We start from the raw sequence: 56507 nt of genomic DNA, 5'->3' as shown, positions 1-56507 counted from the left end.
ACGCGCGGCAATGGGCCCGTCTGGGTGTCGGATCTGTCCGACCGGATGATGCCTTTCTCACGTACCTTTTTGGACGCAAGCCGCGACGCAGGGCATACTGTTATTCCCGACTTGAATGCGGACGGGGTCGACGGCATCGGATATTACCGCAGCACAGTGAGAAGGGGCTTTAGGTGGTCTTCGGCGGATGCGTTTCTGCGGCCTGCAAAACGACGGGCGAACCTGCGGATCATCCGCAATGCGGATGTTACCCGTCTGACGGTTGAGGGTGGTAAAGTCACGGGCGCGACCTTCGCTCAAGGGAAAAAACCCAGTCACATCACCGCCCGCAAAGAAGTCATCTTGTGCGCTGGCGCGATCAATTCGCCCAAGCTGTTGCAACTGTCTGGCATTGGTCCAGCCGCGCTGCTGAAATCTCACGGTATTCCAGTGGTGCGCGACTTGGCGCAGGTTGGGCAAGGTTTGCAGGACCATTTGGCGATCGCTTATCAATTCGGATCAACCAAACCGACTCTGAATTCGCAGTTGGGTGGGACATTGGGCAAGCTGTTGATGGGGGCGAAATATCTGCTGACGCGCAAAGGGCCCCTGTCTGTGCCGGTCAATCAGGTGGGCGGGTTTGTCCGCTCAGACCCTGACAATCGCCTACCGGACATGCAGGTGTATTTTAATCCAGCGTCCTATGAGGTGACGCCGTCGGGTAAGGCAGCCCTTGATCGCACCCCCGGTTTCCAGATTTCAGCGCAGCCCTGCCGCCCGACCAGTAGGGGGCGTATTGAAATCACGTCGTCCGACCCGCAGGTTGCGCCCAGCATCCAGCCCAATTCCCTCTCGACCGAGGAAGATCAAAGCGCGGCTATTCAGGCGGGCAAGGTTCTTCAGCGGTTTGCAGCGGCAGATAGCCTTAAGGCTGTGACATCACAGGCCAAAGCACCTGACCTGATGGCGCTGGACGACGATGACTTGCTTGCTGATTTCCAACAGCGTGCCTCGACCGTTTATCATCCGACATGCACCTGCCGGATGGGGCGTGATGACCAAACGTCTGTCTTGGATGCACGTTTGCGGGTCCATGGAGTGGCAGGTGTGCGTGTCGTGGATGCCTCTGCGTTTCCGAATATCACCTCTGGAAACACCAACGCACCGACAATGATGCTGGCCATGCGTGCCGCTGATCTGATCCTGGAGGATGCCTCGTGAAACTTGCAAGCCTAGAAACCTTTGTGGTTGGCAACCCGCCGCCGCGCCATGGTGGACGGTATTTCATCTTTGTCCGCGTGACGACCACCTGCGGCATCACTGGCGTCGGCGAGATTTACAACGCCACCTTTGGGCCCGATATCTGCTGCGCTATGGCCCGCGATATGTTCGCCCGCCATTTTGAGGGGGCCGATCCCCACCACATCGAGGCCCTGTTTCGAAAATCCTACGGCGCGGGGTTCACCCAACGGCCAGACGTCAGCGTTATGGGCGTGTTCAGTGGTCTGGAAATGGCCTGTTGGGATATTGTCGGAAAGGCTGCCGAAAAACCGGTTTATGAATTGCTTGGCGGGCGTGTGCATGACCGCCTGCGCAGTTATTCCTACATTTACCCAGCCAGCGGCGATGTCTATCCAGACCCAGACACGCCGAACGCCTACAACGATCCCACCATCGCCGCCGAAGTAGCGCTTGGGATGGTCGATCAGGGGTTCACCGCACTGAAATTCGACCCCGCGGGGCCGTTCTCCATCTATGATGGTCGCCAGCCCGGGTTGGATGACATTGCGCTTAGCGTCGCGTTCTGTCGTGAAATCCGTGAGGCCGTCGGGACACGCGCAGACCTGTTGTTTGGAACCCACGGCCAATTCACCGTTTCGGGCGCAAAACGCATGGCGCGCGCGTTGGAACCGTTCGATCCACTTTGGTTCGAGGAACCGATCCCGCCGGAAAACCCGTCCGATATGGCACAAGTGGCGGCCTATACATCCATCCCCGTCGCCGCAGGCGAACGTCTGTGCACCAAGCACGAATTCGCCCGTATGCTTGAGGTCAGCGCCGCGTCGATCCTGCAAATCAATCTGGGGCGTGTCGGTGGCCTGCTCGAGGCGAAGAAAATCGCCTCAACAGCGGAAACACGGTCAGCCCAGATCGCGCCACACCTGTATTGTGGGCCCATTGTTGCGGCTGCGAATATTCAAATCGCGACCTGCACCCCGAACTTCCTGATCCTTGAAAGCATCGGCACATTTGACGGGCCATATATGTCCGCCGTCAAAGGCGCGATCACATGGGAAGACGGGTATATCATACCGTCAACAGCGCCCGGTTTGGGGCTAGAGCTAGACGACGACGCAATCGCAAAACTGCCATACGAGGGGGATGCGCTTCACCTTGAAATGGCGCAAACTCCTATCACAACATGACAAAGGATTTTTCATGCTGATACTCAATAAGTTCTACATTGACGGCGCGTGGGTTGATCCCGCGTCTGATGCAACAATGCCAATCATGAGCCCCGCAACCGCGTCGCAAATCGGCACCTTGAGCATGGGCAACGCCGCAGACGTTGATCGCGCGGTGGCTGCCGCCAAACGAGCGTTCGAGACGTTTTCGATGACTTCCAAAGAAGAGCGCCTCGCGCTGTTGGAAAAGCTGCGCGTGGAAACCAAGGCCCGTCTGGGTGACCTTGCCGCAGCGATGACATCCGAGATGGGCGCGCCCGCGACGATGTCGCTTGAGGTGCAAGCTGATGCAGGACTTGGTCACCTTGAGGATTTCATCAGAGCCCTTGAGGCGATGGAAGAGGAAGAGGTTTTGCCAAACGGCGACATCATCACCCGCGAACCTATCGGGGTGTGCGGCCTCATTACGCCATGGAACTGGCCGATCAACCAGATCGCCCTAAAGGTGGTTCCTGCACTTGCTACGGGTGCGACCTGCGTTCTGAAACCGTCAGAGCACACCCCAATTTCCGCGCAAATCTATGCTGAAATTGTGGATGCTGCCGGATATCCTGCTGGTGTGTTCAACCTTGTGCAGGGCGATGGTCTATCGGTGGGCTCTGCTATGTCGCAGCACCCTGATATCGACATGATGTCGTTCACCGGATCCACCCGCGCGGGCACGGCTGTGTCACGCGACGCGGCGAGCGATATCAAGCGTGTCACGCTTGAGCTTGGCGGCAAATCACCCAACCTTGTGTTTGCCGATGCCAACCTTGCAAAACGGGTCACCGAAAGCGTTGAGGGCTGTTTTTACAACACGGGCCAATCCTGCAATGCGCCAACGCGGCTTTTGGTGGAACGCAGCTGTTACGACGAGGTTCTGGGTTTGGCCAAAACCGCTGGTGAGGCACAAAAGGTCGGGGACCCTGCGCAATCAGGCGACCATATCGGCCCGCTGTTTGACAAGATCCAATACGACCGCGTTCAAGCAATGATCCAACTGGGGATCGATGAAGGGGCCAAGCTGCTGGTCGGCGGTCTGGGCAAGCCTGAAGGTCTTGAAGACGGTTGGTACGTAAAGCCCACGATCTTTTACGATGTTGACCACGACATGCGGATCTCGCGCGAGGAAATCTTTGGCCCCGTTCTCGTGATTACGCCTTTTAATACCGAAGAGGACGCGATCACCATGGCCAATGACACGGAATACGGTCTGGCGGCCTATGTTCAGTCCAGCGACGAAGCGCGCGTGTCGCGCGTTGTGCGGCGTCTGCGTGCGGGGACGATCCAGATTAACGGGCGTGGGCCGGATTACGGATCGCCGTTTGGGGGGTATAAACAGTCTGGCAACGGGCGCGAAGGTGGCTTGTTTGGTCTTGAGGATTACCTCGAAGTGAAAGTGCGCCCACCCTTCGCACAGTAAATCACAGAGCCGAAAACAAAAACGGCGCGGGATCAACCGCGCCGTTTTCACACATACAATATTACCTCTTAAATCGACTTGGACGCAATCCGGTAGGTGCTGCGCATCGCGGCGCGGTCGGTATAACAGCCGCGCAAATGGCGGCTTCCGCTGTCGGCAACATAGCCTTCGCGGCCATGCACGATGCGGTGATTGTCAAAGACAATGCAATTACCGGCCTCAGAGCGGAACTTCATGACAAAGCGGTCGTCTTGCATCATGCGGATGAACTTGATGAAAGCAGGGTAATAGGTGTCCAGCAGCTCTTGCGGGAGGTCCATCGTATCCTGCAGGTGCTGCGAAATCGTGACCCCCGTGACGTTGCCGTTCTGATCTGTTTCGATGACCTGTTGATGGGATTGGTAATCAATCGTGTCATGTCGGTAAAAGAACGGAATTTTGTGGGTCGCGAGCAGGTCAAACGCATCAGGGTCTTCGTCCTTCAGCGCCATGGCGACGGCGATCCCATCCAAAAACAACGACGCGCCGCCATCCACGGTGTTCTCAATGCAGTGCAAAAACTGAACGCCGGGTGCCGCTTCTTCACCAGGAAGGTCCGTGTGCATTTCTAACGGACCTGCGGTGAACGCCAGATTGGTTGGGTTGATCTCAACACGCACATTGAAAAACAGGCCTTCGCCAGACGGGGTGACAGGGCCGATGGCCTTTACCAGATTGGGCAGGCTTTCTTCTGACGGGTCCATGTCCGTGACAATGGCAATACCGTCTTCGATTAATGCCCGTGTGAGTGCAACACGACCCGCCGCTGTATCGATAACATCAGCCTGCGGCACACGCTGGATGTGAGCGAGGTGGTCACTGTACCAAACGCGACGGGGCAGGTCCGCGATGTCAGTGGGGCGGCCCTTGGTGGCAATGTCTTCAAGAAGCTCGAGGGAGATCTCGCTTGAGGTGTCTTCCGCTTCCCACTCAATGATCACAGCGCCCTCTTGCAGGACAAGCGATTTCGCTTTGGGGGCTTGGGCCAATTGCGAAACATCAAAAATCCGTTCGCGGGTTTGCGGATCGATGTTCGAGTTGCTCGCATCGCGCAGCCAGTAATAGTTGAAATACTTTGGGCCGTTAGAAAGCTGGATCACCGCGCCGCTTTCCTGAAGATCAAACTCTATCTGTGTCATGGTCACTGTCTTTTCTGAAGGGATGGAGGTTAGTTGGCGTAGATGTTGTTTTCCGCATCAAGACGGGTGCGAATTTCGCGCAAGTGCGCCTCGGCCTGACCGGGATAATCATCAAGCTCACGGGCCGTTTTTTCAGCGATGTCATCGGATAGGACACGCAGTTTTTGCCCCGTCTGCAGCGCACGGACATATGTTTCAGCCGCACGTTCAAAATAATAGAGCCGGTTGAATGTATCCGCGACCGAAGCCCCCACGACGAGAACGCCGTGATTGCCCATCACCATGACCTTCTTGGCCGGATCAGAGAGCATCTGGGCACAGCGAATGCCTTCGTCCTCAAACGCGAGGCCGCCAAAGGCATCGTCAACAACATAGCGGTTATAAAACGTCGCAGTATTCTGATCGATCGGCAGCAGCGTACTGTCGGCCAGACAGGCCAGAACGGTCGACCAGATTGAATGGGTGTGCATCACACACCGCGCATGCGGGCATTGCCGATGGATCGAGGCATGCAGACCCCATGCCGTGGGATCCGGCGCATTTGGGCCGGTCAAAACGTCCGGATCATTGGCATCCAACAACAGCAAATCAGACGCGCGAATGTTAGAGAAATGCACCTGATTGGGGTTGATCAGAAACTGAGTGCCATCCTCGTTCACCGCCAGACTGAAATGATTGGCGACCCCTTCGTGCAGGTTCAGGCGGGCGGCCCATTGAAAGGTCGCCGCAAGGTCGGTCCGTTCGGCCCAGTGCTGCATGTTCGCGCCACCCATGATCAGCTGGCCAGCACAGGTTTCGACAAGCCAGTCGGGATAACCTCGTAGCCGTCCTCCTCGGGTTCGTCGTCTACCAGTTCCGTCGGGAAACCGGGGGCCGTGATCTGCAGGCCTGTGGCGTCTTCAAGGCGGCGGATGATGTTGGGGGACAGCTCTCGTTCGCCATACTTGGCAATACCGTCATCAAAAATTTCGACCAGCAGCGGGCTGATCTCAAGCGGTACATCCGCAGCTTCGGCCAAGGATTGAAACAGGCCGATATCCTTTTTCACGAGGTCCATCGTAAAGGACACGTCGCGCGACCCGTTCAGGATCAGTTGGCTTTCGGTTTCATGGACGAAGGATGTCCCTGAGCTGATTTTCATCGCCTCATAGGTCGTGTTCAGATCAATGCCCGCGGCCTTCATCGTGACCAGCGCTTCGCAGCAGGTCAGCAAATTGGCCGTCGCTAGATAATTCGTCATCACCTTCAGCGTTGAGGCCGACCCGATCTCACCGGTGTGCAAAACCCGCCGACCCAGCGTCGTCAGCGTTGGCAGCATCCTCTCGAACGTGGCGCGATCACAGCCCGCAAAGATCGAGATGTTGCCCGTATCCGCGCGATGACAACCGCCCGACACTGGGCATTCAATCGCAGAGCCGCCCTTTTCTGTCACAAGCGCGGCAAGGCGTTTCACCTCAGAAACTTCAGTCGTGGACATTTCCATCCAGATTTTCGTGTCGTCGACATGGGGCAACATCGCCTCGACCACGGCCGCGCAGGCCTGTGGGGATGGCAGGCAGGTGATGACAGCATCGCAGGCTTGCATCAGGGCCGCAGGGCTGTCCGCAGCCTTTGCGCCCTTGGCGACAAATCCGGCCACCAGTTCGGGGTTGAGATCACAAACAGTCAGATCAAACCCGTTGCGCAACAAACTGCCCGCCAATTTACTGCCAACATTCCCAAGCCCGACAAAACCCATTTTCATATTAATTCAATCTCTCAACCGCTGCTTCGTTTCGTTTAATTTTTAGCCATGAGTGGTTTGGTATAAAGCAACTAATTCAAGGGCTTTGGGCTTGTTTTATTTAAGGGTAGCGATCACCCAAAAGAGGAGCGCAACCTTGGGATGCGAAGCCGGCGCAAGAACGATAGAAATCAGCCTGAGCGATAAGGTTAGGAGCGGTCGGGTCCCGAACTCCGACCTTTCTTGCGCGACCCCTCATCTGGAGGTTAGGCAATCCGTTAACCTTAGTCCTGTAGTGAGCCGCTGATCGTCAAACCAAAGGTCTGTCATGGCTACTGTTAATGGATATCTAATCAATCTTGATACGGGTGCAGTTGGCCCGACCGTTGGGGATGAGTATTCGGGCTCTACGACGGCGTCGTTTGACGATTCCTCTTACGATACCCTCGGCACTGGCATCGTGAACTATCCGAACACCGTTGGCGATGTGTTCGGGTACTTTTATCAGGTTGGCGGCAACTACTATTTCGTGCCGTCCGACTCCTCGGGGTTCCCGCCGGGCGAAACAGGCGACCTTACCGACTTTGCCGAAGCGATCTACGGCACCACGGGCACCGATACGCTGACGGGCACCTCTGATGGTGAGTATATTCAAGACACCGATCAGAATATTTACAACTGGACGAGTCACGACACAGTCTATGGGGGCGGGGGGGACGACACGGTCTCCTTTGGTGATGGCAACGACGTCATTTATGGCGGCGACGGTGCTGATCAAATCGGGAGTTGGTCCACCGGCCAAGGGAGTAACCGGATTTACGGTGACGCTGGCGACGACAGTATTATCGGCGGCGCAGGCGATGACACGATCTACGGTGGTACAGGCGATGATTGGTTGTCTGGTGCGGTTGGCAACGACACAATCTATGGCGGCGATGGGTCCGACGAAATCTGGGTTACCGACAACCATCAGTTCGCCATCGTCGAGGGGGGCGAAGGCGGCGTTGATTGGGACATCATCGGGTTCAGCAATTATTCATCGACGCAAGGCGTCACGGTTACATTCACGGGGTCGGAAAGCGGCACCTTTGACTTTTCGGGCACCTCGACCAGCGGCAGCTTTCGCGAAATCGAAGAGTTTATTTCGACCGAGTATGCCGACGTTATCGACGCCTCCGCGACGTCCCAAGACCTGCTCGTTAGTACGGAGGGGGGCGACGATAGCCTGACAGGCGGAACCGGCGACGACACATTGTATGGCGGCGATGGTGGCGATACATTTTCCGGTGGCGCGGGGTCCGACACCTTGTTTGGTGGTGACGGTAACGATCGTTTCACGATCGAGGATGATGATGGAACGTCAACAATTTCGGGTGGCGGTTGGTGGGACACGATCGAATTCTCGAATGTCGTATCGACGCAAGGCGTAACCGTCACCTTCACAGGTGACGAGGTCGGCACGTACGATTTCAACGGAACCGCAGGCACCGGCACATTTGACGACATCGAAGAGATATTCGGCACGGTCGACTACGGCGACACGATCGATGCCAGCGCCGACAGCCTTGGCACGAAGGTCTACACTTTTGGTGGCGACGACTCGTTCATTGGCGGCAGTGGCGCCGATCGCGTCTATCTGGAGGATGGTGACGACAGTGCGGTGGGAGGCGCGGGCAATGACGCGCTCTATGGCGGAGATGGCAGCGATACCCTGTCCGGCGGGGCGGGCGATGACACGCTATCTGGCGGCGCGGGCGATGACACGCTATCTGGCGGCGCGGGCGACGATGTCTATGTCTTCGAAGATGGGTCCGGCCACGATGTCATTACCGATTTCGATACCTCCGATAGCGACGGTGACGGTTCAACGAACGATCAGCTAGACCTGTCGCTTCTGACCGATTCCGGTGGCAACCCGGTGAACACAGCAGACGTCGTTGTGTCCGACGACGGGTCGGGCAATGCGGTTTTGACGTTCCCGATCGGTGAAAGCATCACCTTGAACGGGGTATCACCAGGAAGCGCCACGCCCTCCGCCCTCGTGAGCATGGGCGTCCCCTGTTTCACCAGTGGGACCCTGATCAGAACGCCAAGCGGAGACCGATTGGTCGAAACCTTACGGCACGGGGATTTGGTTCAGACGGCGGATCACGGGGCGCAGCCGATTTCTTGGGCCGGTCAAACGACACTAAACAAAGATGAGCTCGCGGCGAACCCCAAGGCACGGCCCGTACGAATTGCGAAAGGTGCATTGGGCAACACACGGGACCTTCTTGTCTCACGACAACACGGCATTTTCGTGAGTTTGGAGGGCCAATCATATCTCGCGCGGGCAATTCATTTGGCTCGACATGGGGGCGATGGTTTTAGGGTCGCCAATGGCGTGCGTAAGGTGACCTATGTCCACCTGATGTTCGCGCAACATCAAATCCTGTTTGCAGAGAATTGCCCAAGTGAAAGCTTCTATCCTGGTCCGATGGGCCTCGCGGCATTAGCCCCTGCGCATCAGGCCGAAATTCTTCACCTTTTCCCATTGCTGAAACTTGGCCCTGTGGGCTTGGCGGCTTACGGTCCGTCCGCTCGGCCTTTCATAGAGGCCAAACGGCTTTCGAGGATGTCTGTAATGCCAACGAATACAACTGAATTGGTCTTCTAGTTCTGGCCTAGCATAACGCGTATTATCCTTGCCGAGCTTTGACTTGGTTGAAAGGTGCCAAAGTCGGGTTTGTTCCGCAGTAAGTTCATCGGCGCGGTTAAGTCTCGCCGAGAGTTGTTATCTAGTCCTTATCATCAAAGGCAATTGACGCAGTTCTGCATCTACATTTGCAAACATTTAACCAGTGGTCCTCAATGTGGGATTGACAGTCAAACCTTAATCCCATCGGACCAGCAGATTGATTTCAGCAACAAGCCCACTTCCAATCATGTTCAACAAGTTGGGTTTGAATGAGCTCAGCTCGGGACAGTTTTCAGATGATGTTGGCAATCGTTTGCGCCGCGAACAGCTTCGCGGAACCATCGAGCAGATGCGGGTCATGTTGCTCGGAAACACGTTCTTTGCCCCTGTTCTGTCATTTCAGGCTTGGAACCATGGAAGCAACCATTTGGTTGTCATCTGGACAGCCGCGATCATCCTGTATTCTTGGTGGCTCTTTCTCAAATGGCGCATCACTTATAAAACCACTGGGTCATCGAAGGACATGCGACGCTTTACCGTCGAAACCTTTGTAAATTCGCTTTTTTGGACAACCGGTATGGCGTTGTTCTATCCGCTGGTCAGTGGCGATGAGAAGGCAATCATCACCACTGTGATAGCGGGGGCGCTCGCACTGGGAACCATGGGTTTCTCGCGTGCGCCGGCAGCAGCTTTTGCCTACTTGGGTGTTCAAATCGTTGGAAACAGCCTCGTCGCGCTTTTCTGCGGCCTACAGACAGGATCGTCGTCTGATTTTTTGATTTTCTTTCTAACGATTGCTGCTGGTGTCAGTTTGTATAGCGCGACCGTAGAGAGAGGGAAATCAGCGATCACGGCATTCAAAGATCAAGAGAAACTAAACGAAAAGAAAGAGGTCGTTGAACTCCTTTTGAGGGACTATGAACGACAGGCCACAGAGTGGCTTTGGCAGACCGATCAATCTGGCAAAATCATCAGAGCACCGGCACAAGTCCTAGAGTTGTTTGGCCTTACTGAGCGGGACATTGGTCGGGTTCCATCATTTGCGGCGCTAGGAGCGGAATGTACTGAAGCGTGTCAGCCAGACATTGAGAGGCTGCGCATGGCATTGAAGTACAAAACAGAATTTCATGATGTGCGATTGTCAGTGACCGATCCGAAAGATGGGCGGTTGCGCTGGATTCTTATCAAGGGAATGCCGCAGTTTGATCTTGATGAATTTAGAGGGTTTCGAGGGATCTTTGCTGATGCGACCGCGTCAATTGAGGCCGATCAGAAACTAAAATTTCTGGCAACTCACGACAGCCTCACCAAACTCTTGAACCGCGATGCGCTTCAAGAGTGCCTATTGGGCCTTCGGACTGGCGATCATTTCGCAACGGCTTTTGCGGTCGATCTTGACGGCTTCAAACAGATCAATGACAGCTATGGTCATGACATTGGCGATCTTCTCCTAATTGAAGTGGCAAAGCGGTTGCGAAGGGTAGGGACGGTTGAAACTTGGGCAGCCCGTATTGGTGGCGATGAATTCTTTATCCTTTGTCGAGGGCAACACCCTATTAAGAGGAGTGCTTCCGAACGGATCGCGACAGAAATCTGTAAACTGCTGTCAGACCCCTTTCAGATAGGAGAATTCAAACTGCAGATATCCGCCTCTGTGGGCGTCGCGCAGTTTCCCAGAGATACGTCCGAGGGGTTAGAATTGTTGTCGTTTTCAGATCTGGCGCTTTATGATGCAAAGCATAATGGCGGCGATCTGTACGCGTTTTTTGACATCAACATGCAAGATCAGCTCAACAGGCGCGTTGCCATCATTGAGCGCATGAAAACCGCAATTCAGAACGGTGACATCCAGCCTCATTATCAATCTCAACATGCTTTGAGTGATGGTCGCCTCATTGGGTTTGAGGCACTTGCGCGATGGACAGATGACCAACTTGGAGTGATTGGTCCCGATGTCTTCATTCCGATTGCAGAACAAACCGGACTCATTGTTGAATTAGGTGAGCAAATATTGCGGACGGCCTGCCACGATGCGGTGCGATGGGCCAATCAACTGGGGGACTTGGCACCTGTTGTTTCAGTCAACTTTTCGCCGGTTCAGTTTTCCAGAATTGATGTCGTGGCTCTTATCAAAAAAGTACTGGCTGAGACTGGATTACCGGCAAGGCTATTGGAGGTCGAAGTGACCGAGGGTGTTTTCATCACGTCGCAAGAAAAAGTGGCGGTCACTTTAAACGAAATTTCCGCATTAGGTGTATCAATTGCGTTAGACGATTTCGGAACCGGTTATTCATCCCTCAGCTACCTGAAGCGCCTTCCACTCAATAGGCTTAAAGTTGATCGTTCTTTCGTTACGGATCTTCAACACAACTCAAAAAGTCCGATTGTAAGCGCCATCGTTCAATTGGGGCACAATCTTAATTTGTCTGTCATTGCCGAAGGCATCGAAAGCCAAATCGAAGTTCAAGCGTTAGCCGCCATGGGGTGTGATGACGGCCAAGGTTTTCTTTTTGGCCGACCAATGTCTGTCGAAGCAACAGATCAATTTGTATCACAAATGTCGGTCATCAACCTGAAGAAAAGGATCGTTTAAGAAGACGCCAACCAACACCTAAAGAAATAACCCAAACTGTGCACAACTGACCTAGAGGCAAGCTGTGTTGAACGACCGCTTCTGGCGGAGCGGGCAGACGGTATCAGCGCACAGGTGTGCGAGCATCCAGCGCCGTTTAACGAATAACAATCTCGTCGGCGCGCACCATTCCAAGCATGTCGCGGGCTTGTTCATCAAGAAGGTCGAGATCAAGATATGTATCGCTTAGGCGACGCGTCAGATTTTCCATCCGCGCAACATCCGCCTGAAGCACAGCCAGTTCAGCCGTCAACGCGCGGTTTTCTGCATTGATCTCGGCACGTTTGAAAATACCGTAGTCGCCTTGCACGGCGGCAAAGGTGAAATACAAGCCGAGCATCAAAGTACCTGCAAAATAGAGAAGGACGCCCATTGGCGCGCGTTTCGCTCGTAACATGTCTCTGCCTCATTGCACCGGTTTCTTGATGAACCGCGTATGCCAGAGAATCGCACATCTGATTCGTTTTGGGAATCCCCTTTATGTAGGGGATTCCATTATTTTCGGTGCTTTATCGGCTATTACGCGATGGATGCGGCGTGAATGCTGTCGATGGTGCGGCCCAGCGTGGCGTTGAACTCGCCATCGTCTTGATGGGCAAACAGACCTTCGGTCAGCGCGCGGCTAAAGCTGGCCACGACGCCGCTGTTTTTGGCCAGTCGATTGTTGGCTTCCTCGCGGGAATATCCACCGGACAGCGCCACGACTTTGAGGCAGGCTGGGTGATCCACGAGGACCTGATACTGACCTGGTGTTTCGGGCAGGCTGAGTTTCAGCATGATCTGCTGGCCGTCGGGCAGGGCATCAAGGTGGAGCAGGATCGCGTCGCGCAACATGTCTTCGGCGTCTGCCTTGTCTGCAATGGTAATGTTGATCTCTGGTTCTAGGATCGGCATGAGGCCGTGGCCGGACACCTGCGCACCCAGTTCAAACTGCTGCGCCACGATGGCGTCGATACCTGCCTGATTGGCAGCATGAATGACAGAACGTTCCTTGGTGCCAAATATGCCTTGAGCTTTTGCGCGTTCCAGCAAGTGATCAAGGTTTGGAATGTCTTTCAGCATCTGCACGCCGTTGTCTTCGGCTTCCAAGCCTTTGTCGATCTTGAGGAATGGCACAACGCCGTTGTCTTCCCAAAGGGCGGCGGCGGAGGGTTTGCCGGAAATCTCGCGGTCCATGGTCATTTCAAACAGGATCGCGCCGATGACTTTGTCGCCGCTGAACACAGGGGCGTTTACGATGCGCGCGCGCATAGCGTGGATCAGATCAAACATCTGGTCGTCGTTGGCATAGGCATCCTCGGACACACCGTAAGCTTTTAGCGCTTTGGGCGTTGAGCCCCCCGATTGATCGAGCGCCGCAATAAAGCCTTGGCCCTTGCGGATTTGGTCTGTCATGGCTTGGTGTGTCGCGTCGGTCATTTGGGTTGTCCCTTTTGGCTGCGTTACAACTGCCATAAGGGACGTCTTAAGGGCCTTCAATTATGGTTACGCTAACGGTTGCGCTAACATACTAGTATTTCAGCCCCTTGCGCCGATTATCCTCCCAAAGCCGCAACACCAGGAAGGGTTTTGCCCTCCATCCATTCTAGGAATGCGCCACCCGCCGTCGAGATATAAGTGAAGTCGTCACCGTGGCCGGACATGTTGATCGCTGCGACGGTATCGCCGCCACCGCCAACGGAAATCAAATCGCCAGCGTTTGTTTGGCGCGCGATTTCGTCCAACAGCTCGAACGTGCCTTTTTGGAACGGCTCAAGCTCGAACACGCCCAAGGGGCCGTTCATGATCAGCGTTTTGGCGGATTGGATGACCGCAGCGATGTTCTTGCTGGATTGTGGTCCGACATCAAAAATCATCTTGTCGGCAGGGCAGGCGTCTACAGGCAGGACTTCGTTGGCGGCGTTTGCTTTGAATTCAGCAGCCACAACAATATCGACGGGCAGGATAATCTGACAGCCCGCGGCTTCGGCCTTGGCCATAATATCGCGGGCCGTGTCTGCGAGGTCGTGTTCGCAAAGGGACTTGCCGACGTCTACGCCCTGCGCGGCCAAGAATGTGTTGGCCATGCCGCCGCCGATGATGATGGCTTCGACTTTTGAAATCAGGTTACCAAGCAGATCGAGCTTGGTGGACACTTTGGCCCCACCAACCACGGCCACCACGGGGCGCTCTGGGTTTCCGAGCGCTTTTTCGAGCGCGCCGAGTTCTTCTGCCATCAAGCGGCCCGCGCAATTGGGCAACAATTTAGCAACGCCTTCGGTACTTGCGTGGGCGCGGTGCGCGGCAGAAAATGCATCGTTGCAATAGATATCGCCCAATGAGGCAAGGAAGCCCGCCATCTTCGGATCATTGTCGGTTTCCATCGACGTGAACCGTGTGTTTTCAATCAGGATCACAGCGTCCGCAGGGGCCGCGTCAATGGCAGCGCGATCTGGCTTTTCGATAAACGTCACAGGACGCCCCAGAACCTTTTCCAAGGTTGGCACTGTCACGCGCAAAGACATCTCAGGAACATACTGGCCCTTGGGGCGACCAAAGTGAGCAAGCATGACAGGTTTACCGCCAGCGGCCAGAATGGTGTCGATTGTCGGTTTGATCCGCTCAATGCGGGTTGCATCCGTGACTTTGCCATCTTCAACGGGGACGTTGATGTCCACCCGCGTCAGCACAGTTTTGCCTGCCAATTCCATGTCGTCGAGTGTGTTCCAGCCCATGATGCTCTCCTAGCTTTGTTGGCTTGTTCATGCGCAATCAGCGGCGAGGGGTCAACCGTGTCTTGGAATCCGCCAAAAGTCGCACTAGATAACGGCGCAACGCAATTCGTTAAGGAGCCGAAAGATGGCTGATATCAAAGACCCAGAAAACACAATCCTGATGGAACTGACCGGTGGCACAGTACAGATTGATCTATTGCCAGACGTTGCGCCAAAGCACGTTGAACGCATGAAAGAGCTCGTGCGCGAAGGTGCATACGACAACGTTGCATTCCACCGTGTGATTGATGGTTTCATGGCGCAGACGGGCGACGTTGCCCACGGCAACATGGAAAACGATTTTAACATCGGTCGTGCTGGTACAGGTGGGTCCGACAAGCCTGATCTTCCGGCTGAATTCTCCAAGATCCCGCATGCACGTGGATCCCTTGGCGCTGCGCGTTCCGCGAACCCGAATTCTGCGAACAGCCAGTTCTTTATTAACTTCAAAGACAATGACTTCCTGAACGGCCAGTACACCGTTTACGGCATGGTTTCTTCCGGCATGGAACACGTCGACGCGATCGTTAAGGGCGAGCCCCCGATGTACCCTGATCGCATGATCTCTATGAAAGTTGCTGCCGATGTTTAAGGGCGCAGTTATCGCGACTTTGTTGGCTGGTGCTGCACATGCAGGCGGGATCGAGATTGATGTCGCAGGCGACGCCAACGGTACAATCGTTATCGATCTGTTCGAAGACATTGCACCGTTGCACGCTGCGCAAATCACTGCGCTGGCGGCTGATGGCCAATACGACGGCGTGGTGTTTCACCGCGTGATCGAAGGCTTCATGGCGCAAACAGGCGATGTTCAGTTTGGCGACAGCACAGCGGATGATTTTAACATGCAGCGCGCTGGAACAGGCGGGTCTGACCTTGGCGATATCGCTCTTGAGGCAACGACTGAAAAGTCGTTCACCCGTGGCATGGTCGGCATGGCGCGGTCCCAGAACCCTGACAGTGCCAACAGCCAGTTCTTCATCATGTTCGAAGAGGGCGCGTTTCTGGACGGCCAGTATACCATCGTTGGCGAAGTGACGTCTGGTATGGATATTGTTGATCAGATCAAATTGGGCCGTGGGTCCAACGGTGCTGTGGTCGGCGAACCTGACTATATGGTTGCTGTGCGCGTTACCGAGTAACCTCAGCATCACATTCTTGTAGAGGGGCTATGCAGCGATGCGTGGCCCCTTTTACTTTGGGGGCACCCTCATAAGGAAAGCCGCCATGTTCCGCCTTACACTTGTCTTTACGTTGATCGCCAACCTCGCCACCGCCAGCCCCGAGTTTTGGCGCCACGAGTGGCCCAACACCAATTTTGACGTCACCAGCGTTGAGAGTTGGGTTGAAGTCTTGTCTGGTGGGCCGCCGCGCGACGGCATTCCTGCGTTGGATGATCCGTCCTTTATTGATGTCTTTGATGAGGACCGACTGACGGATCGCGAACCAGTTATCACATTGGAATTGCAGGGCGAAACCCCACGCGCATACCCGATCCGATATCTGATGTGGCATGAGATCGTGAACGATGACGTGCGCGGATTGCCGATTGCGGTGACGTTCTGCCCGCTGTGCAATTCGGGCATCACCTTTGATCGGCGGGTCAACGGGCAAGTGTTGACATTCGGCGTCTCGGGCAAGTTGCGCAACTCGGATATGATCATGTTTGATCGCGAAACCGAAAGCTGGTGGCAGCAAGCCATCGGCGAGGCGATTGTCGGGGATCTAACCGGGACAGAACTTCAAACTCTGCCATCGTGGATGGAAAGTTGGGGAGAGTTCAAAGAGCGCAACCGTGATGGGCTCGTGATGGATGAACCCAACCAGCGGCGCAATTACGGTGCCAACCCTTATGTGCAGTATGACAGTTCGCATCGGCCGTTTTTGTTTTCTGGTGAATTGCCGCCCCATGACATTCCGGCACTTGCCCGCGTTGTGCGCGTTGGCGATGCTGCATGGCCAATGACACGGATCGCGCAGGCGGGGGAGGTTGAGGAGGACGGCGTTGTCCTAAGCTGGGCTGCTGGCCAAGCTTCGGCGCTGGATTCCGCTGCGATTGGAAACGGGCGCGACGTTGGGACTGTTCGGGTGCGTGACACTGCGGGCAACGATCTGGCACATGACGTGATGTTCGCCTTTGCCTTTCACGCATTTTGGCCGGATGGCGATTGGAAATTGGGCGAATAGTCCTCGCCCAACGGTTCAGGTTCCGCAGAATGTCTGGCGCACCTTTTCGTCTTCCTCGGGCGGAGTCGCAAAGTCGGGGCTCGGCGTGAACGGCGATTTGACCGCTGCAAGCATGGTGTGAAACGGCGCAAAATCACCTGTCGTGGCTGCCGTGATTGCCTGTTCGATCTTATGGGTGCGCGGGATCACCTGCGGGTTGGTTTCGCGCCACAGATCATCATTCGGGCCCGCCGCGCGCCATTTTGCGTACCACTCGGGGAATGTCTGTTCCGTTTGATTCAGCGCGTTGAATGTATTGGTAAAATCCGCGTTCGCCTCAGACATGAGGGACAGTAACTCTTTGATCAGTGCCGTCGTTTCATCGCTTTGCGACAGTCCCAATTTGGGTGCGAAAACCCTGGCCCATTCGGCCTCAAACAAATCGGGGAAGGTGTTCAAAAGGGCGGTGAATTCTTCGATTGCCAAATCAGTGTCGGGCATAAGTGCGACCAAAGACGTTGCAAATTGCGCAAGGTTCCAATGGGTTAGGGGGCCTTGGTTGCTATAGGCATACCGCCCGCGACGGTCGATGGAACTGAACACCGTATCGGGGTGGTAGGTGTCCATAAAGGCACAGGGGCCAAAGTCGATGGTTTCCCCTGCAACCGAAACATTGTCGGTGTTCATGACCCCGTGGATAAAGCCGACAGACATCCATTTAGCGACCAGCTGGATCTGACGCTGCATGACCTGCTTGATCAGGTCAGTCGGGCCGCTTGCACTAGGGTAGTGGCGCTCGATCGTATAGGTCATCAGTTCACGCAACCCGTCGACATCACTGCGTGCGGCGAAGTACTGGAATGTTCCAACACGGATGTGAGACGATGCAACACGGGTCAAAACAGCCCCAGGCAGTGGACCTTGTTCCCGCAAAACAGGATCGCCTGTCAACACAGCCGCGAGTGCCTTTGTTGTCGGTATATCAAGGGCCTGCATGGCGCAGCTCATCAAGTATTCGCGCAGCACTGGGCCAACCCATGCGCGTCCGTCACCGTTGCGCGAATAGGGCGTGGGGCCTGATCCTTTTAGTTGGATATCAACGCGTCCCAACGGGCTATCGATTTCCCCGAGATGCAGCGCGCGACCGTCCCCGAGTTGCGGCGAGAAGCCCCCGAATTGATGGCCTGCATAGACCTGCGCAAACGGGGTAGATCCCGCAAGGACTTCGTTGCCCGAAAAGATATACGCGGCGTCTTCATCACTCATGTCGGACGTATCTATCCCTAACTCAGCGGCAAGGTCATGGTTGAACACGATAAGGGAGGGCGCGCTGACAGGTGTTGCGGCATGTTTAGAATAAAAACGGTCCGGCAATGTCAGGTAAGTGGTTTCAAACGGCAGGGTCAGGGACATGTCAGCACCTTTGATCAGAGGACGCGGGTCATTAGGGAATAGCGATCGCGCATTTTGAAATGGGCGCGGCTATACAGCCGCTGGGTGGCTTCGTCATCGCGGTCAACTTCTAGATGAAGAGCTGTAACGCCGACGTCGCTTAGGCTTTTGGCGATTTCGGACAGAACCTCGGAGGCGATCCCGCGTTTTCGCACGTTGGGCCGGATGTAGAGCTCATCCACAAAGGCATCCATGCCGCCCATCTCCATGGACCAACCAAATGTGATGATGATGTAGCCCGTGGGTGCCTTAGCGAGGCCAAAAAGCCACGCTGCGCCCAAGGGCGACCCTTGTAGCAGCGGCATCAATGCCGCTTCGCGCTGTTCATCCGTGCGGTCAATCCTGACCTCGGAGTGAAAATCCCCGATCAGCTTGAGAAGGCGGGGCGCATCATCGGGCGCAGCAAGGTGGATCGCAGTGGTCATTTCGGCGCCTTTGTCTGTTCGAAACGTATCTAGTGCCTCACGGGGCAAATGGGTAGGGCCACACGCCGTTTGTGGACGATAAGCGGCGCTTATTTTTGTATCACAACAGCGCGATTTCGGGCCGACATCTGTGGTTTCATAGCAGGGTTGCGCCAATCTGGCTTGACGCGGTCAAAGACGTCGGAAACAAGCCAATATAGATACCATGCCCCTTTCATTGACTGGATACGTTCATGAGCAACTACGCCCTCACTGTCACTTGCCAATCCACCCGTGGGATTGTCGCTGCCATCGCCAATTATCTTGCCGATCAAGGCTGCAATATTACGGACTCAGCGCAGTTTGATGACCAAGAGACCGGCAATTTCTTTATGCGCGTGAGCTTTGAAACGGGCGAGGGCGCCGATCTGGCCAAAATGGCAGCGGATTTTGAAAGCACCGCGACGCCGTTTGATATGACCTATGAATTCCACGATGAAGCCGTGAAGATGAAAGTGGTCATCATGGTCTCGCGCTTTGGTCACTGTCTGAACGATTTGTTGTATCGCTGGCGCATCGGTGCGTTGCCGATTGATATCGTTGCTGTGATCTCAAACCACATGGATTACCAAAAGGTCGTCGTGAACAACGACATCCCGTTCCACTGCATCAAGGTCACCAAAGAAAACAAACCCGATGCCGAAGCGCGGATTATGTCTGTGGTTGAAGACACCGAGGCCGACCTGATCGTGCTGGCGCGTTACATGCAGATCTTGTCTGATGACATGTGCCAGAAAATGTCCGGCAAAATCATCAATATCCACCACTCGTTCTTGCCAAGCTTCAAGGGGGCAAACCCTTATAAGCAGGCTTACGAGCGTGGCGTGAAGCTGATCGGGGCGACGTCACACTATGTGACGGCTGACTTGGATGAGGGGCCGATCATCGAACAAGACATCGTGCGCGTGACCCATGCACAATCGCCAAATGACTACGTGTCACTGGGCCGCGATGTTGAAAGCTCTGTTCTGGCGCGTGCCATTCACGCCCACATCCACCGCCGGGTGTTTATCAACGGCAGTAAAACGGTCGTGTTCCCCGCCTCACCAGGGTCCTTTGCATCGGAGCGGATGGGTTAACCGAACCGCGCCAATCGCTCGGTCAGAAGATCGAAAAAGCCGTCCGCGTCCAGATCGCCCATAAAGGTGCAATTCGGGGCGCGGTCGCTGACACGCCACCAATCGGCAACCGTAGCGCCCATTGTCAGTTCAGACGTTGTTTCGATTTCAACGTTGATATGACGGCCTGTGAACAGATCGGGTTTGATTAGATATGCGATGACTGTCGGGTCATGCAGGGGCGCACCCTCGGAGCCGTATTTTTCTTTGTCGAACCGCTCAAAGAAATCCGTCCAAGCGGCGACCATATCGCCAACATGAGTGCCCATAGATCGAAATCCAATGATGTGATCTGCCGTCGTCAGCGCTTTGTGGGTCACATCCAGCGGCATGACAGTCAGCGGCACACCCGCGCGGAACACAATGTCCGCCGCCTGAGGATCAACATAGATATTGAACTCGGCGGCAGGGGTGATGTTACCGCCTTGGAAGTAACCACCGCCCATAAGAACGATTTCCTCAATCGCATCCGTGATGTCAGGGGCCCGCTGTAACGCTGTCGCAATATTCGTCAACGGCCCAAGAGGGCAGAGCGTTACCGAATTGGCAGGGGCAGCGCGCAACGTCTCGATGATCCAGTCCACGGCATGCTGGTCCTGAAGCGGCATGACTGGATCGCTTAATTGCGGCCCATCAAGGCCGGTTTTTCCGTGCACATGTTCTGCCGTGACCAGTTCCCGACCCATGGGGGCATCACAGCCCGCAAAGACCAGTGTTTCCGGTTTGCCCGCGAGTTCACAAACAATACGCGCGTTCTTTTGGGTCAAGGGCAACGGGACATTGCCTGCCACGGCCGTAATACCCAACACGTTCACTTCCGGTGAGGCAAACGCCAGCAGGATCGCGACCGCATCATCTTGGCCGGGGTCCGTGTCGATTATAATATTGCGGGGCATACTGGGTCCTGATCCATTGTTGTGCCCCATACCTAAGCGGCGATTGCGAAAAGGAAAACCCGCCATCCCTTGCCTTTGTTTCAAAAATACCTCGGGGGAGTCCGCAGGACGGGGGCTGGCCCCCTCGCGCCTTGATCCTAGATACGCCCATGCATGGCGAGTCGTGCGTGCAGATGCTTGGCATTCCAATGATCCAATTCAAGCGCAAAGATATAGGCGTGGGTCAGGTAGAAACACGCACCATCAAGGCTGGCGGCTGCATCGGCGGCTTGTTCATACAGCGCAACCAAAGCGGCTTTGTCATCTTGCGCATGCGCCTTGAGAAGCTGAGCGTCTAGATCTTTCATGCGCCCGCGATCGCGCCCATTTTCGCGGCGACCCAATCATGAAAACAATGGGTTGGGCCGTCCATTGCCGGTGAAAACCGTCCACCATCAAATCCGGGGGCTGCACGGCCGCGTTGCATTCCTTCGACCACACCGATGTCTTCCTCGAAAATCTCTTTCCATTGCGCGGTGTTGCGAACCCTTAGGTCGTCATCCGTCTGAGGGGAGGCATAGTAAAGATGTACATGCTCAACCGTGCGATCCCGTGCGACCGGTTCCAGAATGATCGCATAGGCATGTTCGCGCTGCGCCGCCAAAAGAACGTTGGGATAAAGGCAGATGTATTCCGCCCCCTCATTCCACTTGTCACTCAGGCCCTCAAAGTCAGGGAAGGTCGCGCCATCTTCCCCAGTTAGCTGACGATAAACGAGCGTTCCCTGACCGCTAAACGCGCCGCTTGACGCCTCCGTGATCGGGTGCTCGATATTGTAATGATCCTCCAGCCGCGAATAGCTGTTCAGGCCGGGGTGAATCCACGGCAGGTGATAACTCTCGGCGTAGTTCTCAACGGCGAGTTTCCAGTTGCACCCAACGTCCAAAGCAAAGGCGCTGTCACCACCGCCGTGATAAAGGGGGGCGGTGTTTTCGTGCCATCTGGCGATCAGGTCGGCGTTGACCACCTCAAAGGGGTCGGCTTGGCCGTCCAGATTGATGAACACAACATCGCGCCAGATGTGGCTGCGCACTTCGATCAACCCGAGGTCTTCTTTGACGATTGCGTCGTGTGTATTGTGTCCGGCACCGCCCACGTGGGGCGTCGAAACGAGCGCACCTTTGGTTGAATAGCACCATGAATGATAGGGGCAGCGAATGGCGCCTTCGATTTTGCGCGGCGCATCAACAAGGATCATGCCACGATGGCGGCAGATGTTTTGGAACACACGAACATCGCCGTCCTTGTCACGTAGCAACAACAGCGGAATGCCCAAAAACTCCATCGGCTTGGCGTCACCGTTATCTGGCACATCCGCGCCGACGGCCAGCCCCGCCCATGAGCTATGCAAGACCGCCTTGGCTTCTGCGTCAAAGGTGGCTGGATCTGTGTAGTGGACATTGGGAAGACCGTTTGCGGTGTCCACGCTGCGGCGTACGGCGCTCAAATCGTCTGTGTTGTGATCCTTGGCCATGACATGTCCTTTCCTGATGCAATTATTCTGGGCGCCATTTCGGGGGGAGTCGTGTGATTTGGCGACATCCACGTTTCTCACCGCGACAGATCAAGCGCTTTTGCGCGGCGAATTGCCCGAAAACACGGACCTTATAGGCTGGGACATGCGCAGTGCTGCAATGCGGCGTTGGACCGCCGAGGCGAAACAGGGAAACACGCGCGGGTTCGCACAAATGGTCCTACTTCAACCGCTGAGATCGCATCACGTCGAACGCCTGATTACACCGATGGTACGGGACACGACCTGATGTGTTCCAACATGTCCAAAGGAGACACCAAATGCTAAAACTGACCAAATTGAGTTCTGTAATTGCACTTGTCACCATCGCAGGCACGGCCTTCGCACAAGACGTTGACGCAAACATCGATGTGAACGGCGACGGATTTTACAGCTTCCCCGAAGTGAGCACGATTTACCCCGACGTAACGGCTGACGTCTTCACTCAACTCGATACGACGGGCGATGGCCTCTTGGATATGGCGGAAGTTGCTGCGGCCCAAGACGCGGGGCTGATGCCAGTGATGGAATAGGGCACCGCCCACCACTCACCCTCCCTTATCCCATTGCATCAGGCTATTTTGTCATGATGCGGCAGGTCGCGTCCCCCAAACGCGACGTGCACTTGCCCCTCGTCCATACGTGGTCGGGGGGCTTTTTTGATCTGGGGGAGGTCTAGGCGCTGGCGGGGGCCGCCAGCAGCGTTGTTGTCGGGGCAGGTGCCGTTATTTGCCGCCGCGGGACAAGGCTGCAACGCCGGTACGGGCCATTTCAACCAGACCAATCGGGCGCATCAGCTCGGCGAAGGCATCGATCTTGCCAACGTCGCCTGTGATTTCAAACACAAAGCTGTCCAGCGTGGAATCCACGACATTGGCACGGAATACATCCGCCAGACGCAGGGCTTCGACACGGTCGTCGCCTTTACCCGTAACCTTAAACAGGGCCAGCTCGCGCTCAACCGCTTTGCCTTCGACAGTCAAATCATGAACTTCACGAACGGAAATGATGCGGCCCAGTTGTGCCGTGATCTGGTTGATCGTCTGCGGCGTACCTGTGGTCACAACCGTGATGCGGGACAAGTGTCCTGTGTGGTCGACTTCTGCGACGGTCAGGCTTTCGATGTTGTAGCCTCGGCCTGAGAACAAGCCAATGACGCGTGCTAGAACACCTGGTTCGTTTTCAACCAGAACAGCCAGCGTGTGACGTTCTTCTACGTCCGAAAAATTAGGACGTAGGTTGTATGCCGAATGAGAGGTGGAACCTTTTTCGAGGTTTAGAGGGGACATGATGGGATCCTTATTCGGGGCATGCCATGGAGGCATAATAGGTGTTTGTGATGCCGTCTTTGACGATGTCTTCGACGGTGCAACCGGTGACACGTTCAGCTGCAAGACCTGCATTGACGATCAAGACGGCTGGATTGGTGCGGCCGGTTTCGAAATTCTGGACCGTGACGCCGCGACTGGTCTCGATCACCGTAAAGGCATTGCCGTTCACGGTGATCGCTTCGCCGGGCATGACGTTTGTGACCATCTCACCGGAGCAGGCCGAGAGTGTGCACAGCGCGAGGAGGGCCGTGGTGCGTATCACACCAGAACACTCCCCTTGGCGTCGATCACACCTTGGGTTTCGGCGTCACCCAGCAGCATGTCGTTGTGGGCTTTGCCTGACGGGATCATCGGGAAGCAGTTTTCGTGCTTCTCGACGAGGCAATCAAACAGCACAGGGCCGTCGTGGTTCAGCATTTCCATAATCGCATCGTCCAGATCGGCTGGATCGGAACACAGAATACCCTTGGCACCAAAGGCTTCGGCCAGCTTTACAAAGTCAGGCAAGCTTTCGGACCAGCTAGAGCTATAGCGTTCACCGTGCAGCAGTTCTTGCCACTGGCGCACCATGCCCAAACGTTCGTTGTTCAGGATGAATTGTTTGACGGGCAGGCGGTACTGAACGGCTGTGCCCATTTCCTGCATGTTCATCAGCCATGAAGCTTCACCAGCGATGTTGATAACCAGCGCATCAGGGTGCGCCATTTGCACACCGATAGACGCAGGGTGGCCATAGCCCATCGTTCCCAGACCGCCGGACGTCATCCAGTGGTTTGGTTCTTCAAAGCCAAGATATTGCGCGGCCCACATCTGGTGCTGGCCAACTTCGGTTGTGATGTAGCGATCCTGACGGTCCTTTGTCAGCGCTTCAAGACGCGCCAGCGCGTGCTGAGGTTTGATGGTTTCTTTCTCTTGCGTGTAGGCCAAGCAATTGATTTTCTTCCACGTTTTGATCTGATCCCACCACTTTGCAACGCCGTCTGCGTTGGTCTTGCGACCGCGGGATTTCCAGACTTTCAGGATGTCCTCAAGAACATGGGCGACGTCGCCGATCACGGGGATATCGGTGCGGATCACTTTGTTGATCGAGCTTGGATCGATATCGATGTGTGCCTTAATCGAATTCGGGCTGAACTTGTCAATGACGCCCGTAATACGGTCATCAAAACGCGCGCCGATGTTGATCATCAGATCACAGTCATGCATCGCCATGTTGGCTTCGTACAGACCGTGCATGCCCAGCATACCCAACCAGTTGTCGCCAGAGGCAGGGTAGGCGCCCAGACCCATCAGTGTAGACGTAATAGGAAAGCCCGTCGCACCAACCAGTTCGCGCAACAGCTGTGACGCTGCCGGACCAGAGTTGATAACGCCGCCACCTGTATAGAACAGTGGCTTCTTGGCTTTCTCCAACGCGGCAACCAGATCGGTAATGCCTTCGATGTCGCCCTTAACCTGTGGCTGGTAGTGGGACTGTTTCGGCGCCGGTTTGGAATACGTGCCAGATGCGAACTGAACATCTTTCGGGATGTCGATCAGGACAGGGCCCGGGCGGCCGGACGTGGCAACGTGAAACGCTTCGTGGATCGTAGCAGCAAGCGCTTCGGTTTCTTTAACCAGCCAGTTGTGCTTGGTGCAGGGGCGGGTGATGCCAACGGTGTCGGCTTCCTGAAATGCATCAGAGCCGATCATGAACGTCGGAACCTGACCCGTCAGAACGACGATCGGAATAGAGTCGAGCAGCGCATCCGTTAGGCCCGTCACCGCGTTCGTCGCACCAGGGCCGGAGGTGACCAAAGCAACACCGGGTTTACCGGTTGAACGTGCATAGCCTTCGGCGGCGTGAACCGCGCCTTGTTCGTGACGCACCAGAATGTGCTTGATCGAATTCTGCTGGAAGATCTCATCATAGATCGGAAGGACAGCGCCGCCGGGATAGCCAAAGACTGTGTCCACGCCCTGATCAATCAAAGCTTGAACCAACATTTTCGCACCGGTCATCGTCTTAGCTGACATTGTCTTTGTATCCTTATTTCAGCGTCGTTCGTTATCATATCGCATAAAAAAGCCCCCGAAGTTTCGGAGGCGCATGGGAACCAATATGGTCTACCTTTACAGGCCCATGCGCGTCTCAATCACCACTAGAAGAATGCAAGGCATTCGAGTCTCCTTTTGCGTTGATCGGTTTATGCCGTTGTGGCGCAGGGGCGTCAACAGTCGGAATCGCAAAAATGTCGTTTGAGGGCGGGTTTTTGTAATTTTGTTAAAGATGGCGATCTGCCGGTGATCTTGCAGAACATATCGCTTTACCGTGCAGGCGCGGGGCCTGTTGCATTACAGTTTTGGAGGCGAACGGCGACGGTGGATGTCTAGGGCGTTCTGCGAAATTCGATCGTTTCGAATATGGAACCAATGCGGCGTAAAACCAGTAGAGTGTTGCCAGTCCCAGTAGGAAGAACACCTCTTACTCAACTTAAGCGTTGTGTGATTGCCCATATCCTGATCCCTTTTACTCAAATTTTGTGTAACGGCCTTGGGGGGCACCATGACACCATTTGATGACTATATTGCTGAACGCACTTCGCTGGGAAAAATGGCGCAGACCGCTGTTGTGACAGCACCAAGCGGAGAACAGGTTTTGTTCTTCGTTGACCCGACGGGGTACGTCGGGAACACAAATGGTGTTGATTATCTCTACCGCGCGATCATTTTTGACGGTGATGTTCGCATCGTAGGCGCTGGCCCCGGTGTCGCGGACGGGTCGCTGTTGAATGCCGTGCTGACTCCACAAGGCCCAGCCGTTGAATACGAGTTCTATCGCGGCGGCATTTTTCAAGTGACTGTATTGTCGCCCTCTGGCGGGATCTATCCAAGTTTCAATTCGACCGAAGTCGCAGACTATTCAGAGGTCAACCCTGACGCTGGTCTGGCTATTTTCGGGGACGGGGGCCGCGATAATCTGGTTGGCACCGACCTTGACGATGTAATGCGCGGCAATGGCAGCAAGGACACCATCGACGGTGGCGCTGGCGATGATTTGATTTACGGCGGGAACGGCACGGACTCACTGAAGGGCGGCGACGGTGATGACCGTGTTTTCGGTAACAACGGTGCAGACTCTATCGAAGGCGGCGATGGCGATGATTACATCCATGGCGGCAACAACAACGATATAATATTCGGCGGTTCCGGCCATGATCAAATTCTCGGTGGGAATGCCAATGATCGAATCTGGGGCGGCTCGGGGGACGACGAGCTGCGCGGAGGTCAGGGCTGGGATTATCTATCCGGCGGAGAGGGGAGCGATGTGATACGCGGCAACGCAGGTCGGGATACTCTGACCGGGCTATCCGGTGATGATATTCTTCAAGGTGGCGATGGAAACGACAGGCTCTTGGGGGGGCTTGGTAATGACATACTGAGCGGCGGAGCAGGTCATGACACCTTAGAAGGGCACCAAGGCGATAATGTCCTGTATGGCGGTGACGGAAACGACGTTCTTTATACCGCAGGCGGCGATGATGTGGTGATTGGTGGTTCAGGCGTGGACGAATTCTATTTCAGCGGCGGCACTGACGTTCTTAAGGATTTTGAGGCTGACCTCGAAACGATGCACCTAGCTGTGTACGGTGCAGCGTCTTATGCACCAAGTTTTTCACAGGTCGGTAGTGACGTCGTAATCTCCTATGGAAACACCTCGCATGGTGCGTCTGAGCTAACACTGCAAAACGTATTGCTGTCGGACCTGACAGACGAAAACATCCTTTTCTAATACATCAACCCAAACGACCAGTGCCTTGCAGAACGCCATGTTCCATGGCGTAGCGGGTCAGGCCGGCGGTGCTGCTGATACCCAGCTTGCGTTTGATGTTCTTGCGGTGGGTTTCCACCGTGCGCACGGAGATATGGAGCCCCTCGGCGACGTCTTTGTTGGACTTGCCCTGTGCCAGTTCCAGCAGGATTTCCTGCTCGCGGGATGTCAGTGGTTCGCGACCATCGGTGGTGCGTGGCTTAAGTGATCCGCGCGCGCCCGTGCACAGGTATTCGCCACCCGCGAGGACCGTGTCGATCGCGGTCTTGATTTCCTCGGTCGGGACGTCTTTTAGGACGTAGCCTTTTGCGCCGTGGTTCAACGCAGTCGAAATGTATTCGGGGCTGTCGTGCATGGACAGAATTAGAATGTGGGTTTGGGGGCGTCGTTCAAGGATGATCTCAATCGCGGACAGGCCACTGACGCCGGGCATGTTCAGGTCAAGCAACATCACGTCGGGCGACAGGTCCTGTACTTGGTCGATCGCGTCTTGACCGTTGCTAAGGACGCCAACGATCTCAAGATCATCGTAAGTTTCAAGAATGGCTTGAATGCCCTCAGCGACCATGGGGTGATCATCAACGATCACAACGCGGGTCGGGGTGGTGCTGTCGGGCGAAGATAGCGCGGTCATGTCGGTGTCTGTCCTGTGTCTGTCGTGGTTGCTGTGGTGGGGCGCAACATGTGGCTGAGTGGTATCATAGCAAGGATCGTGGTCCCAGTGCGCGAAGATGTGATGTCCAAGGAGCCGTCCAGTTGTTCCATCCGTTCCGCCATATTGCGCAGGCCCAGTCCCGGATTGCTGCTGCGTCCCTGAGGAATGCCACGGCCATTGTCAGAGATGCGCATGACGGCCCCTTTGCGGCTTCCGGTCAGAGAGAGGGCGACTTCACTGGCTCCGGCGTGGCGTTCGATATTGGTTAGGGCTTCTTGGGCAACACGGTACAGTGCGATGCGGCCTTCTTCATCTAGACGTCCGCGAAACACGACCGTTTCAAAATCAACGTTTATCCCAGTGCGCGTGCTGAATTCACTGGTGAGGGACTGAAGCGCTGGGCCAAGCCCGAGGTCATCTAGCACACCGGGGCGCAAGTCCCGCGAAATGCGGCGCACCTCTTGGATCGCCCCCCCAAGGCTATCGATCCCTTTATCAAGGCTCTCGCCGGCGCGGGCGTCACCTGTGGTCAAACGACGGCGGGCCAGTTCAAGAGCATACCGCACAGACACAAGGATCTGGCTGATCCCGTCGTGAAGTTCACGGGCCACGCGACTGCGTTCTTCTTCTTGGGTATCGATAATACGTTCGGTGAGCTGCTTGAGTTTCGCATCCGCAAGGCGGCGTTCACGAATGTTGAACATCATGCCAGAGCCAAAGACGATGATCAGCGCCGCAATCGTCACCAATAGAATGTAAAAGGTGGTTTGTTGGATGCGGGCCTCGACGTCAGCGCGGGCGGCGGCAACGGTTTCCAAGACGTCGTCGATGAAAATACCTGTCCCGATGGCCCATCGCCAATCTTGCAGACCACTAACGATTACGATCATCGGGGCTGCTTCACCCGTGGACGGTTTGAGCCAATCGATTTCATGGTAGCCGCCCCCCGAACGCGCAAGGCGGACGATTTCATCGGTAATCATAACCCCGTTTTGATCCTGAAGCCCCAACCAGTTTTCACCGATCAGGTCGGTTTGGCGCGGTGCCACAAGGTTGTTGCCTTCGTAGTCGAACACAAAGAAATATCCGTCTTGGCCATAAATCATCGCGGACAGGATGCGGGTGACTTCAAGCTTGGCTTGTTCGTCATCAGGTGCGGCGCGCCCGTAGATGTTCACGAAGGCCGTGCGCGCCAGTGACATATAGTTTTGAAGTTCGGCGCGTTTTGCGTCGATCAGTTGGGTTTCAAGCGCGCGGATTTCGCGTTCGGCCAACTGGCGCGATTGGCCCGCCACGATCAATGTGATGATGGTCACACAAAGCAACAGCGGCACGGTCGCCAGCAAGAACAGCTTTTGGCCGTAGTTGGGCGAGAGGCGTTGGCGCAGGTTTGAAAACAGGGATCGCATGGCGCGAATCGTTAACTTGCTTTGGCGGCACTTGGTAGGGCTGGTTGGCACGCATGGCCCCTCTATTGGGCCTGTTAGCGCAACCAAATGGCCGTAACTGGTCAGATTTGCTTACAATTTCAGCCGTTCTACGGGTCAGTGGGTATTTCGCATATCAAAATGAAAGAGTAACGTTCGAGGACTTGAAACGATCTGCCGACCCTTGGGAGAGGGAAGGCGCCTAATTCCATGGGAGGAAATATCATATGGATCGTCGTTCTTTTCTAAAGAATTCCGCACTTGGTGGCACAGCCGCCGCAGCGACAACTCTTGCTGCACCTGCGTACGCTCAGGGCAACCGCACTTTGACTATGGTAACAACGTGGGGCCGTGGCCTTGCGGGTGTTCACGATGCAGCGCAACGCGCAGCTGACACGATCACAGCAATGTCTGATGGCACTCTGACCATCGACCTTAAAGCTGCTGGCGAACTCGTTGGCGCATTCGAAGTGTTTGACGCGGTCACATCCGGCCAAGCAGACATGTATCACGGCGCTGACTATTACTTCGTAGGTCAGCACCCAGCATATGCGTTCTTCACATCCGTACCATTCGGCATGTCCCCACAGGAACTGATGAACTGGTACTACAACGGTGAAGGCCATGATCTGCACTCCGAGTTGGGTGAAATCTTTGGTCTGAAGTCCTTCCTCGCGGGTAACACTGGCCCACAGGCTGGTGGTTGGTTCTCTCAGGAGATCACAGGCCCAGAAGACTTCCAAGGTCTGAAGTTCCGTATGCCTGGTCTTGGTGGTCAAGCTCTTGGTAACATGGGTGCTTCCATTCAGAACCTTCCAGGTGCTGAAGTGTACCAAGCCCTCGCATCCGGCGCCATCGACGGTACCGAGTGGATCGGCCCATGGGCTGATGAAAAGGCTGGTTTCCAGGAAATCACCAAGTTCTACTACACTGCGGGTATGCACGAGCCGGGCGCAGGCCTGTCCCTCGCGACAAACCTTGACGTGTTCAACGAGCTGTCTCCAGCGCACCAGAAGATCGTCGAGATCGCATCTGGCGAAGCACACCAGTGGAACCTTGCTCAGTTCATGAACAACAACGGTGCAGCGCTTGAGCGTCTGCAAGCCGGTGGTGTTAAGGTTCTGGAATTTCCTGACTCTGTTTGGGACGCGATGGGCGTTGCTGCGAAAGAGACTATGGACCAGTACGCTGGCGATGAACTGTATGACCGTGTTCGCGCGTCCTACAACTCTTCCATGGCTGCGTCTTCTTCCTGGATCTCCAAGTCCGAAGGTGCGTACCGCACACAGCGTGACCGCGTAATGGGCGGCTAAGCCCGTTCGCTGGTCAATTTGACCGGCAGTAAGAAATAGGGGCCCCGCTGGAAACGGCGGGGCTTTCTCCTCACTGGTTTGGGATCAGTGAGCAATATTCAAGACCACGAATGGGGGCAGGGACATGGAAGAAGACGCCGCACAAGAGGGCTTCTGGGCATCCTACGAAAACGGATTTACGGTTTGGGTTGAACGGCTTCAGGGGAATGTCCCTGAAGGAGCGGACCCCATAGAACCCGCAGCGACAGTATTGGGCGCTATTTGGAACAGCCTTGTTTGGGTGTTCGCCAATATTCTCGAAGCATTTTACAACATCGCATACGCTGTAACGCACCCCGCCGATTGGTTGGCATGGGTGCCGTTTGTGAATGGCAATATGCCAGATGCCGCCGTGAAAGAATCGCTGATGCGGTTCATTTACTATGGCGGTTCGGTTGAACTGTTCTTTGCGGCGTTCAGCATCTTCTTGGTCGTGACGATCGCAGCGTTTTCGTACCGCCCTTTCATGTGGGGCTGTGTGCGCGTGCTGGAAGGGTTTGCCAATAAAGTCGGGCGTTTCTTTGCATGGTCTGGCCTGCTCATGGTGCTGATCCAAGTGGTGATCATCTTTATGCAGCGCGTGTTTGCGGTGTCCGAAATTTCCATCGGGTTCGGTATGGCCATCACCCACGACGTCAGCTGGTGGGCCGAAAGCCTGAAGCTTTATAACGCGATGATAGTCTGCCTATGTGTGACTTATACCTTCGTTCAGGGCAGCCATGTGCGGGTTGATTTGGTCTATTCCGCTGTTGGTCACCGCACCAAACGCCTGATCGATATGATCGGGTCCATCATCTTTATGGTACCTGCCGCGATCCTGACGTGGATGTATGGCTGGTATTTCTTGTGGCGCCATCTGGTGGTGCCGAACCCGTCGGCTTCTGACAGCCTTGATCGTCTGATCACAAAGGCACGGGCGCTGCGTTGGAACATCGAAACAATCGGCTTTAGCCCGAACGGGTTCAACGCTTATTTCTTGTTCAAAATCCTGCTGGTGACCTTCACCGCACTGGTTCTGCTGCAAGCGGTCGCGTTCTTCTACCGATCCTATCTGGAGCTGGTCGAAGGAGAAGACAGCATAGGTAAACACCTAGACCGTGATAGCCTTGGCGAAGGCCAAGAAGCATTTGAGGGGACACACTAATGCTCTTTGGTTTGGACGGGGTCGAAATTGGCCTTATCATCGTATTCCTGTGCCTATTCGGCGGGATTTTGTCAGGCTTTCCAGTGGCGTTTGCCATTGGTGGCGCGGCGGTTATTTCATTCGCGATTATCGCGGCGCTGGATTCAGGCGGTTACCTGATCCACCAAGCGATTGATAAGGGGTCTGCTGAATACGCTGCCCTGATCGCAGACGGGGTGAGGGCGGACGCGATATCGACCTTCAGGTTCCCTGATCTTCCGCGTATCGGCGAAGCCGTGTTTGTTGGTGGCTGGGAAACGGCCTTGGATCGCAATCTTTCGTTCGTTGTGAACCGGATGAACGAACGTGTTCTTGCGGGGCAGTCGATTGAAACGCTGCTGGCGGTGGTGATGTTCGTCTTGATGGGCATTACGTTGGAACGTTCCAAAATCGCCGATGATCTTCTGACAACAATGTCGCGGGTGTTCGGGCCTTTGCCGGGCGGTCTGGCTGTGTCGGTTGTTGTTGTGGGCGCGTTCTTGGCGGCCTCCACAGGGATCGTGGGCGCGACGGTTGTGACGATGGGCCTTTTGTCCCTGCCAACCATGTTGCGTGCGGGCTATTCAAAAGAACTCGCGACGGGTGTTATCGCCGCGTCGGGGACTTTGGGCCAGATCATTCCACCCTCCATTGTTATCGTGCTTTTGGGCACATTGGCGGGAGACCTTTATTCAGCGGCGCAAGAAGAACGCGCGCAGCTGGTCGGGTGTTCGGATGCCTTGACCTATCTCGGTGAACCTGCGGTGGTATCGGTTGGGACGTTGTTCCAAGCGGCGCTGTTGCCGGGTATTTTGCTGGCCTTCCTTTATGCAGCCTATGCATTCGGGTTTGCGATGTTGAACCCACACAAAGCACCTGCGGTTGAAATGGGTGGCGCAACGGGTGAACCCATCACGCGCAACGAAGGGCTGACATGGTTCCTTGCTGTGCCAGGTGGTCTGATCATTGCGTTGGTGTTCTTGATGAACCTCGGCGTTGTCGGCAGCCAATCTGTGATCGTCGATAGCTTTACCGATGCAGGCCAAACGGCCAGCTTGCGGACAGGTGTATCGGATGACTGCGCGGCAGCGATGCAAGTACTGCACGGCGATGAAGCATGGAACGCTGCTTTGGCGGAACAGGCTGCAATCGATGACGCTGGTGGCGTCGCCGAAGCCCGCGCCCTGAGCGATGAAGAACGCGCAACGCTGATCGCACAAAAGGTCGAGGACGCACCAGTGATCGGCACAGGCATCGCCATTATGGCACTGCTTCTCGCGTTGATCCTGACAACCGCACGTGGGGTTGCCCCTAGCGCTGATCCCACACCACTTCTGATTGGTGGTGTCGGAGTCTTGCTGATCTTGCTGGCTGATGTCGGGCTGATCAACCCGCTGACGACGCCGGGTGTGACGACTTTGATTGTCATCCTGCCGTTGTTGCTGGTGTGCTGGACATTGATCCCAGCCATGGGGCGCCTTGCTAAAAACGATCTGCTGCGCGTGGTCTTCCCACCGCTGGTTCTGATCGTGGCTGTGCTGGGGTCGATCCTTGGTGGGATTACCAACCCGACACCTGCGGCTGCACTTGGTGCGGCAGGGGCGATTATGTTGGCGGCCTACCGCAAGCTTGCGGATGACGAAAAGTCGGGCAAGATCATCTTGTTGGCCACAGGCGCGATTGCCCTGTTGCTGATTGTCGGGGTGAATTTTGACATGCGCATCGGCCAAGAGGACGTGGCATTCGAAGACTATCTTGCCTTCCTCTTCGCGTTCTCGATGTTCTTGTTTGCGATGTTCGGTCTGCTTTATGCCTGCACAGTGTTGTGGCTTGGCGGCATCCTGACGCCTGTTGTGCGCGAAACAGCAAAAGTGACGAGCATGGTATTCACCATCCTTATCGGCTCGCAACTGTTGAACTTGGTCGTGATCTCGTTCGGTGGGGAACATTACATCCAGCAGTTCCTGCGCAGCTTTGACGAAGAATGGACTGTGTTCCTGATCGTTATGCTGGTGCTCTTCGTGCTGGGCTTCGTTCTCGACTTTCTTGAGATCATCTACATCGTGATCCCGATCGTCGGACCTGTCATCTACGGCGGCACGTTCGATCCGAAATGGGTAACAATCATGATCGCGGTGAACTTGCAGACGTCGTTCCTGACACCACCGTTCGGGTTCGCACTATTCTATCTGCGCGGGGTCGCCCCGAAAGAGGTCACAACAGGGCACATCTATCGCGGGGTCTTGCCATTCGTGCTGATCCAAGTTGGCGGCTTGCTGATCCTCGCACTGGTGCCAAGCATCGTGACGATCGTGCCAAACCTGTTGAACTGATCGCAGGATCATAGACTTAGAAAAGGGCGCCTTCATCGGGCGCCCTTTTTCGTTAACAGGTCTATTTTGCGTTGCGCAGCCTGCTCAAGGTGACTGGTGTGACCCCTAGATAGGATGCAATCAGGGAATGGGTAAAGATTTCCTCATAAGCCGGATAAATTTCGCGAAACCAAGCGAGCCGATCCGCCCCGCCAAGGGCCGCAAGACACCATTCGCGGTCGGCTTTACGGCTAAGCGCGTCTTGCAGGATGGCATTCGCCCAATTGCGAACAGGTTCAGATGAAATCATCAGATCGGTCAGCCGATCACTTTCGATCCGTGCAATCTTCGCATCAGTCATCGCCTCAATCGAAACAAGCGAGTTGCCGTTTCGCGTGCGGGCAATATTGGGGGTAATGACGCAGGGGCCATGGTGAAACCCAACGCAGACTTCTTTGCCATCTGGATCACATATGCTGCTGACCAACTGACCTTCTAAGACGATGAACTCTTCGGTTTCAGGCATGTCTTGTCGTGTAAGATGCGCACCTTTCGCCAAAGACGTTTGGGCCCACTCGGCCACAAAGTCATCGGCACCGGCCCAGTTGGGCAGCTCGGATGATTGCAATAGAAACCGTCGTAAATCCATTCTGGAGCGCCTTATCAAAGTATAATGCGTAAGCCCTTTTATGCCGTCATGTCTGGCACAGTTTAAGGAGCATCAAAATGACAAACAAAATTTGGTCAAGCCATCTTGGCGTAATCGCGACGGGCGCAGGGCTGATCGGGGCTGCGATTTATCTGCTTATGGTCCGTGTCACACTGGCGCATATCCAAGCGGTTTCGGGGCAGATCGCCTTTGATATGCGCCCTTTGGGGTATGGGGTTGCTGATGCTGTGGCGCTTCTGGATGCGTTAGGGGAAGAGGGGCGCAGTTTCTATCTGCACCGTCAAATTCCATTAGATACCCTGTACCCAGCTTTAATGGCAGTGACATTGGTCGCTACGTTTTGTTGGTTAGGGCGGCGCATTCCGAACGGAAGGACGGTTCGCTTGGGCGTTACCTTATCGATTGGCACTGCTTTGTTCGATTACCTCGAAAACCTAGGTGTCATTGCCATGATTTTGCAGGGCCCCAATGTTTCGGTTCCGCTTGTCTACGTGAGCAGCGCTGCGTCGATTGCGAAGTCTGGTCTTACAACCGCAGCCGTGGTGCTTTTGCTTTATTCAGTGGTCGTCTGGATGTGGCGGGCACGGGGCCCATTTCGACACTAAATTAATGTGCTTTGGCCCAGTTATAGCGGCCTATCCTTGCTGGTCAGGCAAAGCTATCCGCGAGACTTGCTCGGCAATTGGTTCGATAGACATCGGGTTCAATTCGTTGGAGTAGTCGTCGGGGTCCTGAAGCGGTTCCCATTCGCCGCGGCGGAACACTTCGACGCCTTTGAAATTCGCCTTGTAACCCATCTTTTCCGACCCTGGGACCCAATAGCCAAGATAGATGTAGGGCAGGCCAAGTTCCTGCGCGATCTTGATGTGGTCCAGGATCAGATAGGTCCCCAGCGAGTTCTTCATCATTTCGGGGGCAAAGAAGGAATAAACCATCGATAACCCGTCATCCAAGATATCCGTCAGACATACTGCACGCAGGCTTTCATAGCGGTCATCAGCGGGGGCGGCGGGGTCTTTATATTCGATCAGGCGGGTGCGGATCGGGGTTTCTTCGACCATGGCCGCAAATTCAAACAGGTCCATATCTGCCATTCCACCAGAGGCGTGGCGGGTTTCCAGATAGGAGCTGAACAACGTATACTGGGCTTCGGTCGCCCAAGGGGACGATGCTGAACGCTCCAACGCGCTATTGCGCTTTGAAACGCGTTTCTGGCTTTTGGAGGGGGCGAAGTCGGAAATCCTGATGCGCGCGGACAGACAGGCGCTACATTCCGAACAGGACGGGCGATACAGCACATTCTGCGACCGGCGAAACCCTTGTTTGGACAAGCTGTTGTTGAGGGCATCCGCGCCGCTGCCTTGCAGGGCTGTAAACAGTTTGCGTTCCATCCGGCCGTCCAAATAGGGACAGGGTTGCGGCGCAGTCACGTAAAACTGCGGGGCTAAGGGAAGGCTATGGCGCATGCACACTCAATTCAACATTGGATGCTTTAGCCTAACAAACCCGACGGCGGGGCGGCAAGCTGCGATTTTGCGGCAATTGACTAAAGCCTGATGGGTCCGGTTTGTGAATTGGGATAGATCAGAATTGGGGCAAAGGCTGGCGGGTCGTGGGGAACATGGATGGGACGTCCATGTTTGAGGGACCGCCAGCCTTTGCTTTCAATGCGTCAGGGGATTGGGCGCATCGAAGAGGGGCGCTAGTCGTCGAGAGCTGCGGCGCGTTGATCCAAGAACGTGTCAAATTCGGACTGGTCTTTGGCATGGCGCAGGCGGGATAGGAACCCTTCGAATTTTTCTTGCTCGATCTCCAAACGCTCAATCATATCATGTCGGTAGGCGTCAAAGCTCGCGTTGCCGCTACTGCGTTGTGCAGTGGTTGGCATCAATGATTTCATTGCCTCGTCCATGTCGCGCGGGGCGGGAGATGGGCGGCCTGTCGGGGCAAAGCCACCGCGCCACGCAAGGATCACGGCGATCAGGATACCGGCGGGCCAGAATACGTTAAGTGCTATGATTGTAACCGGGATCGCAAAAGCGGCGAACAAGATGGTTGAAAGAACTTGGACAGCGACGGGCATCGGATCGGAATGCGCGTGGTTAGTGCTAAAATCGAAATCGGTGGAAATGGTCATCTAAACGGTCCCTTTGTATGTGTGGTGGACGCCCCTGATCGGGGCGCCCGTGTTGGTTTAAGCAGGCTTGGCGTCGTCGTCTTCGACGTCATCTTGCGTGGTGCGGGTGGCACGATCGTCCATAAATTGGTCGAACTCGGCTTTGTCTTTTGCGTCACGCAAACGCTTGAGGAACTCTTCAAAGTTGGCTTGCTCTTCTTCGAGGCGGTTCAGCGTGTCAGCCTTATAAGCATCAAAAGCTGCGTTACCTGACGAGGACATAGCAGACCTCATGGCGTGGTGACGTTGGTGGCGGTGATGGCGCTTTGCGGCGCAGTTTCCAGAAAACATGCGTTTACTCCAGATCATATAGGCAAGAAGGGCGAGGCCGACGGGCCAGACGAAGATAAAGCCGAGAACCATGGCGGCAATCCATGCGCCTTTGCCGCGTTCATCAAGCCAGCGTTCGGATCTTTGGAACCAGTTACCCTCGCGCACTGGCCGCGTATAAGGGGCGTTATAATCAATATGTGTGGACGAGGTGGTCATTTCGGGTGCTCCGTTCTTGGTGTTTGAGTTTATGTGAATGCCTTTCACATTACCAAGATGGGGCTACGGGACGGTTCCCGCAAGGTTTAATGTAAATGTTTTTTACATTTACATGGTAAGCTATTGTTATTAAGTCATAAAAACTTAACTCGGCAAGGGGTTACTCGATCGAGCAGTGCCCGTCAGGCAAGATTTCCGCTGGACCAGCCCCAGTCAACGCTCGCGATGTTTTCGAATCCCAGAAGTCCATCAAGGCGCCTTGAACGACAAGAGAGTTGTATCTGGGGGGCAGGCGATCTGGATGAGATTCAAACATCATCGGTGCGCGCAAGAGCGTCGCAAGGGTCAAGACCTGCGCTAGCGTTGCCTGTTCCTACGACGCGCCCATTCGATGCTCAAGCGCGTCGGCAAACCCGTAACAGCCTGCACCCAGATAGATATGTCCCGCGTACATCGTCATGATCTCTTCTTGGGTGAATTCATTGGCAAGGTCGGCTGCTAATCTGATTTCGATCGTTTTGGCGGTTAGTGTTCGTTGCGGGGAGACCAGAAAATTGCGCACAACCGCCTGCGAAATCGGTGAAAACGCTGGAAAGGTTTCGAAAAAGTCACGATCTTCAGACGCGGCGATGGCCTGTTGAACAATCAGGGGCGGCACGGCAGTCAAATCAAACAGGACTGAATTGCGAAGATGGGTGACATCCGGCAGGTCGTGTTCTTGTGCCTGTGCGGGGGCTGCGAGAGTAAAGAGCAGGGCAAACGAGCGGATCATGCGGTGAACTGTGCCAATGCTGCGCGGCTCAGGTTTTTCAGGGTGTCCGGTGCAATCGGGAAGATATGGCGCGGGGTTCCGGCGGCGGCGAAGACCACATCGAAGTCCGACAGGCGCGGATCCCAGAAGGCGCGGATCGGGTTGAGGTGGCCGATCGGGGCGACCCCACCGATGGCGAAGCCCGTTTGCGCGCGGATCAAGGCCGCGTCGGCTTTGCCTAAAGGTTGCCCCGCAAGTTCGCTGGCTTTGGCCGCGTCCACTTGGTTGCCGCCAGCGGTGATAAACAGGATCGCGGCGCCGCTTTCTTCACCGCGAAAGATGATGGATTTGGCGATTTGGTCGATATGACAGCCCGCAGCATCCGCCGCTTGTTGGGCGGTTCGTGTCTGATCGGACATTTCCATCGGGGTGATATCTAGGCCCGCTTCGGTAAGGGTGCGGGCGACTCGTTTCAGGCTTTTACTCATCTCGGTAGGGTGGCAACGGATTGAACCGTTGACCAGCCCTTAACGCAGGCCCAAAGTCGTAAAATGAATTTTGCAGAACGAATTACACGGGTCCCGCATCCGTTTGAAACTGACCGAGCCGCTGAGGCGCTAGAACCTTTTGGGGATTTCAGCCCACAGGTGCGCGAACTGATTGGTGGCGCGGCAGGGTGCAGCCCCTATCTGAACGGCTTGTTGTCACGCGATGGCGGGTGGTTGCGCGAGGCTTTGGATGATCCGGAAGCAGCGTTAGAGGCCGAACTAAAGGCCGTTGCGGCTTTGTCATTGGCGGATATCTCATCCGGTTTGCGATTGGCGAAACGGCGGATTGCGTTGCTGACTGGATTGGCGGATCTCGGCGGGGTTTGGTCATTGGAAGACGTGACACGCGCGCTGTCGCTTTTGGCGGACGCCGCTGTTGATGTGTCCCTAAAACGTTTGGTGGCTGCGGAAATCGCAAGAGGTAAGTTGCCTGGACAGGGTGAGGATGACGCAGATACCGCCGCCGGAATGGTGAGCATTGCCATGGGCAAGGGCGGCGCGTTCGAACTTAACTATTCCAGTGATATCGATCTTATCTGCCTGTTTGATGAAACGCGGTTTGATCCCGATGATTTTTATGACGCGCGGTCTGCCTTTGTGCGGGTGACGCGGAAAATGTCCGCGATGCTGAGTGATCTAACTGGGGACGGCTATGTGTTTCGCACGGACCTGCGCCTGCGGCCTGATCCGTCCGTGACGCCTGTGTGCCTGTCCATGGAAGCGGCTGAACGGTACTATGAAAGCGTCGGGCGCACATGGGAACGGGCCGCGTTTATCAAAGCGCGGGCAGCGTCGGGGGACATTGAAGCCGGTGAGAAATTCCTGAAGACGCTCACGCCATTTGTGTGGCGCAAACATCTGGATTTCGTCGCCATCCAAGATGCCCATGACATGCGGTTGCGCATTCGCGAACATAAGGGACTGGGCGGTAAGATCAGCCTGCAGGGGCACAATATGAAACTCGGGCGGGGCGGCATCCGTGAAATCGAATTTTTCGCCCAGACACGGCAATTGATTGCGGGGGGGCGGGATGCGTCGCTGCGCAGCCGTCAAACTGTGCCCGCTTTGGCAGCCTTGGCAAAGGCGGGATGGGTTCCCGAAGACGAAGCAGAGGTCCTGACCCGTCATTATCGACAGCACCGAGAAGTCGAACACCGTCTACAAATGCTACGGGACGCGCAGACCCATGATCTTCCTAAAAGTGATGAGGAATTTGCACGTTTGGCGGCCTTTATGGGTGTTGAAGATAAAGCTCTGCGCGCGGACCTGCACTGCCGCTTGGAAGAGGTTCACGCGCTCACCGAGGGGTTTTTTGCCCCAAGCGAGACTGAAGACAGTGAGGAGTTCGGCACGGAGATTACCGAGCGTTGGCTGACATACCCTGCGCTGCGATCTGATCGGGCTGTGACGATCTTTGAACGCCTCAAACCACAGATATTGCAGGCCCTTGGGGCCGCGGCAAAACCGCAAGAGGCTTTGCTGTCCTTTGATGAGTTCCTGAAAGGCTTGCCCGCAGGTGTGCAGGTGTTTTCCCTGTTCGAGGCCAACCCCCAACTGACCAAACTGATCGTCGATATCGCAGCGACGGCCCCTGCATTGGCGCAGTATCTTGGGCGGAATTCGGCGGTGTTTGACGCGGTGATCGGCGGCGATTTCTTTTCTGATTGGCCTAAAGAAGGCGTGCTGCGAGACTTGATTCGGGCTGCGATGGCCTCCGCCGATGATTATGAGACCAAACTGGACGCCGCGCGGCGCTGGCAAAAGGAATGGCACTTTCGCATCGGGGTGCATCACCTGCGCGGGCTGGTGGATGCGGAACAGGCCGGACGCCAATATTGTGATCTAGCGAGCGCGGTTCTAAGTGAGCTTTACCCCGTCGTGGTTGAACACTTCGCGACAAAGCACGGCGATCCTCCGGGGCGGGGGGCTGTGGTTGTTGGCATGGGCTCACTTGGGGCGGGGCGGCTTCATGCGGCGTCTGATCTGGATTTGATCATGATCTATGATGGGCTGGATGTTGAAAATTCCGACGGCAAACGCCCCTTGGCAACGCGACCCTACTATGCGCGTTTGACGCAAGCTTTGGTGACTGCCGCGACCGCGCCCATGGCCGAAGGGCGGCTTTATGAGGTCGACATGCGGTTGCGCCCATCTGGTGGGCAGGGCCCCGTCGCGACTGCGTTTTCTGGATTCGAGTCCTATCAATTGAACGAAGCTTGGACGTGGGAACACCTCGCGTTGACGCGCGCGCGGGTTGTCGCTGGGGATGAGAGCTTGGCCGCGGACGTGGATACCGTGCGCTTGCGGGTTTTACAGGCCAAATCGAGCGGTGAAACGATCGCTGCGGATGTCGGTGATATGCGCCGCCGCATCGCAAGCGCCAAACCCCAACAAGGGCCGTGGGATGCCAAAATCGGCGCAGGGCGTTTGCAAGACGTTGAACTTGCTGGGCAATTGGTTGCGTTGCAGTCTGCTGCGACCAGCCGTGCAACAATGGATCAGATTGCGGATGGCGTGGCGTCCGGCGCGTTGGACGCAGGACAAGCGGCAGCCCTGAGTGACGCTGCAACGCTGTGTTGGACGGTCCAAGCCGCGTCGCAGCTGTTGCTGGGAACGGGGCTGGACGGCGACAAACTGGGCGAGGGGGGCTGTCGGTTCCTTGCGCGGGAAACGGGGGCGGACGACCTTGACGCGCTGGCCGCTTTGATGGACAGCACATGCACGCACGCAGCCGACGTGATTTCAACACTGGTAGGGGACGAACATGGCAAAAGGTGACGCATTGGACCCCAAAGGGCTTATGGAAGAGGCATTCAAGATTGAAGGTATCTCTGCGCCTGAGTGCCGGTCAATTTTCCTCGACTGGGCGCTCAGCTATCATGGGGCGCCTCATGACGGGATCAAAGCCTTGCTGGAACGCCACGCGGCTGAACCGGCGGATCACCCGATGACAAAGACACTGAATGAGGGTTTGGTCGCCCCAACGACGCCAAAACGGCGCGGTGGTCGGCAGGCGCGCGTGGCGGACTAAGCCCGCCACACGGCATGATCAATTAGCGGGACAGAGCGGCGGCTTCGCGGGCCAGTTTCTCGATCGCGTCCCAATCGCCAGCCTCAACAAGGTCAGACGGTGCAACCCATGAGCCGCCAACACAAACCGTGTTTGGCAGAGCAAGGTATGTCGGCGCGTTGGACAGGCTAACGCCGCCCGTTGGGCAGAACTTGATCTGCGGCAGCGGTGAGGACAGCCCTTTAAGCAAGGGCGCGCCGCCCGCTGCTTCGGCAGGGAAGAACTTTTGTGTTGTGTAGCCGCGTTCCAAAAGACGCATGGCTTCGGTGGCGCTTGCAGCACCCGGCAGCAATGGCAGATCGTTGGCTTCGCATGCATCCAGCAAACGATCCGTCGCGCCTGGCGACACACCAAACGTAGCACCGGCGTCTTTTGCTGCGATGACGTCTGCTTCTGTCAGCAATGTGCCAGCGCCAACAACGCCGCCTTCGACCTTGGCCATTTCGCGGATTACGTCGAGTGCGGCATCGGTGCGCAATGTGACTTCAAGGGCAGGCAGGCCACCAGCGACCAAAGCACGGGCCAGATCACCTGCTTTGCTGGCGTCTTTGACCACCAGAACGGGGACAACAGGGGCAAGCGCGCAGATGTCAGCGGCCAATTGAGAAGCGTGTTCGGGTGTCATAGCAATTTCCTTTTGCAGGGCAGACTAGTATACAAGATAGATGTCGCATTCCGTTTAGCGGGTTGCGACAGAAATTGAAATGGTCGTTAAAGAACCACGCCCGCGCCGTGTGTGGCAGGGCCAACCGTTTGGCGGAACATTTCGAACAATTCGCGACCAACGCCTGTGCCGTTGCCTGTCAGGTCAGCAACCGCAGGGGTGCGGCCTGTCAGGTCCGTTAGGCATTCCAGCGTGCCGTTGGTGGCATCCAGACGCAGGATGTCGCCGTCACGCAATAGGGCGATCGGGCCGCCATCGGCGGCTTCCGGTGCGACGTGGATCGCGGCGGGAACCTTACCGGATGCGCCAGACATACGGCCATCAGTGACCAACGCGACCTTAAGTCCGCGATCTTGCAGAACAGCCAATGTCGGTGTCAGGGAATGCAATTCCGGCATGCCGTTCGATTTAGGCCCTTGGAAGCGCACGACAACGATTGTGTCCTCGGTCAACTCGCCGGCTTGGAACGCTGCCTTACAGTCGTGCTGTTCATGGAAGATCCGAACAGGGGCTTCGATGATGTGGCGTTCAGGGGCCACGGCCGACACCTTGATCACACCGCGCCCGATATTGCCGCTGAGTTGGACCAAACCACCCTGAGGCGCGAAAGGATCAGAGGCAGGTTTCAAAATGCGGTCGTTGTGGGTTTCTGTCGGGCCAGGGCGGTAGCCGAACCCTTCTTTGGTGAGTTCGGGTTCTTGAGTGTAATGCGACATGCCAGCGCCAGCGACGGTTTTCACATCTTCATGCATCAACCCGTTTTCGAGCAGGCTGGAGATCATGAACTGCAAGCCACCTGCGGCGTGGAAGTGGTTCACGTCCGCCAACCCGTTTGGATAGACTTTGGCCATCAGCGGCGTCACGGACGAGATGTCTGAGAAATCTTCTAGGTCGAGGATTACGCCAGCCGCACGCGCCATGGCCGGCAAATGTAACACAAGGTTGGTGGAGCCGCCCGTTGCCATCAGCCCGACAAGGCCGTTCACAAAGGCCTTTTCGTCGAGGATGTCGCTAACAGGGGTATACTCGTTGCCCATCGCAGTGATCTGCAGTGCGCGTTTGGTCGCCTGAACGGTCAGTTCTTCGCGCAGGTCCGTGTCAGGATTTACGAAAGATGCACCGGGCAAGTGGAGACCCATGAATTCCATCAGCATCTGGTTGGTGTTGGCGGTGCCGTAGAATGTGCAGGTGCCTGGACCGTGGTAGCTGGCCATTTCGGCCTTCATCAGTTCAGCGCGATCAATGTTGCCTTTGGCAAATTCTTGACGGACTTTCGCTTTTTCGTCGTTGGGCAAGCCGGATGTCATCGGGCCAGCAGGCACAAACATGCCCGGGATGTAGCCAAAGGTTGCTGCTGCCATGATAAGGCCCGGAACGATCTTATCGCAGACACCCAAATAGAGGGCCGCATCAAAGACGTTGTGGGACAGACCGATTCCCGCAGCGAGCGCGATAACATCGCGCGAGAACAGGGACAGTTCCATCCCTGTCTGGCCTTGGGTTACGCCATCACACATTGATGGAACACCACCCGCCACTTGTGCTGTGCCGCCAGCAGAACGGGCGGCGGCGCGGATTTTTTCAGGATAAGTTTCAAAGGGTTGGTGGGCCGACAGCATATCGTTGTATGCCGTGATGATTCCGATGTTTGGGGCCTTTTCCGCGACCAATGCAGCCTTGTCATCGCCCATGGGGGCGTAGGCGTGGGCTTGATTACCGCAGGTCAAATGCGCGCGGCGCGGACCATCGGCGGCGGCAGCGGCCATGCGCGCAAGGTATGCGGTCCGCGTGGGTGCGCTGCGTTCAATAATGCGGTCAGTCACGCGCTGGATTGTCGAGTTAAGTGCCATGTAATCCTACCAGATTGCGAGGGCTAACGTGGTCGGCCCGTTATGAAAGTTGCGGTCTCATAGCACAAAAAGTTAGCGCTAACAATCCCGCTCTTGCCGCATGTGGGTTTCGGAAAGTGCCATGCCTCAAACACCCAACTTCCCCGCAATTACCCTTAGTTAACCACATTTCTGCCTCAAGTCGGTGGGCATATTGGTCTTGCCTCGTGGGGGCAAACAACTGGGCCTCGAAAAGAATGGGCTCTGGAGGATAACATGAAACTACTTAAGATCGTTGCATTCGGCGCCATCGCCGCCACCCTGACAGCCTGTTCCACTGCTGATGTCGTTTCCCGGAACACACCGCTGGAAACGCCTCGACTTGCCGCTGAAGCGGCTCCGCAAGTTTTGCGGGATTATTCCCTTCATGCGGTTCGTTTTGCTATTCCCGCTGACATGACCGTGTCCGAAGCCAATTCCTATTATCCGATCGCTGACATCGTTTGGCGCGGTGACCCGCTGGGCGACCGATCCGAGCAGATCTCAGAGATGTTCCAGTCTTCCATTCGTGCAGCGGGCCTTGGCCTGACAGGGGCGACACCTGTGATTGCTGACGTTGAACTCGTGCGGTTCCATTCCTTGACAGAACGCACACGCTATTCTGTTGGCGGCGTCCACTCGATCAAGTTTGATCTGACAATCCGTGACGCGGAAACCGGTGAGGTTCTTGAACCTACACGCCGCATCAACGGTGACCTTCCGGGCCTTGGTGGCTACGCGGCGCTGGCTGCGGACAACTCAGGTGAAACTCAGAAGGTGCGTATCATTCGTCACCTGTCCAGCTTGTTCTATCAAAACATGACAGGAATGACCGGACAGGGACAAACCACACTGGCTGGTAGCTGATCCGCTTTCCAAGTTAAGATGAACACGGTAAGGGGGCTGTTATGAAACAGCTCCCTTTACCTATTGTTCGCCTGCTTCCCAAAGCAAAACCGCAAGTCATTCGCCACGGGTTCCCGTGGGTCTTTGCCAATGAGTTGGTTATGGACCGCCGCACCAAGGGCCTGGACCACGGTGGCTTGGTCGTTTTGGAAGACGCAGATCGCCGCCCTCTCGGGCTTGGTACGATCAACCCGAAATCAAAAATCGCCGTGCGTATGTTGGATTTCGATCCAGAGGCCGAGATTGACGAAGCATGGTTCGCCGCCAAGTTGACCCGTGCGCTTCAGCACCGAGATGCGCTTTATGATGCGCCGTTCTACCGTTTGGTGCACGCCGAAGCAGACGGGTTGCCGGGTGTTATCATCGACCGCTTCGGCGATGTGGCCGTGATCCAGCCGAACGCGGCTTATGCAGAACGGATGATCGAGCCTCTTGTTGCGGCTTTGGTTGCGGTGACGGGGGTCAGCACCGTTATCAAGAACGGCACAGGCCGCGCGCGCAGCCTTGAAGGGCTAGAAGAAGAGATGGTCGTCGTACATGGCGATGAACCTACTGGCCCCGTGCCCGTACAGATGAATGGCGCGACCTATATGGCAGATGTCATGGGTGGCCAGAAAACGGGATTGTTCTTTGATCAACGCCCCAACCACGCATTTGCGGCGCAACTGGCCAAGGGTGGTAGTATTCTGGATGTCTTCAGCCATGTTGGTGGTTTCTCATTGGCCGCTTTGGCAAATGGCGCGACGTCCGGCATTGCGGTTGATGGGTCTGCTGCGGCATTGGAACTGGCAGAGGCGGGGGCTGCGGCGTCTGGCGTTGCTGACAAGTTCGAAACGCGTAAGGGCGATGCCTTTGATGTGCTCGAAGCCTTGGGCAAAGACGGCGAGACCTTTGATGTTGTCGTCTGTGATCCGCCAGCCTTCGCACCGAGCAAACCCACCGCTGAAAAGGGCCTGCGAGCCTATGAGCGCGTTGCGCGACTGGCGGCCCCTTTGGTCAAAGAAGGCGGCTATCTTGTGCTGTGTTCCTGTTCTCATGCCGCAGACCTGAAACGGTTCCGTGATGCGTCGGCCCGTGGCATTGGCCGTGGTGGGCGTCGCTCGCAACTGGTTTACACGGGGCAGGCGGGGCCGGATCATCCGCTGCTGCCGCAATTGGCCGAAAGCGGGTATCTAAAGGCGCTTGCCTTCCGTCTATGAGAGTTCTGATCGACGCCTGTGTTCTATACCCGACCGTCATGCGGGAGGTCGTTTTAGGCGTTGCCGGCGAGGGTCTGTTTGACCCGCGCTGGTCGCCGCGCATTTTGGAAGAATGGGCGCGCGCAGCCCGCAAAATCGGCCCCGAGGGCGAAACCATAGCGCGGGGCGAAATAGCCGGAATTCAGGCGCGGTTTCCGCGTGCCGAGGTTAAGATCCCACAAGGGGTCGAGGCGCGGCTTTGGCTGCCGGATCCAAATGACATCCACGTTCTGGCGGCTGCTATTGGCTGTTCAGCAGACGCGATCATGACCGTGAATGCCAAAGATTTCCCGCGCGGGGAACTTGCCGAACAGGGGTTGGATCGCGTGGACCCTGACGGGTTCTTGGTCAGTCTCGCGGTGGATCACCCCGATGCTGTTCAACGTGTCGGTGAGGCTGTCTTGGCCGAAGCGCGCCGTTTGTCAGGCGAAGATTGGGAAATGCGTAAACTGATGCGCAAAGCCCGTTTGCCCCGACTTGGAAAGTTGCTGGCGGCTTAAGCGTTCCAATTGATTTCATTGGCCTCAATCGCGGCGATACGCTCATTGGTTTTGGGGTGGCTCAGCAGCCAAGCAGGTTGGCTTGCTCCGTGCGCCCCAGTGAGGTGTTCCAGCTTGGTAAACAAATCCTTTTGCGCCTGTGTGCCGATCCCCGTTTTGATCAGGAGCGCGCTTGCATAGGCATCGGCCTCGTATTCATCAGAACGGGACAGCCGAGCCATCAACATGCTCATCGCGGCATTGGCGATCATCGGGCCAAGACCAGGGATAAAACGTGACAGAACCATCGCAAGCGCTGTGCGCAGGGCGTTCTGCCCAGAAAAATCGATCATCCGGCGGCGCGAATGGCCCAAGGCCACGTGGCCCAACTCATGGGCGATGACGCTGGCCATTTCTTCGGCGGTGACTGCGCCTTCCTGATATTTTTTGTAGAATCCACGGGTGATGAAAATACGCCCATCTGGTGCGGCCAACCCATTCACGGGGTCCACTTCGTAGATGTTCACCTTGATGCGGGGCAGGTCGACGACTTTGGCCATTTCGGCCGTGAGATCGCGCAATTTAGCGTCTGCAAGTTCGGTCGACTTCGCATCCAGCTCCTTGGCCAGACGCCATGACGATAGACGGTACATGACGATGCCGTAGCCAATAGCGAACAAAATGGGGAGAAACTTGAGCATGGAATAGATATGGGGCCGTTGCCCCTATCTGACAAGCAGATCGAGAGGATGACGGGACAGTCTTTCGCAGCCTGTCTCTGTGACCAGCACAGAATGGCCCAATGTCATAGCTGCCCCAGCGTCGCTGTCCATCAGGATCATATGCAAGAAAAAGACTTGGCCTTGCTGCATCAAAAGCGGGTTTCCTTCGTAAAACATAGGGAAATCCACCCAGATCGGATTGTAGACCGCGCCCATGCCATAACCGCAGGCCTGTAACCGCGCATGGGATAGACCGTGGGCGTCGAACACCTTTGCGTGCGCCCCATAGACATCACCCATCGGCGCGTTTGGTTTTATAGCGGCCTCGCAGGCGGTAAGTGCCTCGGCGGCGGCTGCATGCATTCGGATGTGGGTCTCGGTGGGCGTGCCAGTCAGAATAGTGCGCATCATGGCGGCGTGATAGCGGGCATAGGCGCCGGACCATTCCAACGTCAGCTGGTCTTGGGCGTCCAGATGGCGGCGGCCTGAATAATACCGGCACAGCAACGCTCCGTCGCCGGACCCGATGATAAACTCGTTGCCCGCATAATCGCCGCCCCCTTTAAAGACAGCCCCCTGCATGGCCGCAAGAATATCCCCCTCAAACGCGCCCGCATGGGTGGCGGCCAAGCCTGCGTCCAACGCATCATCCGAGAGGGCCGCTGCGCGGCGGTGCAAGGCGATTTCGGCGGGGGATTTGACTCGCCGCAGAGTGCGGATCAGGTCAGAATGGTCGTGCAGGTCGCGCAGTGTTGCGCGCAGGGCTTGGCCGTTGCGATCCGTCAGGCCGGCTGTGTCGGATTCAAACCCGATTGCTCCGGTGACGCCAAGATCTGCCAATAGCCGAGCGAGGTCTTTGGACGGATCGCAGCCTTCGTACTCGGGCCAGACGTGGATGTGATCGTCTGCCAATGTAGACGTGAAGCGGGCTTGGCGCAGGTCGGGCATCCGTGTCAGCAGGTGAATATCGCCCTGTGCGGTCAAAACCATTGCCTGAAACATCGCAAAGCCAAAGGTGTCATAACCAGTTAGCCACAGGTGACTTTCGGGTGCAAACATAAGCAAAGCATCAAGGCCCGCGTCTTGCACCGCTTTGGTGGCAATGGCTTGGCGGGCGGCATATTCGGCGGTGTCAAAATGGAGTGTCATAGGGCGAGCCTGTAAAGCACCGGCCCAAAGGTCAAGCGGTATCGTTTGCCTGTTTCTTCTTGGCGGCCCGCATCAACCACCAGCCGAGGGCAAGTGTCGCAACAAGGGCCGTGATGAACCCGCTGGCACTGCCCAGAAGGGCAGCAACGGCAGTAATGTTGTCTGCAAAGCCGTAGCCAAGCCCGACATAGATGCCGACCCAGAAAATCTCTCCGACAAAAGCCCAAAGCGCAAAGCGCGGCCAGTTGAACCTCGTCACTCCACAGGTGTAATTCATCCATGGTCCAAGCGGCGCCACGAGCCATGTGGAAAAGAACACAGAGCTGCTGCCGCGCCGGTCCAAGAAATCTTTGGCTTTGGTCATCAACGACGCACGTTTGGGCGTCTTGTGGAACCAGTCATGGGCCCGTTGGCCAAAACCCCGCGCAATCCAGTAACCGGAATTATCCCCCGCAACAGCCCCCCCGAATGCCGCCCCCGCAACGGTCACAAGGCTGAGATCACCCGTTGCAGCAAACCCGCCCGAAGCCAGCATCAATAGCGATGTAGGGATCGGGATGGCCAGACAGCTTAGGAATGTCGCGATCAGAACGATTGTGGTGCCGTAGGTCGCCACCAGTGTCAGGAGAAAGTCACTCATGGGCGATTAATTCCCCGCAGGGGCGCGTGCGGCGCGGTCGGCGTCATGTTGAGCTGCTGCCGCATCCACGCGCGCCTGCAAATCCGCCAATGACACGCCATTTGCGTTTGCGATTGCATCAAGAGAAATGCGGCGCGGCGGGGCGTCAGGATCAATGAACAGCGCTTCGACCATGTATTCACGGGGGAGATGGTAAGACTGCGCCACATAACGCGGTGTCATCCACCCCGCGAGCTGCTGGTTCTGGTGGGCGGGATCGTTCCAGTAAATCGCCGAGGACACTGTCTTGACGCCAAAGTATCCCAGTGCCGTTACAGCAACCGCAAAAGCGAGCAGGGCCAAACGGTGCGTATGCCAAAGATGTTTGATCATGTGAGCACCTTCATGCCGCGCTCGATCCCCTGCAGGGTCATCGGGACCATTCTGTCTGCGCCAAAAATCTCTCGGATCATCTGTACGGATTGGGTGTATTGCCAATAGCGTTCGGGCAGGGGGTTAAGCCAAAGATTATTAGACCATTGTTCCCGTGCGCGTTCCAGCCAGACCTGTCCGGCTTCTTCATTCCAATGTTCATTTGCCCCGCCACGGTAGGCGACCTCGTAAGGGGACATGCTGGCGTCACCGACAAAGATGCATTTGTAGTCAGGGCCGTAGGTGCGCAAGATTTCCCATGTCGGGGTTTGCGCATCCCAGCGACGACGATTGTCCCGCCAAACGCCCTCATAGAGGCAATTGTGGAAATAGAAATGTTCAAGGTGTTTGAACTCGGACTTGGCCGCGCTGAACAGCTCTTCCACCAGTTTGATATGCGGATCCATCGACCCTCCGACATCCAAGAACAACAATACCTTCACAGCGTTGCGCCGTTCTGGTCTTGTTTTTACGTCCAAGTAGCCGTGTTCCGCCGTTGCGCGGATCGTTCCGTCGAGGTCGAGTTCTTCCGCCGCCCCGTCGCGCGCCCAACGGCGCAGGCGTTTCAGGGCGACTTTGATGTTGCGGGTTCCGATTTCAACGGTGTCATCAAGGTTACGAAATTCGCGTTTGTCCCAGACTTTGACGGCACGCTGGTGGCGGGATTTGTCTTGCCCGATGCGCACGCCTTCGGGGTTGTAGCCGTAAGCCCCGAACGGCGAGGTGCCAGCCGTGCCGACCCATTTGTTGCCACCTTGGTGGCGGCCTTTTTGTTCTTCCAGCCGCTGCTTGAGCGTTTCCATCAGCTTGTCGAACCCGCCCAAAGCCTCGATTTCGGCCTTTTCTTCAGCGCTCAGATGCTTTTCAGCCATCTTTTCCAGCCACTCTTGCGGGATGTCGACAGCTTCCATCACTTGATCTGAGGTAATGGCGTCGAGCCCCTCAAAGGCAGCGGCAAAGGCGCGATCGAACTTGTCGATGTTGCGCTCGTCTTTCACCATGCAAGTGCGGGCGAGGTAGTAGAAGGCTTCGATGTCATAGGTCGCAATGCCCGCATCCATGCCTTCCAGAAATGTCAGGTATTCGCGTAAGGAGACTGGCACACCGCCTCTTCGAAGCTGATCGAAGAAGGGCAGAAACATTAGACAGTGCTGCGGGTGATGATGATCGCGATGAACATGCCGATCACGCCAAAGATCATAGCAAAGACTGCGGCCCATTGCGCGATGTCAGCCACTTTCCCACCCTTGGATTTTGCCCGATAGGCCCCCAGCAATGCTCCGAAAAACAAACCGCCGAGAGGATAAATCATGGGTTACGTCCCTTTTAGTGGATTAAGCGATGCGATTTCTCGCAGGCGTGCGCGGACATTCACGTCAGCGCCAAATCCGTAACGCGCCCAGCCCAGAGAGTCCATGCGCACAATGCGTGCTTCTGGAGCACGGCCCAGCATTTCGAGGGCTTCGGCCTTGAACATCATCAAAGTCGCCAGAAGGGCGGCGTTTTCATGGCTGCGGGCGATCGGAATTGAACTATCTGTCAGGTTCAACACGGCCTGTCCGTCCCCAGTAGAAAGGGCAAAGGCGGCAAGCTGTACTGAAACATGCGCTGCGTGAAGACGTGTTTCAGGGGAGCGGTTGTAGATGCGCAGGGATTCGTTGAAGGCTGATAGGGCGATATCGCTGTCATAGCCGACATTCAGGCGGCCAAAGGCGTAATGGGCAAAGCCATCGCGCGGGCCGGACCAGTTATGGGCCCCTGCAAGGCTCACTGCTTGGAGGGCCGCGTTGCGACGATTGTTGCCAGAAGACCCGCCTGTTAGGGCTGTCTCGATGTTTTCGATCCAATCGCGGGTGGTATCGTTTTGCGGTCGCGCGGGGCGGGTGTCACCTGCGGGGTTCTGGCGGCTGAGCACAGCGTTCAGACGTGCAGCGACTTGACCGCGTGTCATGCCATTAGAAAGGGCCGGGTCATAATAGGCCCGCAGGATCAACATATCAAAGCTGGTCAGGACGGCGTGGATGTTGTCGTCGTTGAAAACGGAATCCGACAGACGGTAGAGATCATTAAGCGGACCAAGAGCCTGCGCCAGTTCTTCGTGCAGGCAATCGCGGATTTCTTGTGGGGCCACATCGGATGGCACGAAAACAGCGGCGCGGTCACGACGTTCAAGCGTGGTCCAATCCACGGTTGGAGTGCGGCGCACGGATTTGAATTCTTCCCAAGATGACACGCGCGGCACGACAAAACAGGCGGCACGTGGCACTGCGGCGTTCAAAACGGCACGTGGAATTGCCTCAACAGTAATAGAGGCATCAGCCGCACCGGTCATAAAGATGTCGATGCCAGCCTCATTGCGGAATCGACCCAAAAGGGCGCGCAGATCCGGTGTCAGGCTTGGCGGGATTTGTCCGGTGACGCGGACCGTAATTGGAGCCTCAAAACGGGTCAGGCGCGCAATTGGGCGGCCACTTTCCATTTGAAAAGCGAGGTCCATGAAATCTTTGCCGATTTCGCGGTTAGACCGTGTTGGCGTGTTAACTGTATTGCCTGCGAAGGATCGCATCGGCGGTAAGCTGTCTTGCAGACCCATCGTGCGGGTGGGCAACGTTGGTGATTGCGGGGCGGGGGTACAAGCGGTCATGAACATGACCGACAGCGCCATCAGGCGACGGAATGTACGGTTCATACAATCCCCACTCTTGAAAGACGGCCAGACAGCGCGAAGGGATCGATTCCAGCAGGGTCCAACGCAACGGCGCTGGCCTTATGTAAGGTCAGTTCTTCGGTCCACACCTGTCCCGTCCGGGCATCTTCGGCCCGTGACGTGCGATGCTTTGCGACCGGCATTTTTGCCTTGGTCAACTCTGCTCTCCTTTTAGCTCAGTCCGGAACCTGCCAGTGGACTGAGGCCCGAGTTGGGGCGAAATTGGGCAATTCCGCGTCCAAATGCTCAGGCTCTTTATTTAAAGGGGAAACAGGGGGGGCTTTTCACCGAAAATCGGGGCGTTGCGCCGAGATTGGGGCGGTGTGTGATTCAAAAGACTCAATAGGTTAGTGGGTGTTCTTGATGTGACCACTAGATATGGTGCCAGACTTTCGCAGAAAGCCTGACGGCATATTTTCGAGGAGAATTTGAGCCCTTAACGCTGGCCGCGCACCATAAACGCGAGGCGTTCAAATAGGTGCACGTCCTGTTCGTTCTTCAGCAAGGCGCCATGCAATTTCGGCAACGCAGAGGCACCGTCTTTCTTGAGGTCTTCTGCCGTCAGGTCTTCGGCCAACAAAAGTTTCAGCCAATCCAGAACTTCGGATGTGCTGGGCTTTTTCTTGAGGCCCTGTTGTTCACGAATTTCGTAGAATTGTGTCAGCGCAGCCGTCAGCAAAGCATCCTTGATGCCGGGGTGGTGGACTTCGACGATCTTGCGCATTGTGTCCATGTCCGGAAACTGGATGTAGTGAAAGAAACAGCGGCGCAGGAAAGCGTCTGGCAGTTCTTTTTCGTTGTTGGACGTAATGATGATGATCGGGCGCTGGGTGGCGGTCACGGTTTCGCCGGTCTCATAGACGTGGAATTCCATCCGGTCGAGCTCTTGCAGCAGGTCATTGGGGAATTCGATATCAGCTTTGTCGATTTCATCAATCAAAAGCACCACACGGCCTTCGGTCTGGAATGCCTGCCAGAGTTTGCCCTTTTTGATGTAGTTGGATACGTCGTTGACCTTGTCGTCGCCAAGCTGACTGTCGCGCAGACGGCTAACGGCATCATATTCGTATAGGCCTTGTTGGGCTTTGGTGGTGGACTTGATGTGCCATTCGATCATCGGCAGACCAAGGGCCGCACTCACCTGTCGCGCGAGTTCGGTTTTGCCGGTTCCGGGTTCCCCTTTGACAAGAAGGGGGCGCTCTAGTGTCACAGCGGCGTTGACAGCGACCGTTAGATCATCGGTTGCAACATAGGTCTCGGTTCCGGAAAAACGCATAAGGTGCTCAATTGTCCTGATTTTCAGCAATGTTCACGGTAACATCTCAGCAGGTGGCTTCAACCCATGAAAAGTTGATTGCCAAGGGGGTGACACACTGCCTGTGAGGGAGTAAACGGTGCTTGAAGAGAGGGCAATATATTGTCAAACGATCAAGATATCTCAACATCGACGACCTCCAAGGGAGCCAAGATGAAAGCTGAAACATTCCTGCCGGACGATTATAAACCAGCAGAAAACGAGCCGTTTATGAACGATAAGCAGCTCGAATATTTCCGCCGCAAGTTGTTGACCTGGCGTTCCGAGATTATGGAAGACAGCCGCGACACCATCGAATCTATGAAAGATGGCACGCGTAATATTCCCGACGTCGCAGATCGCGCTTCGGAAGAAACCGATCGCGCGTTGGAATTGCGGACCCGTGATCGCGAACGCAAGCTGGTTGCTAAAATCGATGGTGCATTGCGCCGCATCGACGAAGGCGAGTTCGGTTATTGTGACGTTACGGGTGAGCCAATCAGCCTGAAACGTCTGGATGCCCGTCCAATCGCGACCATGAGCCTTGAGGCGCAAGAGCGCCACGAGCGGCGCGAAAAGGTCCACCGGACGGATTGATCCTTTAATGACAGAATTATCGACACACCAGCATGGCGGCCTCAATCGGGGTCGCCATGTTTCGATTGTAGGGGGCGGCATTGGCGGTCTGACCTGCGCGCTGGCCTTTGCGCGCAGCGGGGCGCGGGTGGACGTACATGAACAGGCGCCAGAGATTGGCGAAGTCGGGGCAGGGATCCAGATCACACCCAACGGCGCACGCGTGTTTGAGGCCTTGGGGCTGGACGGCGCCGCAGTTGAGGCCGCTTCGATAAAATCCAAGGCTGTGCTGCCGATGGATGGGCTAACGGGACGACAGATCACTCGGTTTGATCTGACATCTCTGGACGGACCCGCATATCGGTTCTACCACCGTGCCAGTTTGATTGGGTTGCTACTGGATGCTTGTCGCGACGCGGGCGTGGTGATCCATCTGGGTTCAAAGATCACCGTTGATGAGGTTGACGGTGATCTGGTCGTGGGCGCAGAAGGCATTCATTCGCAAACGCGCGCTCTGTTGAATGGCCTACAAGAGCCGTTCTTTACAGGGCAGGTGGCGTGGCGGGCCATGGTGGATGCGCCAGATGCAGACGCGGTTGCGCGGATCTGGATGGCGCCAAACCGTCATGTCGTGACCTATCCGCTGAAGGGCGGGCTGCTGAATATCGTGGCGGTGCTAGAACGCCAACAATGGGCACCCGAAGGCTGGGCACACCCCGATGATGCAGGCAATTTGCGCCACGTTTTTCGGGACGGCGCACCGGAATTGAAAGGCATATTGTCGAAAGTCGACGAGGTGCATCTGTGGGGGTTGTTCCGCCATCCCGTGGCCGAGCAATGGCACAACGACACCGTCGCAATCCTTGGGGATGCCGCGCATCCAACACTTCCGTTTTTGGCGCAGGGCGCGAATATGGCGATCGAGGATGCGTTTGTTCTGTCGCGATGCTGTGATGAGGCGGCAGATATTGCCAGTGCTCTTGCCACGTATCAGGCTGATCGTAAGCCGCGTGTCTCCCGTGCGATTGATGCTGCAAATGCCAATGCACGGAACTATCACCTGTCTGGAATTAGGCGAGGTCTTTCACATACTGCCTTGAAAATAATCGGGAAAACTGCGCCGAATGCATTTCTAAACCGGATGGACTGGCTTTATGGGTGTGATGTGACGACGGATCGTCGCTAAGCTGCGCTTGCGCCCCGCCCACCGTCCCATCCTATGCGTCGAGATCGACCCAGACAGGAACGTGGTCAGAGGGCTTTTCTCGGCCCCGTACTTCGGATTCGATCCAACAGTCATTGAGTAGGTCAGCACACTGATTTGACAACAAAAAGTGGTCAATGCGGATGCCGTCATTGCGATCCCACGCGCCCGCTTGGTAGTCCCAGAACGAGTAGTGCCCGGCGCCGCTGTGGCACGCGCGGAAGGCTTCTGTCAGCCCAAGGTTCAGCAAGCGGCGAAAGGCTGCGCGACTGTCTGGTCGAAACAGGGCATCATCCGTCCATGCCTCGGGGCGTTTGGCGTCTTCTGGCTGCGGAATTATGTTGTAATCTCCGGCCATTAGGAAAGGCTCTTCAAGTTTCATGAGCTCTTCTGCTCGCGTCTTGAGGCGTTCCATCCAGCGCAGTTTGTAGTCGT

The 56507-nt window shown here is 56.0% G+C and carries 57 protein-coding genes (2 of these 57 only partly in view); 23 read left to right on the top strand and 34 right to left on the bottom strand.

Translation table 11 applies throughout. The annotated features are described in order from the left end of the window. The 3 genes in view from KO486_RS10720 to KO486_RS10710 are tightly spaced (at most 13 nt apart) and all read left to right on the top strand, a layout consistent with a single transcriptional unit that may run on beyond the window. On the top strand, positions 1-1200 hold the 3' portion of the coding sequence (locus tag KO486_RS10720) for a GMC family oxidoreductase N-terminal domain-containing protein (protein WP_252734645.1). 441 nt of this gene lie to the left of the window's left edge; 1200 of the gene's 1641 nt are visible here — the last part of the coding sequence; its start codon lies off the left edge, out of view; its stop codon occupies positions 1198-1200. After that, on the top strand, positions 1197-2405 hold the full coding sequence (locus KO486_RS10715; RefSeq protein ID WP_216037217.1) for a mandelate racemase/muconate lactonizing enzyme family protein: 1209 nt from the start codon (positions 1197-1199) through the stop codon (positions 2403-2405). Before KO486_RS10720 ends, KO486_RS10715 begins: the two co-directional genes overlap by 4 nt. A 13-nt stretch (positions 2406-2418) precedes the next feature. Further along, entirely contained in the window at positions 2419-3849 is a 1431-nt protein-coding gene (locus tag KO486_RS10710; protein ID WP_216037216.1) for an aldehyde dehydrogenase family protein, read from the top strand. Positions 3850-3917: 68 nt separating this feature from the next. Here KO486_RS10710 and KO486_RS10705 read toward each other — a convergent pair whose 3' ends face one another. The 3 genes from KO486_RS10705 to KO486_RS10695 are packed head-to-tail and all read right to left on the bottom strand — an operon-like array spanning position 3918 to position 6771. After that, positions 3918-5027 (bottom strand): TauD/TfdA family dioxygenase, encoded by a 1110-nt coding sequence (locus tag KO486_RS10705; protein ID WP_216037215.1) that lies wholly within the window; start codon positions 5025-5027, stop codon positions 3918-3920. Positions 5028-5056: 29 nt separating this feature from the next. Then, on the bottom strand, positions 5057-5800 hold the full coding sequence (locus KO486_RS10700) for a class II aldolase and adducin N-terminal domain-containing protein (protein WP_216037214.1): 744 nt from the start codon (positions 5798-5800) through the stop codon (positions 5057-5059). 2 nt (positions 5801-5802) lie between these two features. Next, entirely contained in the window at positions 5803-6771 is a 969-nt protein-coding gene (locus tag KO486_RS10695) for an NAD(P)-dependent oxidoreductase (protein ID WP_216037213.1), read from the bottom strand. A gap of 307 nt (positions 6772-7078) precedes the next feature. Between KO486_RS10695 and KO486_RS10690 the strand changes: the two genes are divergently transcribed. Together KO486_RS10690 and KO486_RS10685 are read left to right on the top strand one after the other, a co-directional pair. Next, on the top strand, positions 7079-9406 hold the full coding sequence (locus tag KO486_RS10690; protein WP_216037212.1) for a Hint domain-containing protein: 2328 nt from the start codon (positions 7079-7081) through the stop codon (positions 9404-9406). 268 nt (positions 9407-9674) lie between these two features. Continuing rightward, a complete protein-coding gene (locus KO486_RS10685; RefSeq protein WP_216037211.1) occupies positions 9675-12020 on the top strand; it encodes an EAL domain-containing protein in 2346 nt (781 codons plus the stop codon). A 136-nt stretch (positions 12021-12156) separates the two neighbouring features. On the opposite strand, the gene KO486_RS10680 is transcribed toward KO486_RS10685, so the two are convergent. The 3 genes from KO486_RS10680 to KO486_RS10670 all read right to left on the bottom strand — a co-directional run bounded on the left by KO486_RS10680 (position 12157) and on the right by KO486_RS10670 (position 14773). Then, on the bottom strand, positions 12157-12456 hold the full coding sequence (locus tag KO486_RS10680) for a septum formation initiator family protein (protein WP_216037210.1): 300 nt from the start codon (positions 12454-12456) through the stop codon (positions 12157-12159). 122 nt (positions 12457-12578) lie between these two features. After that, positions 12579-13478 (bottom strand): fructose bisphosphate aldolase, encoded by a 900-nt coding sequence (locus KO486_RS10675; RefSeq protein ID WP_216037209.1) that lies wholly within the window; start codon positions 13476-13478, stop codon positions 12579-12581. 116 nt (positions 13479-13594) lie between these two features. Beyond that, positions 13595-14773 (bottom strand): phosphoglycerate kinase, encoded by a 1179-nt coding sequence (locus tag KO486_RS10670; RefSeq protein ID WP_216037208.1) that lies wholly within the window; start codon positions 14771-14773, stop codon positions 13595-13597. 124 nt (positions 14774-14897) lie between these two features. Here KO486_RS10670 and KO486_RS10665 point away from each other — a divergent pair, with 124 nt between their 5' ends. The 3 genes from KO486_RS10665 (at position 14898) to KO486_RS10655 (ending at position 16999) form a co-directional block, all read left to right on the top strand. After that, positions 14898-15404 (top strand): peptidylprolyl isomerase, encoded by a 507-nt coding sequence (locus KO486_RS10665; protein ID WP_216037207.1) that lies wholly within the window; start codon positions 14898-14900, stop codon positions 15402-15404. Next, the gene (locus KO486_RS10660; RefSeq protein WP_216037206.1) at positions 15397-15954 is read left to right on the top strand and encodes a peptidylprolyl isomerase; all 558 of its coding nucleotides are present in this window, start codon (positions 15397-15399) and stop codon (positions 15952-15954) included. Before KO486_RS10665 ends, KO486_RS10660 begins: the two co-directional genes overlap by 8 nt. Positions 15955-16039: 85 nt before the next feature. After that, complete coding sequence (locus tag KO486_RS10655) at positions 16040-16999, top strand: DUF3179 domain-containing protein (protein ID WP_216037205.1); 960 nt, start codon at positions 16040-16042, stop codon at positions 16997-16999. Between the two features lie 15 nt (positions 17000-17014). Here KO486_RS10655 and KO486_RS10650 read toward each other — a convergent pair whose 3' ends face one another. Both KO486_RS10650 and KO486_RS10645 read right to left on the bottom strand, forming a co-directional pair. Continuing rightward, positions 17015-18391, bottom strand: a complete 1377-nt coding sequence (locus KO486_RS10650; protein ID WP_216037204.1) for a protein adenylyltransferase SelO — start codon at positions 18389-18391, stop codon at positions 17015-17017. Between the two features lie 14 nt (positions 18392-18405). Next, a complete protein-coding gene (locus KO486_RS10645; protein WP_216037203.1) occupies positions 18406-18855 on the bottom strand; it encodes a GNAT family N-acetyltransferase in 450 nt (149 codons plus the stop codon). A gap of 233 nt (positions 18856-19088) precedes the next feature. On the opposite strand from KO486_RS10645, the gene purU reads away from it, so the two are divergent. Further along, entirely contained in the window at positions 19089-19973 is an 885-nt protein-coding gene (purU, locus tag KO486_RS10640; protein WP_216037202.1) for a formyltetrahydrofolate deformylase, read from the top strand. On the opposite strand, the gene KO486_RS10635 is transcribed toward purU, so the two are convergent. From KO486_RS10635 to KO486_RS10625, 3 genes are all read right to left on the bottom strand, one after another. Continuing rightward, positions 19970-20908, bottom strand: coding sequence for a nucleoside hydrolase (locus tag KO486_RS10635; RefSeq protein WP_216037201.1), 939 nt, complete (start codon positions 20906-20908; stop codon positions 19970-19972). The genes purU and KO486_RS10635 overlap by 4 nt on opposite strands. Positions 20909-21045: 137 nt before the next feature. Continuing rightward, positions 21046-21255 (bottom strand): hypothetical protein, encoded by a 210-nt coding sequence (locus tag KO486_RS10630; protein ID WP_216037200.1) that lies wholly within the window; start codon positions 21253-21255, stop codon positions 21046-21048. After that, positions 21252-22421: an aromatic ring-hydroxylating dioxygenase subunit alpha gene (locus KO486_RS10625; protein ID WP_216037199.1), complete on the bottom strand. Its 1170-nt coding sequence runs from the start codon at positions 22419-22421 to the stop codon at positions 21252-21254. Before KO486_RS10625 ends, KO486_RS10630 begins: the two co-directional genes overlap by 4 nt. A gap of 58 nt (positions 22422-22479) precedes the next feature. Here KO486_RS10625 and KO486_RS10620 point away from each other — a divergent pair, with 58 nt between their 5' ends. Further along, a complete protein-coding gene (locus tag KO486_RS10620) occupies positions 22480-22710 on the top strand; it encodes a hypothetical protein (protein WP_216037198.1) in 231 nt (76 codons plus the stop codon). Positions 22711-22741: 31 nt separating this feature from the next. Next, the gene (locus KO486_RS10615) at positions 22742-22993 is read left to right on the top strand and encodes a hypothetical protein (RefSeq protein ID WP_216037197.1); all 252 of its coding nucleotides are present in this window, start codon (positions 22742-22744) and stop codon (positions 22991-22993) included. Positions 22994-23185: 192 nt separating this feature from the next. Here the strand turns inward: KO486_RS10615 and ilvN are convergent, their stop codons facing one another. From ilvN to KO486_RS10600, 3 genes are read right to left on the bottom strand one after another with little or no spacing between them, the layout of a single operon-like run. Beyond that, the gene (gene ilvN, locus KO486_RS10610) at positions 23186-23749 is read right to left on the bottom strand and encodes an acetolactate synthase small subunit (protein WP_216037196.1); all 564 of its coding nucleotides are present in this window, start codon (positions 23747-23749) and stop codon (positions 23186-23188) included. Between the two features lie 10 nt (positions 23750-23759). Then, complete coding sequence (locus tag KO486_RS10605; protein WP_216037195.1) at positions 23760-24053, bottom strand: fimbrillin family protein; 294 nt, start codon at positions 24051-24053, stop codon at positions 23760-23762. Next, positions 24050-25807: an acetolactate synthase 3 large subunit gene (locus KO486_RS10600; protein WP_216037194.1), complete on the bottom strand. Its 1758-nt coding sequence runs from the start codon at positions 25805-25807 to the stop codon at positions 24050-24052. Before KO486_RS10600 ends, KO486_RS10605 begins: the two co-directional genes overlap by 4 nt. 529 nt (positions 25808-26336) lie before the next feature. Between KO486_RS10600 and KO486_RS16540 the strand changes: the two genes are divergently transcribed. Beyond that, complete coding sequence (locus KO486_RS16540; RefSeq protein ID WP_216037193.1) at positions 26337-27563, top strand: calcium-binding protein; 1227 nt, start codon at positions 26337-26339, stop codon at positions 27561-27563. Between the two features lie 4 nt (positions 27564-27567). On the opposite strand, the gene KO486_RS10590 is transcribed toward KO486_RS16540, so the two are convergent. Both KO486_RS10590 and KO486_RS10585 read right to left on the bottom strand, forming a co-directional pair. Beyond that, entirely contained in the window at positions 27568-28236 is a 669-nt protein-coding gene (locus KO486_RS10590) for a response regulator transcription factor (protein ID WP_216037192.1), read from the bottom strand. Then, positions 28233-29666 (bottom strand): cache domain-containing protein, encoded by a 1434-nt coding sequence (locus KO486_RS10585; RefSeq protein WP_216037191.1) that lies wholly within the window; start codon positions 29664-29666, stop codon positions 28233-28235. The genes KO486_RS10590 and KO486_RS10585 overlap by 4 nt, the downstream gene beginning before the upstream one ends. Positions 29667-29911: 245 nt before the next feature. On the opposite strand from KO486_RS10585, the gene KO486_RS10580 reads away from it, so the two are divergent. The 3 genes from KO486_RS10580 to KO486_RS10570 all read left to right on the top strand — a co-directional run bounded on the left by KO486_RS10580 (position 29912) and on the right by KO486_RS10570 (position 34531). After that, positions 29912-30997 carry a TRAP transporter substrate-binding protein gene (locus KO486_RS10580; RefSeq protein ID WP_216037190.1) on the top strand — a complete coding sequence of 362 codons (1086 nt, stop codon included), beginning with the start codon at positions 29912-29914 and terminating at the stop codon, positions 30995-30997. A gap of 124 nt (positions 30998-31121) precedes the next feature. Next, entirely contained in the window at positions 31122-32180 is a 1059-nt protein-coding gene (locus KO486_RS10575; protein WP_252734644.1) for a TRAP transporter small permease subunit, read from the top strand. Continuing rightward, on the top strand, positions 32180-34531 hold the full coding sequence (locus KO486_RS10570) for a TRAP transporter large permease subunit (RefSeq protein ID WP_216037189.1): 2352 nt from the start codon (positions 32180-32182) through the stop codon (positions 34529-34531). Before KO486_RS10575 ends, KO486_RS10570 begins: the two co-directional genes overlap by 1 nt. 61 nt (positions 34532-34592) lie before the next feature. Here KO486_RS10570 and KO486_RS10565 read toward each other — a convergent pair whose 3' ends face one another. Further along, positions 34593-35159 (bottom strand): Crp/Fnr family transcriptional regulator, encoded by a 567-nt coding sequence (locus tag KO486_RS10565; protein WP_216037188.1) that lies wholly within the window; start codon positions 35157-35159, stop codon positions 34593-34595. Between the two features lie 77 nt (positions 35160-35236). On the opposite strand from KO486_RS10565, the gene KO486_RS10560 reads away from it, so the two are divergent. Further along, the gene (locus KO486_RS10560) at positions 35237-35785 is read left to right on the top strand and encodes a hypothetical protein (protein ID WP_216037187.1); all 549 of its coding nucleotides are present in this window, start codon (positions 35237-35239) and stop codon (positions 35783-35785) included. Positions 35786-35815: 30 nt separating this feature from the next. Here the strand turns inward: KO486_RS10560 and KO486_RS10555 are convergent, their stop codons facing one another. The 5 genes from KO486_RS10555 to KO486_RS10535 form a co-directional block, all read right to left on the bottom strand. Further along, positions 35816-36646: an arginyltransferase gene (locus tag KO486_RS10555; protein ID WP_216037186.1), complete on the bottom strand. Its 831-nt coding sequence runs from the start codon at positions 36644-36646 to the stop codon at positions 35816-35818. 236 nt (positions 36647-36882) lie between these two features. Further along, positions 36883-37317, bottom strand: coding sequence for a DUF2852 domain-containing protein (locus KO486_RS10550; RefSeq protein WP_216037185.1), 435 nt, complete (start codon positions 37315-37317; stop codon positions 36883-36885). Between the two features lie 57 nt (positions 37318-37374). Next, complete coding sequence (locus tag KO486_RS10545) at positions 37375-37845, bottom strand: DUF2852 domain-containing protein (protein WP_216037184.1); 471 nt, start codon at positions 37843-37845, stop codon at positions 37375-37377. A gap of 373 nt (positions 37846-38218) precedes the next feature. Continuing rightward, positions 38219-38617 carry a transglycosylase domain-containing protein gene (locus KO486_RS10540; RefSeq protein WP_216037183.1) on the bottom strand — a complete coding sequence of 133 codons (399 nt, stop codon included), beginning with the start codon at positions 38615-38617 and terminating at the stop codon, positions 38219-38221. Then, complete coding sequence (locus tag KO486_RS10535; protein ID WP_216037182.1) at positions 38614-39084, bottom strand: YbaK/EbsC family protein; 471 nt, start codon at positions 39082-39084, stop codon at positions 38614-38616. The genes KO486_RS10540 and KO486_RS10535 overlap by 4 nt, the downstream gene beginning before the upstream one ends. A gap of 63 nt (positions 39085-39147) precedes the next feature. Here KO486_RS10535 and KO486_RS10530 point away from each other — a divergent pair, with 63 nt between their 5' ends. Continuing rightward, positions 39148-41922, top strand: coding sequence for a glutamine-synthetase adenylyltransferase (locus tag KO486_RS10530; RefSeq protein WP_216037181.1), 2775 nt, complete (start codon positions 39148-39150; stop codon positions 41920-41922). Continuing rightward, a complete protein-coding gene (locus tag KO486_RS10525) occupies positions 41909-42175 on the top strand; it encodes a hypothetical protein (RefSeq protein ID WP_216037180.1) in 267 nt (88 codons plus the stop codon). The genes KO486_RS10530 and KO486_RS10525 overlap by 14 nt, the downstream gene beginning before the upstream one ends. Positions 42176-42197: 22 nt before the next feature. On the opposite strand, the gene eda is transcribed toward KO486_RS10525, so the two are convergent. Next, positions 42198-42839 carry a bifunctional 4-hydroxy-2-oxoglutarate aldolase/2-dehydro-3-deoxy-phosphogluconate aldolase gene (eda, locus tag KO486_RS10520; protein ID WP_216037179.1) on the bottom strand — a complete coding sequence of 214 codons (642 nt, stop codon included), beginning with the start codon at positions 42837-42839 and terminating at the stop codon, positions 42198-42200. Between the two features lie 86 nt (positions 42840-42925). Further along, positions 42926-44728 (bottom strand): phosphogluconate dehydratase, encoded by a 1803-nt coding sequence (gene edd / locus KO486_RS10515; protein ID WP_216037178.1) that lies wholly within the window; start codon positions 44726-44728, stop codon positions 42926-42928. Positions 44729-44983: 255 nt separating this feature from the next. On the opposite strand from edd, the gene KO486_RS10510 reads away from it, so the two are divergent. From KO486_RS10510 to KO486_RS10500, 3 genes are read left to right on the top strand one after another with little or no spacing between them, the layout of a single operon-like run. After that, a complete protein-coding gene (locus tag KO486_RS10510) occupies positions 44984-45613 on the top strand; it encodes a DUF6778 family protein (RefSeq protein WP_216037177.1) in 630 nt (209 codons plus the stop codon). Positions 45614-45654: 41 nt separating this feature from the next. Then, complete coding sequence (locus tag KO486_RS10505; protein ID WP_216037176.1) at positions 45655-46851, top strand: RSP_2647 family RNA methyltransferase; 1197 nt, start codon at positions 45655-45657, stop codon at positions 46849-46851. Further along, positions 46848-47390 (top strand): RSP_2648 family PIN domain-containing protein, encoded by a 543-nt coding sequence (locus tag KO486_RS10500; protein WP_216037175.1) that lies wholly within the window; start codon positions 46848-46850, stop codon positions 47388-47390. The genes KO486_RS10505 and KO486_RS10500 overlap by 4 nt, the downstream gene beginning before the upstream one ends. Here the strand turns inward: KO486_RS10500 and KO486_RS10495 are convergent. From KO486_RS10495 to KO486_RS10455, 9 genes are all read right to left on the bottom strand, one after another. Further along, a complete protein-coding gene (locus KO486_RS10495) occupies positions 47387-48070 on the bottom strand; it encodes a M48 family metallopeptidase (RefSeq protein WP_216037174.1) in 684 nt (227 codons plus the stop codon). The two genes, KO486_RS10500 and KO486_RS10495, sit on opposite strands and share 4 nt — an antisense overlap. A 24-nt stretch (positions 48071-48094) precedes the next feature. Further along, positions 48095-49240, bottom strand: coding sequence for a Xaa-Pro peptidase family protein (locus KO486_RS10490; protein ID WP_216037173.1), 1146 nt, complete (start codon positions 49238-49240; stop codon positions 48095-48097). Between the two features lie 31 nt (positions 49241-49271). Continuing rightward, positions 49272-49880 (bottom strand): VTT domain-containing protein, encoded by a 609-nt coding sequence (locus KO486_RS10485; protein WP_216037172.1) that lies wholly within the window; start codon positions 49878-49880, stop codon positions 49272-49274. Between the two features lie 6 nt (positions 49881-49886). Beyond that, complete coding sequence (locus KO486_RS10480) at positions 49887-50252, bottom strand: hypothetical protein (RefSeq protein WP_216037171.1); 366 nt, start codon at positions 50250-50252, stop codon at positions 49887-49889. Beyond that, on the bottom strand, positions 50249-51433 hold the full coding sequence (locus KO486_RS10475) for a VWA domain-containing protein (RefSeq protein ID WP_216037170.1): 1185 nt from the start codon (positions 51431-51433) through the stop codon (positions 50249-50251). The genes KO486_RS10480 and KO486_RS10475 overlap by 4 nt, the downstream gene beginning before the upstream one ends. Next, positions 51433-51603 (bottom strand): hypothetical protein, encoded by a 171-nt coding sequence (locus KO486_RS10470; RefSeq protein WP_216037169.1) that lies wholly within the window; start codon positions 51601-51603, stop codon positions 51433-51435. The genes KO486_RS10475 and KO486_RS10470 overlap by 1 nt, the downstream gene beginning before the upstream one ends. Before the next feature lie 3 nt (positions 51604-51606). Next, positions 51607-52980, bottom strand: a complete 1374-nt coding sequence (locus KO486_RS10465) for a DUF2927 domain-containing protein (RefSeq protein WP_216037168.1) — start codon at positions 52978-52980, stop codon at positions 51607-51609. Beyond that, a complete protein-coding gene (locus KO486_RS10460) occupies positions 52977-53156 on the bottom strand; it encodes a hypothetical protein (RefSeq protein WP_216037167.1) in 180 nt (59 codons plus the stop codon). Before KO486_RS10460 ends, KO486_RS10465 begins: the two co-directional genes overlap by 4 nt. A gap of 278 nt (positions 53157-53434) precedes the next feature. Then, positions 53435-54274 carry a MoxR family ATPase gene (locus KO486_RS10455; RefSeq protein ID WP_216037166.1) on the bottom strand — a complete coding sequence of 280 codons (840 nt, stop codon included), beginning with the start codon at positions 54272-54274 and terminating at the stop codon, positions 53435-53437. 192 nt (positions 54275-54466) lie between these two features. On the opposite strand from KO486_RS10455, the gene dksA reads away from it, so the two are divergent. Beyond that, the gene (gene dksA, locus KO486_RS10450; protein ID WP_216037165.1) at positions 54467-54889 is read left to right on the top strand and encodes an RNA polymerase-binding protein DksA; all 423 of its coding nucleotides are present in this window, start codon (positions 54467-54469) and stop codon (positions 54887-54889) included. 7 nt (positions 54890-54896) lie between these two features. Next, positions 54897-56054 (top strand): FAD-dependent monooxygenase, encoded by a 1158-nt coding sequence (locus KO486_RS10445; protein ID WP_216037164.1) that lies wholly within the window; start codon positions 54897-54899, stop codon positions 56052-56054. Positions 56055-56085: 31 nt separating this feature from the next. Here the strand turns inward: KO486_RS10445 and xth are convergent, their stop codons facing one another. After that, a protein-coding gene (xth, locus tag KO486_RS10440; protein WP_216037163.1) for an exodeoxyribonuclease III crosses the window boundary here: on the bottom strand, positions 56086-56507 show its 3' portion. The gene runs 379 nt beyond the window's last position; the window shows 422 of its 801 coding nt (coding positions 380-801); its start codon lies beyond the right edge, outside the window — the gene reads right to left on this strand; its stop codon occupies positions 56086-56088.

Source organism: Octadecabacter sp. B2R22, from assembly GCF_018861045.1.
GTDB lineage: Bacteria > Pseudomonadota > Alphaproteobacteria > Rhodobacterales > Rhodobacteraceae > Octadecabacter.
Note: the sequence above shows the minus strand (reverse complement) of the source record. Positions and strands in the feature narration are given on the sequence as shown.

Coding starts and splice junctions, on each gene's coding strand:
- KO486_RS10710 (WP_216037216.1), top strand. CDS start 2,419: ATGCTGATACTCAATAAGTTCTACATTGACGGCGCGTGGGTTGATCCC.
- KO486_RS10705 (WP_216037215.1), bottom strand. CDS start 5,027: ATGACACAGATAGAGTTTGATCTTCAGGAAAGCGGCGCGGTGATCCAG.
- KO486_RS10700 (WP_216037214.1), bottom strand. CDS start 5,800: ATGGGTGGCGCGAACATGCAGCACTGGGCCGAACGGACCGACCTTGCG.
- KO486_RS10695 (WP_216037213.1), bottom strand. CDS start 6,771: ATGAAAATGGGTTTTGTCGGGCTTGGGAATGTTGGCAGTAAATTGGCG.
- KO486_RS10690 (WP_216037212.1), top strand. CDS start 7,079: ATGGCTACTGTTAATGGATATCTAATCAATCTTGATACGGGTGCAGTT.
- KO486_RS10685 (WP_216037211.1), top strand. CDS start 9,675: ATGTTCAACAAGTTGGGTTTGAATGAGCTCAGCTCGGGACAGTTTTCA.
- KO486_RS10680 (WP_216037210.1), bottom strand. CDS start 12,456: ATGTTACGAGCGAAACGCGCGCCAATGGGCGTCCTTCTCTATTTTGCA.
- KO486_RS10675 (WP_216037209.1), bottom strand. CDS start 13,478: ATGACCGACGCGACACACCAAGCCATGACAGACCAAATCCGCAAGGGC.
- KO486_RS10670 (WP_216037208.1), bottom strand. CDS start 14,773: ATGGGCTGGAACACACTCGACGACATGGAATTGGCAGGCAAAACTGTG.
- KO486_RS10665 (WP_216037207.1), top strand. CDS start 14,898: ATGGCTGATATCAAAGACCCAGAAAACACAATCCTGATGGAACTGACC.
- KO486_RS10660 (WP_216037206.1), top strand. CDS start 15,397: ATGTTTAAGGGCGCAGTTATCGCGACTTTGTTGGCTGGTGCTGCACAT.
- KO486_RS10655 (WP_216037205.1), top strand. CDS start 16,040: ATGTTCCGCCTTACACTTGTCTTTACGTTGATCGCCAACCTCGCCACC.
- KO486_RS10650 (WP_216037204.1), bottom strand. CDS start 18,391: ATGTCCCTGACCCTGCCGTTTGAAACCACTTACCTGACATTGCCGGAC.
- KO486_RS10645 (WP_216037203.1), bottom strand. CDS start 18,855: ATGACCACTGCGATCCACCTTGCTGCGCCCGATGATGCGCCCCGCCTT.
- purU (WP_216037202.1), top strand. CDS start 19,089: ATGAGCAACTACGCCCTCACTGTCACTTGCCAATCCACCCGTGGGATT.
- KO486_RS10635 (WP_216037201.1), bottom strand. CDS start 20,908: ATGCCCCGCAATATTATAATCGACACGGACCCCGGCCAAGATGATGCG.
- KO486_RS10630 (WP_216037200.1), bottom strand. CDS start 21,255: ATGAAAGATCTAGACGCTCAGCTTCTCAAGGCGCATGCGCAAGATGAC.
- KO486_RS10625 (WP_216037199.1), bottom strand. CDS start 22,421: ATGGCCAAGGATCACAACACAGACGATTTGAGCGCCGTACGCCGCAGC.
- KO486_RS10615 (WP_216037197.1), top strand. CDS start 22,742: ATGCTAAAACTGACCAAATTGAGTTCTGTAATTGCACTTGTCACCATC.
- ilvN (WP_216037196.1), bottom strand. CDS start 23,749: ATGTCCCCTCTAAACCTCGAAAAAGGTTCCACCTCTCATTCGGCATAC.
- KO486_RS10600 (WP_216037194.1), bottom strand. CDS start 25,807: ATGTCAGCTAAGACGATGACCGGTGCGAAAATGTTGGTTCAAGCTTTG.
- KO486_RS16540 (WP_216037193.1), top strand. CDS start 26,337: ATGACACCATTTGATGACTATATTGCTGAACGCACTTCGCTGGGAAAA.
- KO486_RS10590 (WP_216037192.1), bottom strand. CDS start 28,236: ATGACCGCGCTATCTTCGCCCGACAGCACCACCCCGACCCGCGTTGTG.
- KO486_RS10585 (WP_216037191.1), bottom strand. CDS start 29,666: ATGCGATCCCTGTTTTCAAACCTGCGCCAACGCCTCTCGCCCAACTAC.
- KO486_RS10580 (WP_216037190.1), top strand. CDS start 29,912: ATGGATCGTCGTTCTTTTCTAAAGAATTCCGCACTTGGTGGCACAGCC.
- KO486_RS10575 (WP_252734644.1), top strand. CDS start 31,122: ATGGAAGAAGACGCCGCACAAGAGGGCTTCTGGGCATCCTACGAAAAC.
- KO486_RS10570 (WP_216037189.1), top strand. CDS start 32,180: ATGCTCTTTGGTTTGGACGGGGTCGAAATTGGCCTTATCATCGTATTC.
- KO486_RS10565 (WP_216037188.1), bottom strand. CDS start 35,159: ATGGATTTACGACGGTTTCTATTGCAATCATCCGAGCTGCCCAACTGG.
- KO486_RS10560 (WP_216037187.1), top strand. CDS start 35,237: ATGACAAACAAAATTTGGTCAAGCCATCTTGGCGTAATCGCGACGGGC.
- KO486_RS10555 (WP_216037186.1), bottom strand. CDS start 36,646: ATGCGCCATAGCCTTCCCTTAGCCCCGCAGTTTTACGTGACTGCGCCG.
- KO486_RS10550 (WP_216037185.1), bottom strand. CDS start 37,317: ATGACCATTTCCACCGATTTCGATTTTAGCACTAACCACGCGCATTCC.
- KO486_RS10545 (WP_216037184.1), bottom strand. CDS start 37,845: ATGACCACCTCGTCCACACATATTGATTATAACGCCCCTTATACGCGG.
- KO486_RS10540 (WP_216037183.1), bottom strand. CDS start 38,617: ATGATCCGCTCGTTTGCCCTGCTCTTTACTCTCGCAGCCCCCGCACAG.
- KO486_RS10535 (WP_216037182.1), bottom strand. CDS start 39,084: ATGAGTAAAAGCCTGAAACGAGTCGCCCGCACCCTTACCGAAGCGGGC.
- KO486_RS10530 (WP_216037181.1), top strand. CDS start 39,148: ATGAATTTTGCAGAACGAATTACACGGGTCCCGCATCCGTTTGAAACT.
- KO486_RS10525 (WP_216037180.1), top strand. CDS start 41,909: ATGGCAAAAGGTGACGCATTGGACCCCAAAGGGCTTATGGAAGAGGCA.
- eda (WP_216037179.1), bottom strand. CDS start 42,839: ATGACACCCGAACACGCTTCTCAATTGGCCGCTGACATCTGCGCGCTT.
- edd (WP_216037178.1), bottom strand. CDS start 44,728: ATGGCACTTAACTCGACAATCCAGCGCGTGACTGACCGCATTATTGAA.
- KO486_RS10510 (WP_216037177.1), top strand. CDS start 44,984: ATGAAACTACTTAAGATCGTTGCATTCGGCGCCATCGCCGCCACCCTG.
- KO486_RS10505 (WP_216037176.1), top strand. CDS start 45,655: ATGAAACAGCTCCCTTTACCTATTGTTCGCCTGCTTCCCAAAGCAAAA.
- KO486_RS10500 (WP_216037175.1), top strand. CDS start 46,848: ATGAGAGTTCTGATCGACGCCTGTGTTCTATACCCGACCGTCATGCGG.
- KO486_RS10495 (WP_216037174.1), bottom strand. CDS start 48,070: ATGCTCAAGTTTCTCCCCATTTTGTTCGCTATTGGCTACGGCATCGTC.
- KO486_RS10490 (WP_216037173.1), bottom strand. CDS start 49,240: ATGACACTCCATTTTGACACCGCCGAATATGCCGCCCGCCAAGCCATT.
- KO486_RS10485 (WP_216037172.1), bottom strand. CDS start 49,880: ATGAGTGACTTTCTCCTGACACTGGTGGCGACCTACGGCACCACAATC.
- KO486_RS10480 (WP_216037171.1), bottom strand. CDS start 50,252: ATGATCAAACATCTTTGGCATACGCACCGTTTGGCCCTGCTCGCTTTT.
- KO486_RS10475 (WP_216037170.1), bottom strand. CDS start 51,433: ATGTTTCTGCCCTTCTTCGATCAGCTTCGAAGAGGCGGTGTGCCAGTC.
- KO486_RS10470 (WP_216037169.1), bottom strand. CDS start 51,603: ATGATTTATCCTCTCGGCGGTTTGTTTTTCGGAGCATTGCTGGGGGCC.
- KO486_RS10465 (WP_216037168.1), bottom strand. CDS start 52,980: ATGAACCGTACATTCCGTCGCCTGATGGCGCTGTCGGTCATGTTCATG.
- KO486_RS10455 (WP_216037166.1), bottom strand. CDS start 54,274: ATGCGTTTTTCCGGAACCGAGACCTATGTTGCAACCGATGATCTAACG.
- dksA (WP_216037165.1), top strand. CDS start 54,467: ATGAAAGCTGAAACATTCCTGCCGGACGATTATAAACCAGCAGAAAAC.
- KO486_RS10445 (WP_216037164.1), top strand. CDS start 54,897: ATGACAGAATTATCGACACACCAGCATGGCGGCCTCAATCGGGGTCGC.